The sequence below is a fragment of the Enterobacter sp. J49 genome (genome assembly GCF_002148625.1).
In the GTDB taxonomy this organism is placed as follows: Bacteria; Pseudomonadota; Gammaproteobacteria; order Enterobacterales; family Enterobacteriaceae; genus Enterobacter; species Enterobacter ludwigii.
The window spans coordinates 284366-333250 of sequence record NZ_MWPY01000028.1; the positions used below are offsets into that span (position 1 = coordinate 284366).

46 protein-coding genes (1 of these 46 running past the window's edge) are annotated in these 48885 nt (G+C 54.1%); 30 read left to right on the plus strand and 16 right to left on the minus strand.

Annotation, left to right across the window (positions count from 1 at the left end; translation table 11 throughout):
- Positions 1–904: the 3' portion of a Fe(3+)-hydroxamate ABC transporter permease FhuB gene (gene fhuB, locus BJP35_RS08620; protein WP_032679635.1), read on the plus strand. Its footprint begins 1079 nt before the window's first position; 904 of the gene's 1983 nt are visible here — the last part of the coding sequence; the start codon falls outside the window, past its left edge; it ends in the stop codon at positions 902–904.
- A gap of 56 nt (positions 905–960) precedes the next feature.
- Here fhuB and hemL read toward each other — a convergent pair whose 3' ends face one another.
- Entirely contained in the window at positions 961–2241 is a 1281-nt protein-coding gene (gene hemL / locus BJP35_RS08625) for a glutamate-1-semialdehyde 2,1-aminomutase (protein ID WP_040018655.1), read from the minus strand.
- A 177-nt stretch (positions 2242–2418) separates the two neighbouring features.
- On the opposite strand from hemL, the gene clcA reads away from it, so the two are divergent.
- Entirely contained in the window at positions 2419–3819 is a 1401-nt protein-coding gene (clcA, locus tag BJP35_RS08630) for a H(+)/Cl(-) exchange transporter ClcA (RefSeq protein WP_025205197.1), read from the plus strand.
- An 85-nt stretch (positions 3820–3904) separates the two neighbouring features.
- The gene (gene erpA / locus BJP35_RS08635; RefSeq protein ID WP_013095643.1) at positions 3905–4249 is read left to right on the plus strand and encodes an iron-sulfur cluster insertion protein ErpA; all 345 of its coding nucleotides are present in this window, start codon (positions 3905–3907) and stop codon (positions 4247–4249) included.
- A 56-nt stretch (positions 4250–4305) separates the two neighbouring features.
- On the opposite strand, the gene BJP35_RS08640 is transcribed toward erpA, so the two are convergent.
- From BJP35_RS08640 to mtnN, 3 genes are read right to left on the minus strand one after another with little or no spacing between them, the layout of a single operon-like run.
- Positions 4306–4929: a TRIC cation channel family protein gene (locus BJP35_RS08640; RefSeq protein ID WP_014168690.1), complete on the minus strand. Its 624-nt coding sequence runs from the start codon at positions 4927–4929 to the stop codon at positions 4306–4308.
- Positions 4930–4956: 27 nt separating this feature from the next.
- Positions 4957–5757, minus strand: coding sequence for a vitamin B12 ABC transporter substrate-binding protein BtuF (btuF, locus tag BJP35_RS08645; protein WP_032681632.1), 801 nt, complete (start codon positions 5755–5757; stop codon positions 4957–4959).
- Positions 5750–6448, minus strand: a complete 699-nt coding sequence (gene mtnN, locus BJP35_RS08650; protein ID WP_014168692.1) for a 5'-methylthioadenosine/S-adenosylhomocysteine nucleosidase — start codon at positions 6446–6448, stop codon at positions 5750–5752. The genes btuF and mtnN overlap by 8 nt, the downstream gene beginning before the upstream one ends.
- An 82-nt stretch (positions 6449–6530) precedes the next feature.
- Between mtnN and dgt the strand changes: the two genes are divergently transcribed.
- From dgt to cdaR, 3 genes are all read left to right on the plus strand, one after another.
- Complete coding sequence (dgt, locus tag BJP35_RS08655; protein ID WP_032679637.1) at positions 6531–8045, plus strand: dGTPase; 1515 nt, start codon at positions 6531–6533, stop codon at positions 8043–8045.
- Between the two features lie 131 nt (positions 8046–8176).
- On the plus strand, positions 8177–9613 hold the full coding sequence (gene degP, locus BJP35_RS08660; protein ID WP_032679638.1) for a serine endoprotease DegP: 1437 nt from the start codon (positions 8177–8179) through the stop codon (positions 9611–9613).
- 154 nt (positions 9614–9767) lie between these two features.
- Complete coding sequence (gene cdaR, locus BJP35_RS08665; RefSeq protein ID WP_020882613.1) at positions 9768–10925, plus strand: DNA-binding transcriptional regulator CdaR; 1158 nt, start codon at positions 9768–9770, stop codon at positions 10923–10925.
- Between the two features lie 90 nt (positions 10926–11015).
- Here the strand turns inward: cdaR and BJP35_RS08670 are convergent, their stop codons facing one another.
- From BJP35_RS08670 to map, 4 genes are all read right to left on the minus strand, one after another.
- On the minus strand, positions 11016–11402 hold the full coding sequence (locus BJP35_RS08670; RefSeq protein ID WP_014168696.1) for a DUF3461 family protein: 387 nt from the start codon (positions 11400–11402) through the stop codon (positions 11016–11018).
- Between the two features lie 111 nt (positions 11403–11513).
- Positions 11514–12338 (minus strand): 2,3,4,5-tetrahydropyridine-2,6-dicarboxylate N-succinyltransferase, encoded by an 825-nt coding sequence (gene dapD / locus BJP35_RS08675; protein WP_020882614.1) that lies wholly within the window; start codon positions 12336–12338, stop codon positions 11514–11516.
- A 32-nt stretch (positions 12339–12370) separates the two neighbouring features.
- Positions 12371–15046 carry a bifunctional uridylyltransferase/uridylyl-removing protein GlnD gene (gene glnD, locus BJP35_RS08680; RefSeq protein ID WP_047743456.1) on the minus strand — a complete coding sequence of 892 codons (2676 nt, stop codon included), beginning with the start codon at positions 15044–15046 and terminating at the stop codon, positions 12371–12373.
- A 63-nt stretch (positions 15047–15109) separates the two neighbouring features.
- Positions 15110–15904 (minus strand): type I methionyl aminopeptidase, encoded by a 795-nt coding sequence (gene map / locus BJP35_RS08685; RefSeq protein ID WP_020882616.1) that lies wholly within the window; start codon positions 15902–15904, stop codon positions 15110–15112.
- Between the two features lie 321 nt (positions 15905–16225).
- On the opposite strand from map, the gene rpsB reads away from it, so the two are divergent.
- From rpsB to tilS, 20 genes are all read left to right on the plus strand, one after another.
- Positions 16226–16951 (plus strand): 30S ribosomal protein S2, encoded by a 726-nt coding sequence (rpsB, locus tag BJP35_RS08690; RefSeq protein ID WP_003856207.1) that lies wholly within the window; start codon positions 16226–16228, stop codon positions 16949–16951.
- A gap of 117 nt (positions 16952–17068) precedes the next feature.
- Positions 17069–17920 carry a translation elongation factor Ts gene (gene tsf, locus BJP35_RS08695; RefSeq protein ID WP_008501911.1) on the plus strand — a complete coding sequence of 284 codons (852 nt, stop codon included), beginning with the start codon at positions 17069–17071 and terminating at the stop codon, positions 17918–17920.
- Positions 17921–18070: 150 nt separating this feature from the next.
- Positions 18071–18796, plus strand: coding sequence for a UMP kinase (pyrH, locus tag BJP35_RS08700; RefSeq protein WP_003856194.1), 726 nt, complete (start codon positions 18071–18073; stop codon positions 18794–18796).
- A 166-nt stretch (positions 18797–18962) separates the two neighbouring features.
- On the plus strand, positions 18963–19520 hold the full coding sequence (gene frr, locus BJP35_RS08705; protein ID WP_014168702.1) for a ribosome recycling factor: 558 nt from the start codon (positions 18963–18965) through the stop codon (positions 19518–19520).
- Between the two features lie 95 nt (positions 19521–19615).
- Entirely contained in the window at positions 19616–20815 is a 1200-nt protein-coding gene (gene ispC, locus BJP35_RS08710) for a 1-deoxy-D-xylulose-5-phosphate reductoisomerase (RefSeq protein WP_020882617.1), read from the plus strand.
- 186 nt (positions 20816–21001) lie between these two features.
- Complete coding sequence (gene ispU, locus BJP35_RS08715) at positions 21002–21760, plus strand: (2E,6E)-farnesyl-diphosphate-specific ditrans,polycis-undecaprenyl-diphosphate synthase (RefSeq protein WP_014168704.1); 759 nt, start codon at positions 21002–21004, stop codon at positions 21758–21760.
- A 12-nt stretch (positions 21761–21772) separates the two neighbouring features.
- Positions 21773–22630, plus strand: coding sequence for a phosphatidate cytidylyltransferase (gene cdsA, locus BJP35_RS08720; RefSeq protein ID WP_032679640.1), 858 nt, complete (start codon positions 21773–21775; stop codon positions 22628–22630).
- An 11-nt stretch (positions 22631–22641) separates the two neighbouring features.
- Positions 22642–23994: a sigma E protease regulator RseP gene (gene rseP, locus BJP35_RS08725; protein ID WP_086463034.1), complete on the plus strand. Its 1353-nt coding sequence runs from the start codon at positions 22642–22644 to the stop codon at positions 23992–23994.
- A gap of 31 nt (positions 23995–24025) precedes the next feature.
- Complete coding sequence (gene bamA / locus BJP35_RS08730; RefSeq protein WP_014168707.1) at positions 24026–26443, plus strand: outer membrane protein assembly factor BamA; 2418 nt, start codon at positions 24026–24028, stop codon at positions 26441–26443.
- Between the two features lie 122 nt (positions 26444–26565).
- Entirely contained in the window at positions 26566–27060 is a 495-nt protein-coding gene (gene skp / locus BJP35_RS08735; RefSeq protein ID WP_020882619.1) for a molecular chaperone Skp, read from the plus strand.
- Positions 27061–27063: 3 nt separating this feature from the next.
- A complete protein-coding gene (gene lpxD, locus BJP35_RS08740) occupies positions 27064–28089 on the plus strand; it encodes a UDP-3-O-(3-hydroxymyristoyl)glucosamine N-acyltransferase (RefSeq protein WP_014168709.1) in 1026 nt (341 codons plus the stop codon).
- A gap of 103 nt (positions 28090–28192) precedes the next feature.
- On the plus strand, positions 28193–28648 hold the full coding sequence (gene fabZ, locus BJP35_RS08745; RefSeq protein WP_010426706.1) for a 3-hydroxyacyl-ACP dehydratase FabZ: 456 nt from the start codon (positions 28193–28195) through the stop codon (positions 28646–28648).
- 3 nt (positions 28649–28651) lie between these two features.
- Positions 28652–29440, plus strand: coding sequence for an acyl-ACP--UDP-N-acetylglucosamine O-acyltransferase (lpxA, locus tag BJP35_RS08750; protein ID WP_020882620.1), 789 nt, complete (start codon positions 28652–28654; stop codon positions 29438–29440).
- Entirely contained in the window at positions 29440–30588 is a 1149-nt protein-coding gene (gene lpxB, locus BJP35_RS08755; protein ID WP_032681631.1) for a lipid-A-disaccharide synthase, read from the plus strand. The genes lpxA and lpxB overlap by 1 nt, the downstream gene beginning before the upstream one ends.
- The gene (gene rnhB / locus BJP35_RS08760) at positions 30585–31181 is read left to right on the plus strand and encodes a ribonuclease HII (RefSeq protein WP_014168714.1); all 597 of its coding nucleotides are present in this window, start codon (positions 30585–30587) and stop codon (positions 31179–31181) included. The genes lpxB and rnhB overlap by 4 nt, the downstream gene beginning before the upstream one ends.
- A 38-nt stretch (positions 31182–31219) precedes the next feature.
- Positions 31220–34702: a DNA polymerase III subunit alpha gene (dnaE, locus tag BJP35_RS08765; RefSeq protein WP_014168715.1), complete on the plus strand. Its 3483-nt coding sequence runs from the start codon at positions 31220–31222 to the stop codon at positions 34700–34702.
- A 12-nt stretch (positions 34703–34714) separates the two neighbouring features.
- The gene (gene accA, locus BJP35_RS08770) at positions 34715–35674 is read left to right on the plus strand and encodes an acetyl-CoA carboxylase carboxyl transferase subunit alpha (RefSeq protein ID WP_014168716.1); all 960 of its coding nucleotides are present in this window, start codon (positions 34715–34717) and stop codon (positions 35672–35674) included.
- Between the two features lie 100 nt (positions 35675–35774).
- Positions 35775–37907 carry a lysine decarboxylase LdcC gene (locus BJP35_RS08775; protein WP_086463035.1) on the plus strand — a complete coding sequence of 711 codons (2133 nt, stop codon included), beginning with the start codon at positions 35775–35777 and terminating at the stop codon, positions 37905–37907.
- A gap of 65 nt (positions 37908–37972) precedes the next feature.
- Positions 37973–38362 (plus strand): VOC family protein, encoded by a 390-nt coding sequence (locus tag BJP35_RS08780; protein WP_086463036.1) that lies wholly within the window; start codon positions 37973–37975, stop codon positions 38360–38362.
- A gap of 57 nt (positions 38363–38419) precedes the next feature.
- Complete coding sequence (gene tilS / locus BJP35_RS08785) at positions 38420–39706, plus strand: tRNA lysidine(34) synthetase TilS (protein ID WP_059306863.1); 1287 nt, start codon at positions 38420–38422, stop codon at positions 39704–39706.
- A 28-nt stretch (positions 39707–39734) separates the two neighbouring features.
- Here the strand turns inward: tilS and rof are convergent, their stop codons facing one another.
- Complete coding sequence (gene rof / locus BJP35_RS08790; RefSeq protein ID WP_014168720.1) at positions 39735–39995, minus strand: Rho-binding antiterminator; 261 nt, start codon at positions 39993–39995, stop codon at positions 39735–39737.
- Positions 39982–40182, minus strand: coding sequence for a YaeP family protein (locus tag BJP35_RS08795; protein WP_014168721.1), 201 nt, complete (start codon positions 40180–40182; stop codon positions 39982–39984). Before BJP35_RS08795 ends, rof begins: the two co-directional genes overlap by 14 nt.
- A 196-nt stretch (positions 40183–40378) precedes the next feature.
- On the opposite strand from BJP35_RS08795, the gene BJP35_RS08800 reads away from it, so the two are divergent.
- The 3 genes from BJP35_RS08800 to nlpE are packed head-to-tail and all read left to right on the plus strand — an operon-like array spanning position 40379 to position 42075.
- A complete protein-coding gene (locus BJP35_RS08800; RefSeq protein WP_014168722.1) occupies positions 40379–40924 on the plus strand; it encodes a YaeQ family protein in 546 nt (181 codons plus the stop codon).
- The gene (gene arfB / locus BJP35_RS08805; RefSeq protein ID WP_050737481.1) at positions 40921–41343 is read left to right on the plus strand and encodes an alternative ribosome rescue aminoacyl-tRNA hydrolase ArfB; all 423 of its coding nucleotides are present in this window, start codon (positions 40921–40923) and stop codon (positions 41341–41343) included. Before BJP35_RS08800 ends, arfB begins: the two co-directional genes overlap by 4 nt.
- A gap of 33 nt (positions 41344–41376) precedes the next feature.
- Entirely contained in the window at positions 41377–42075 is a 699-nt protein-coding gene (nlpE, locus tag BJP35_RS08810; RefSeq protein ID WP_014168724.1) for an envelope stress response activation lipoprotein NlpE, read from the plus strand.
- Between the two features lie 53 nt (positions 42076–42128).
- Here the strand turns inward: nlpE and proS are convergent, their stop codons facing one another.
- The 6 genes from proS to metN all read right to left on the minus strand — a co-directional run bounded on the left by proS (position 42129) and on the right by metN (position 47705).
- A complete protein-coding gene (gene proS / locus BJP35_RS08815; RefSeq protein ID WP_014168725.1) occupies positions 42129–43847 on the minus strand; it encodes a proline--tRNA ligase in 1719 nt (572 codons plus the stop codon).
- A gap of 112 nt (positions 43848–43959) precedes the next feature.
- Positions 43960–44664, minus strand: a complete 705-nt coding sequence (gene tsaA, locus BJP35_RS08820) for a tRNA (N6-threonylcarbamoyladenosine(37)-N6)-methyltransferase TrmO (protein ID WP_047743467.1) — start codon at positions 44662–44664, stop codon at positions 43960–43962.
- Positions 44661–45065: an Rcs stress response system protein RcsF gene (gene rcsF / locus BJP35_RS08825; protein WP_014168727.1), complete on the minus strand. Its 405-nt coding sequence runs from the start codon at positions 45063–45065 to the stop codon at positions 44661–44663. Before rcsF ends, tsaA begins: the two co-directional genes overlap by 4 nt.
- Positions 45066–45171: 106 nt before the next feature.
- Positions 45172–45987 carry a methionine ABC transporter substrate-binding lipoprotein MetQ gene (gene metQ / locus BJP35_RS08830; RefSeq protein ID WP_014168729.1) on the minus strand — a complete coding sequence of 272 codons (816 nt, stop codon included), beginning with the start codon at positions 45985–45987 and terminating at the stop codon, positions 45172–45174.
- A gap of 40 nt (positions 45988–46027) precedes the next feature.
- Positions 46028–46681, minus strand: coding sequence for a methionine ABC transporter permease MetI (locus BJP35_RS08835; RefSeq protein WP_014168730.1), 654 nt, complete (start codon positions 46679–46681; stop codon positions 46028–46030).
- Positions 46674–47705, minus strand: a complete 1032-nt coding sequence (gene metN / locus BJP35_RS08840) for a methionine ABC transporter ATP-binding protein MetN (RefSeq protein ID WP_014168731.1) — start codon at positions 47703–47705, stop codon at positions 46674–46676. The genes BJP35_RS08835 and metN overlap by 8 nt, the downstream gene beginning before the upstream one ends.
- A gap of 188 nt (positions 47706–47893) precedes the next feature.
- Between metN and gmhB the strand changes: the two genes are divergently transcribed.
- Positions 47894–48460 carry a D-glycero-beta-D-manno-heptose 1,7-bisphosphate 7-phosphatase gene (gene gmhB / locus BJP35_RS08845; RefSeq protein ID WP_086463037.1) on the plus strand — a complete coding sequence of 189 codons (567 nt, stop codon included), beginning with the start codon at positions 47894–47896 and terminating at the stop codon, positions 48458–48460.
- The last annotated feature ends 425 nt before the right edge of the window (positions 48461–48885 follow it).

A 48885-nucleotide genomic window follows, 5' to 3' on the forward strand; every position in this document is an offset into this window, starting at 1 on the left:
TATCTCATTTGCCGCGCTCGCTTTCGGACGCGATGCGGTGGGCTGGCACTGGGCGTCTGGGGATCTGCTCAACGAACTCATGCAGTGGCGCTGGCCGCGCATTCTCTCGGCGTTAATCGCCGGGGTCATGCTGGCGGTGGCGGGCTGTATTATCCAGCGTCTGACCGGTAATCCGATGGCCAGCCCGGAGGTTCTGGGTATCAGTTCTGGTGCCGCCTTTGGCGTGGTCCTGATGCTGTTCCTGGTGCCGGGAAATGCCTTCGGCTGGTTGATGCCTGCCGGGAGCGTTGGCGCGGCGGTGACGCTGCTGATCATCCTCATTGCCTCCGGGCGTGGCGGGTTTTCCCCTCACCGGATGCTGCTTGCCGGGATGGCGCTCAGCACGGCATTTACCATGCTGCTGATGATGCTGCAGGCGAGTGGCGATCCGCGTATGGCCAAGATCCTGACCTGGATCTCCGGTTCAACGTACAGCGCCACCGGCAGCCAGGTCGTGCATTCCGGGATTGCAATGATCGTATTGCTGGCGATGGTGCCGCTGTGTCGTCGCTGGATGACCATTCTGCCGCTGGGCGGCGAGACCGCGCGTGCGGTGGGGATGGCCCTGGCGCCGTCCCGTATCGGGTTACTGCTGCTGGCCGCATGCCTCACGGCAACGGCCACCATGACCATCGGCCCGCTGAGTTTTGTCGGCTTAATGGCGCCGCACATTGCCAGAATGATGGGCTTTCGTCGCACGATGCCGCACATTGTGATGTCGGCGCTGACGGGGGGCGTAATACTGGTGGTGGCTGACTGGCTGGGGCGGATGGTGCTGTTCCCGTACCAGATACCTGCCGGGTTGCTGTCGACGTTTATCGGTGCGCCGTACTTTATCTATTTGTTGAGAAAGCAAAGCAGGTAGAAGGGCGGTGGGGTATTGCCCTCTCCCGGTGGAGAGGGCAGCAGATCGTTTCTGTCTTACAACTTCGCAAAGACCCTGCGCGCAGCATCGATAGTCTTATTGATATCGTCTTCGCTGTGCGCGACGGACATAAAGCCTGCTTCAAACGCGGATGGTGCCAGGTAGACGCCTTCTTCCAGCATCAGATGGAAGAAGCGCTTGAAGCGTTCAACGTCACACTTCACCACATCCTGATAGCAGGTCACGGTTTTCGCATCGGTGAAGAAAATCCCGAACATCCCACCAACGTGGTTTACCACCAGAGGAATACCGGTTTCTTGCGCGGCCTCCAGCAGGCCGTTGGCCAGTTGAGATGTCAGATCGGTCAGGGTTTCGTGAATACCCGGCTGCGCGACTTCGGTCAGACAGGCGAAACCTGCGGCCATCGCAATCGGGTTGCCGGAAAGGGTACCCGCCTGGTAGACCGGGCCAGTCGGCGCCAGCGCTTCCATCACCTCTTTACGTCCCCCGAATGCACCGACAGGCATGCCGCCGCCGATGATTTTGCCAAGGCACGTCAGGTCCGGCTCTACGCCGTAGTAAGACTGTGCCCCCGCCAGCGCGACGCGGAAGCCGGTCATCACTTCGTCGATGATCAGCAGAGCGCCAAACTCATCGCACAGGGCGCGCAGACCCGGCAGGAACTCCGGCTGCGGAGGAATGCAGTTCATGTTGCCTGCGACAGGTTCAACGATGATGCAGGCAATCTCCTGCGGATACTGCTCGAAGGCTGCCCGAACGGTGTTCAGATCGTTATAGGTGCAGGTCAGGGTATGCTTCGCAAAGTCAGCCGGTACGCCCGGTGAGTTCGGCTGACCGAGGGTCAGCGCGCCGGAGCCGGCTTTTACCAGCAGGCAGTCCGCATGACCGTGGTAGCAGCCTTCAAATTTGATGATCTTGTCGCGGCCGGTAAAGCCACGTGCCAGGCGGATCGCGCTCATGGTGGCCTCGGTACCGGAGTTCACCATACGCACCATGTCCATTGTCGGGACCAGTTCGGTGACCAGTTCCGCCATTTTCACTTCCATCTCGGTTGGCGCGCCGAAGCTCAGGCCGCGCTGGGCGGCTTCGATCACCGCATTGCGGATAGCAGGATGGTTGTGACCCAGCACCATCGGACCCCAGGAGCCGACATAATCGATATAGGCTTTGCCATCGACATCATACAGATACGCGCCGTCAGCACGTTCGATAAACAGCGGCGTACCGCCTACGCCGGTAAAGGCGCGAACAGGCGAATTCACGCCACCTGGGATAAGCTCGCGGGCTGCACTGTAGAGGTTTTCAGACTTGCTCATGGCGTCGTTCCTGGTTCGTATAAAATGATTAAGCACACTATTCTAAGTGATCCTCGGAAGGTAATGAAATTTTTGCCCCCTTTCATGCCCAAACAATTGTTAAGTATTTTTCACGGGATGATATTACGCACTCTGGTAAAATCCCTGCGGTTATTTGTATGACGAAAAGAAACGGTAATGAAAGCAGACACTCATTCTTATACTGAACAGCAGTTCAGACGTGCGCAGCACCGTATCAGCATCCGGCGCTTGCTTAATCGTGATAAAACGCCGCTGGCTATCCTGCTGGCTGCTGCCGTGGTCGGCGCAGTTGCCGGGCTGGTGGGTATCGCCTTCGAAAAAGCGGTTAACGCGATAATGAACTGGCGAATTGGAACCGTGGCGGGTTTTGCCTATAGCGGTGGATGGGTATGGGTGTGGGCCTTTGGCTTATCTGCGCTGTTTGCCATGGTGGGCTATTTCCTGGTCCGTAAATTTGCGCCGGAAGCGGGCGGTTCCGGGATCCCTGAAATAGAAGGCGCGCTGGAAGAGCTGAGGCCGGTTCGCTGGTGGCGCGTCATCCCGGTAAAATTTATCGGTGGCATGGGAACGCTCGGGGCAGGCATGGTGCTCGGGCGCGAAGGGCCAACGGTGCAGCTGGGCGGAAACGTTGGGCGCATGGTCGGCGATCTGTTTCGCATGCGCAGCGCGGAGGCGCGACATACGCTACTGGCAACGGGGGCGGCGGCCGGCCTTTCGGCGGCGTTCAACGCACCGCTGGCGGGGATCCTGTTCATTATTGAAGAGATGCGGGCACAGTTTCGCTACAACCTGATCTCGATAAAAGCGGTATTCACCGGCGTCATTATGTCGAGCATTGTCTTTCGCATTTTTAATGGCGAAGGGGCGGTGATTGAGGTGGGGAAACTGACCAATGCGCCGGTGAATACGCTGTGGCTGTACCTGATCCTCGGCATGATTTTTGGCGTGGTTGGCCCGCTGTTTAACACGCTTATCTTACGCGCCCAGGATATGTTCCAGCGCATTCACGGTGGGAATACCACCCGCTGGGTATTGATCGGCGGACTGCTGGGCGGCGCCTGCGGCGTGCTCGGCTTCATTGAGCCCAATGCCGCAGGCGGTGGCTTCGGGCTGATACCGATTGCCGCGGCGGGTAATTTCAGCATTGGTCTGTTGCTGTTCATGTTTATTTCGCGGGTGATTACCACCGTATTGTGCTTCTCCTCCGGTGCGCCTGGCGGTATTTTTGCCCCGATGCTGGCGCTGGGTACGCTTCTGGGAACCGCGTTTGGCATGGTCGCTGCTGCCGGATTCCCGGCCTATCATCTGGACGCCGGGACCTTTGCTATTGCCGGAATGGGCGCGCTACTGGCGGCGTCCCTGCGCGCGCCGTTGACCGGCATCGTGCTGGTTCTGGAGATGACGGATAATTACCAGCTCATTTTGCCAATGATCATTACCTGTCTCGGCGCGACACTATTAGCCCAATTCCTGGGTGGAAAACCGCTATACTCCACCATTCTTGCCCGTACCCTGGCAAAACAAGAGGCCGAGCGGGCCCCGACGCAGAATACTTGAATGAATTACCAGGGTATTAGATAATGACATAAAGAATTGGGTGAATTTTACCCAATAGCAGTAGCAGTATTCATGGGAGCATAAGATGAGTGATGACGTAGCGTTGCCGCTGGAATTTACCGAAGCAGCAGCCAACAAAGTGAAAACCCTGATTGCCGACGAGGACAATCCGGATCTGAAACTGCGTGTCTATATTACCGGTGGCGGCTGCAGCGGCTTCCAGTATGGTTTTACCTTTGACGATCAGGTCAACGACGGCGATATGACTATCGAGAAGCAGGGCGTTGCGCTGGTGGTTGACCCGATGAGCCTGCAGTACCTGGTGGGTGGTTCGGTGGATTACACTGAAGGCCTGGAAGGTTCGCGCTTCGTTGTGACTAACCCGAACGCGACAAGTACCTGTGGATGTGGCTCTTCGTTCAGCATCTGACAGGGATGCAGTCGTAAGCCCGGTAAGCGTAGCGCCACCGGGCTTATAAACAACGCTTATCGTGCATTATCATCCAGCGCAAATGTCGGCAGCTTCAGATGCCAGCGTATCGCCGCTAACCGTATCCCCAGCGTGACCACCATACCCAGCATGGCTGCATTTTCTAGCGGCATCGCAAAGGTGTAATACGCCGTCGCGTGAACAATCCCACCAATAATACACGCCGTGGCATAGATTTCGGTACGCAGGATCATGGGAACTTCACGCGCCAGAATGTCGCGAATAATCCCGCCGCCGACCCCGGTTAACACGCCCATGCAGATGGCCACCATCGGGCCCGTTCCCGCATTGAAGGCTTTATTGACCCCGATGCCCACAAAGACGGCCAGACCGACGGCATCCAGTACCGGGAGTATCCATTTCGGTAACCGGCGGGGCTGGCGAACCAACACGATGGTCAACAGACAGGTGACCATCGCCACCACCAGATCGGTTGGATCTTTTACCCAAAATACCGGGCCATTCGCCAGGGCCATATCACGTATCGTCCCGCCACCCACGGCGGTGACCACGCCCAGCACCAGCACGCCAAACGGATCCATGCGCAGTTTTCCAGCGAGTAAAACGCCGGAGATAGCAAAAACGGCTGTGCCAAGAATATCCAGCCAATAAACGAGCATCGTTAAATCCTCGAGCGGGGTATGTTGTTAGTGACTCTCTGCCAGCGCGGCACAGAGCTGTTTTGCGGCGAGGATAATACGCGGGCTGGCGCGTTCAAACCAGTCACTGGTGAGGGGGATCACCGGTATTTTTAGCTGACGTTGCCAGAATTGTTCAATTTTAGGAATCTCGCTCGCATTTCCGACCACCACGATGGCCTGTGGCTGGCGTGCGAGCACCTGTTCCCGGCTGACCTGAGGCCACGGCACCCGGCTGGCTGCAAAGATGTTTTCACCGCCGCAGATTTCCAGCACCTGATTCTGAATGGATCCTTTCCCGGTGGTGAACAGCGGCTGGCTGCCAAACTGCAGGAAGATGCGTTTTTTGACGGGGGTATCGTAGCGGGATTTCAGCGCGGCAGAGTCGCTGAGCATCTGTTTCGCGGCATTCTCGGCTTTTGCTGGGGTAGGGCTGTAGGGGGCCAGAGAACGCAGTGCCTGAGCGACCTGCTCAATGCTCACCGCATCAATCCACATCACCTTGATCCCAAGCGAGGAGAGCTGGTTGACCTGCCGCTCGGCGTTACCGCCGCGCCAGGCAAGCACGAGATCGGGTTTAAGCGCCACGATGCGCTCAATGTTCATCCCTTGCCAGGTTGCCACCTGTTCAATATGGGCCGCTTGCGGAGGGTAATCCGAAAAGCTGCTCACGCCGACAGGCGTGATCCCGGCGGCAAAGGCCAGTTCGGTGTTTGCCGGAGAGAGCGTAATCACACGTGGCGCGGCAAATAGCCATGCCGGTGCGAGAAAAAGCAGGGCGACCAGCGCCCTGATGTATGGGTTACCCACGAGCCAGTTTCTGCACCAGCCGCTCCACCATCACGGTGGACTGTTTTGCCGCAACGGTCAGGAACTCGTCGAAGCTGATATGAGACTGCTGGTCAGCCACGTCGGAGATGGCGCGAACCACCACGAACGGAACGTTGAAGTTATGGCAAACGTGAGCAATGGCGGTCGCTTCCATCTCAACGGCAACGGCCTGAGGGAAGTTATGACGAATTTTCGCCAGGCCGACGGAGCCATTGATGAACGCATCACCGCTGACGATCAGGCCGCGTACCGCGTTGAGGTTCAGCTCAGCAATGCAGCTTTCAGCCGCCGCAATCAGTTTGTCATCGGCTTTAAACCCGGCCGGGCAACCCGGAAGCTGACCGTATTCGTAGCCGAATGCGGTAACGTCAGCATCGTGGTAACGCGCTTCATCGGAAACAACGATATCACCGACTTTCAGCGTCGACGCCAGGCCGCCTGCAGAACCGGTGTTAATGATAACGTCCGGCTTGCAGCGTTCGAGCAGCAGGGTCGCGCCCAGCGCAGCAGCAACCTTACCGATGCCTGATTTCAGCAGAGCGACGTCAACGCCATTCAACTGGCCGGTATAGATCTCACAGCCACCGAGGGAGAGAGTCTGACGGTTCTCAATTTTGTCACGCAGCAGCGTAACTTCTTCTTCCATTGCACCAATAATGCCGATTTTCATAGATTTACTCGCGATGTGCCTTGTTAAGATGCATAGTCTATCATGCGGTTAAGAGGAAACGCATTCTCACGCGGGGGAGCACATGTCACCAATCGATTTTCGCACCAAAATTAACTGGCACCGACGTTTCCGTTCGCCGCAGGGCGACAAGAGCGAGCATGAGATCCTGCGTATCTTCGAAAGCGATCGTGGGCGGATCATAAACTCGCCGGCAATCCGTCGGTTACAGCAAAAAACCCAGGTGTTTCCGCTTGAACGTAACGCTGCGGTGCGCACGCGCTTAACGCATTCTATGGAAGTTCAGCAGGTTGGCCGCTACATTGCCAAAGAGATTTTAAGCCGTCTCAAAGAGCAGCAGCTTCTCGAAACCTATGGGCTGAATGAGCTGACCGGGCCGTTTGAGAGCATCGTTGAGATGGCCTGCCTGATGCATGACATCGGTAACCCGCCCTTTGGTCATTTTGGCGAAGCCGCCATAAATGACTGGTTTAAACAGCGGCTTTATCCTGCTGATGCGGTAAGCCAGCCTCTGAGCGATGATCGCTGCCTGGTGCGGGATTTACGCCTGCGCGAAGGTGAAGACGCGCTGAACGACCTGCGGCGTAAAGTCCGTCACGACCTCTGTCACTTCGAAGGCAATGCGCAGGGGATCCGGCTGGTCCACTCCCTGATGCGTATGAACCTGACCTGGGCACAGGTGGGGTGCATCCTGAAATATACGCGACCGGCATGGTGGATGGGCGAGACGCCCGCGTCGCACAGTTATTTGATGAAAAAGCCGGGCTATTATCTTTCCGAAGAAGCCTATATTGAGCGCCTGCGTAAAGAACTTTCTCTGACACCAAACGGCCGCTTCCCCTTAACCTGGATTATGGAAGCTGCCGACGACATTTCATATTGTGTTGCCGACCTGGAAGACGCCGTTGAGAAAAGAATATTCAGCGTCGAAGAACTTTATCAGCATCTTTATGAGGCCTGGGGAACGCATGAAAAAGGCTCGCTGTTTGCTCAGGTTGTCGAAAATGCCTGGGAGAAATCGCGTTCAAATACATTAAGCCGCAGCACGGAAGATCAGTTCTTTATGTATTTACGGGTCAATACATTAAATAAACTGGTGCCGTATGCCGCCTCGCGCTTTATTGACAACCTGCCGTTAATTTATAGCGGCGAATTCAACCATGCGTTGCTGGAAGATGACAGCAGCTTTAGCCAGCTTCTTGAGCTCTATAAAAATGTGGCCGTGCGTCATGTTTTCAGCCATCCGGATGTCGAACAACTTGAGCTGCAGGGATACAGGGTTATCAGTGGGTTACTCGAAATCTATCGGCCTCTGCTGCAATTATCCGTCGACGAGTTCAGCGAGCTGGTGGAAAAAGAGCGCGTGCGGCGAATACCGATTGAATCCCGGCTTTATCAGAAACTTTCAACCCGCCACCGTCTGGCTTATGTCGAAGCCATCGGCAAGCTGGATCGGCAGTCGCCCCAGTGGCCGGTGCTGGAATATTATTATCGCTGCCGTCTTATCCAGGACTATATCAGCGGGATGACAGATTTGTATGCCTGGGATGAATACCGCAAGCTCATGGCGGTGGAATAAGCACGGAGTTTTGTAAAGACGGCCAATAAATTTTTACCTTTTCCATAAACTTATGGCCGGAACTAAGCGGTATAAAATGAATCTGAGTTACACAGCAATTTTGCGTTATCTGTAAATCGAGATTAAGACACATGAAAAAAACCACATTAGCAATGAGTGCACTGGCTCTGAGTTTAGGTTTAGCGCTGTCTCCTCTGACTGCTACTGCAGCTGAGACCGCATCGTCGGCAGCGACCGCGCAACAGATGCCAAGCCTGGCACCGATGCTCGAAAAAGTGATGCCATCGGTGGTGAGTATTAACGTTGAGGGCAGCACAACCGTCAATACGCCGCGTATGCCGCGTAACTTCCAGCAGTTTTTTGGTGATAACTCACCTTTCTGCCAGGACGGTTCGCCATTCCAGAGCTCCCCGTTCTGTCAGGGCGGTGGTGCAGGGGATGACACCCAGGGGGGTGGCCAGCAGCAGAAATTCATGGCGCTTGGCTCGGGTGTGATTATCGATGCGGCGAAAGGCTACGTCGTGACCAACAACCACGTTGTTGATAACGCCAACAGCATTAAGGTTCAGCTGAGCGACGGGCGTAAATTTGATGCCAAAGTGGTCGGGAAAGACCCGCGCTCCGATATCGCGCTGATCCAGATTCAGGATCCGAAAAACCTGACGGCGATTAAAATTGCCGACTCCGATGCGCTGCGTGTCGGTGATTATACCGTCGCTATCGGTAACCCGTTCGGTCTGGGTGAAACCGTAACCTCGGGGATTGTTTCCGCGCTGGGTCGTAGCGGCCTCAACGCTGAAAACTATGAAAACTTCATCCAGACGGATGCCGCCATCAACCGGGGTAACTCCGGCGGCGCGCTGGTGAACCTGAACGGTGAGCTGATTGGTATCAACACCGCGATCCTTGCACCAGACGGCGGCAATATCGGGATCGGCTTTGCTATCCCAAGTAACATGGTGAAAAACCTGACCGCGCAGATGGTGCAGTATGGCCAGGTGAAACGCGGTGAACTGGGGATTCTGGGTACCGAACTGAATTCCGAACTGGCTAAGGCGATGAAAGTTGACGCCCAGCGCGGCGCATTTGTCAGCCAGGTGATGCCGAACTCCTCCGCGGCGAAAGCGGGCATTAAAGCGGGTGATGTCATCACCTCCCTGAACGGGAAACCGATCAGCAGCTTTGCCGCGCTGCGTGCTGAAGTGGGCTCCATGCCGATTGGCAGCAAAGTCACCCTCGGCCTGCTGCGTGACGGTAAACCGGTTAACGTGAGCCTGGAACTGCAGCAGAGCAGCCAGAATCAGGTTGATTCCAGCACCATCTTCAGCGGCATTGAAGGCGCCGAGATGAGCAATAAAGGTCAGGACAAAGGCGTTGTGGTAAACAACGTTAAAGCGAACAGCCCGGCTGCGCGCATTGGCCTGAAAAAAGGTGATGTGATCATGGGTGCGAACCAGCAGCCAGTGAAAAACATTGCTGAACTGCGCAAAATTCTGGACAGCAAACCTTCCGTGCTGGCGTTGAATATTCAGCGTGGTGATACCTCAATTTACCTGCTGATGCAGTAATCCTCTCAGGCCCCTGTTTCAGATGAGCAGGGGCTTTTCACCTTTCTGTGACCTTTTCCACAACTCCATACTTCTCCCTTTCACTTTGTGCATTCGCACAATGCAGCGGTAGCTGAACTTCCCTATGCTTGAGCTCTGCTCACAGGAGGGTTACATGGCTGGCTGGCATCTCGATACCAAAATGGCGCAGGATATTGTGGCACGCACCATGCGCATCATTGATACCAATATCAACGTAATGGATGCCCGTGGGCGCATTATTGGCAGTGGCGATCGTGAGCGTATTGGGGAATTGCACGAAGGGGCGCTGCTGGTGCTCTCCCAGGGGCGGGTGGTGGACATCGACGATGCGGTGGCGAAACACCTGCACGGTGTCCGTCAGGGCATCAATTTACCGCTGCGTCTTGAGGGGGAAATTGTTGGCGTTATCGGCCTGACCGGCGAGCCGGAGTCGCTGCGAAAATATGGCGAACTGGTCTGTATGACGGCGGAGATGATGCTTGAGCAGTCGCGCCTGATGCATCTGCTCGCCCAGGACAGCCGTCTGCGTGAAGAGCTGGTGATGAATCTGATTCAGGCGGATGAGCATACCCCTGCACTCAATGAATGGGCGCAGCGCCTGGGAATCGATCTGAATCAGCCGCGCGTCGTGGCGGTAATTGAGGTGGACAGCGGCCAGCTTGGCGTTGACAGTGCGATGGCTGAGCTGCAGCAGCTGCAAAATGCGCTGGCGACGCCGGAACGCGATAACCTGGTGGCGATTGTCTCTCTGACGGAAATGGTGGTGCTCAAGCCCGCGCTGAACGCGTTCGGGCGCTGGGATGCAGAAGATCATCGTCGTCGCGTGGAGCAGTTGATTGCCCGCATGAAGGAGAATGGACAGCTTCGTTTTCGCGTCGCGCTGGGCAATTACTTCACCGGTCCGGGCAGTATTGCCCGCTCCTGGCGTACTGCCCGCACCACCATGATGGTGGGTAAGCAGCGGATGCCGGAAAGCCGCAGTTATTTCTACCAGGATCTGATGCTGCCGGTGCTGCTCGACAGCCTGCGCGGTGGCTGGCAGGCCAATGAGCTGGCACGTCCGTTAGCGCGCCTCAAGGCGATGGACAACAACGGTCTGCTGCGTCGGACGCTGCAGGCGTGGTTCCGTCATAACGTACAGCCGCTGGCAACGTCGAAAGCGTTGTTTATACATCGCAATACGCTGGAATATCGACTGAACCGGATTTCGGAGCTGACAGGGCTGGATCTGGGGAGCTTTGACGACAGGCTGCTGCTTTATGTAGCGTTACAGCTCGATGAGCAGAGATGAGTGGAATACGGCCTGATGCCCTTACGCCATCCCTTTCCACGGGAGAGGGCGCAAACACTAAAACGGCAATCAAAGATTGCCGTTTTGCGTTTATTTCCGGGTAAGCTTTTCAAGATCCGCTTCGATTTCGCTAATCTTGTTGGTGACAACGCTTTCAAGGTGACGCAGATCGTCGAGGATCTTACGTTTGAGATCGACTTCAGTGCGGTCGCGCTGACAGATCTGATCGAGTTCATCGATCACATAGCGCAGATTAGGGCTGATTTCCTGAACTTCTTTGTATCCCTGTCCTACACCGTCAGCGACGACGGTCTTACGCTGGCGTGGATATTTAAACTTCACGCTCTTGGCGAAAAACTCTCCTTTGTCCTTGTGAAAATAGATTTTCAGAATGTCGTTATTAGCTTCCTGGCGAAGGCTGTAACGATCAATTTCATCAGGATTGGTAATGCCCAGACTTTTCAGATTATCGTACATAGCGGTACCCTTGATCTCAACATAACCTTTGAATAATTAACGAAAAAATCTATTTTCGCCACCCTCAGATATGAAAAAAGCGGGGTGGCCCCCGCTTTTTGTTATATCCGATTAATCGATGGTGCGCAGCAACTCATTGATGCCCACCTTACCGCGGGTTTTCGCATCAACTTTCTTCACGATAACCGCACAGTACAGGCTGTACTTGCCATCTTTTGACGGCAGGTTGCCGGAGACCACAACGGAACCGGCCGGCACGCGACCGTAGTGAATTTCACCGGTCTCACGATCGTAAATACGGGTACTCTGACCGATGTAAACGCCCATCGAGATAACGGAGCCTTCCTCAACGATCACGCCTTCCACCACTTCAGAGCGCGCGCCGATGAAGCAGTTATCTTCGATGATGGTTGGGTTAGCCTGCAGTGGCTCCAGTACACCACCGATACCCACGCCGCCGGACAGGTGAACGTTTTTACCGATCTGCGCGCAGGAGCCGACGGTTGCCCAGGTATCCACCATGGAGCCTTCGTCTACGTAAGCACCGATGTTAACGTAGGAGGGCATCAGCACGGTGTTACGCGCGATGAACGCACCCTGACGTACGGCCGCTGGCGGTACTACGCGGAAGCCTTCTTTCTGGAAGCGAGCTTCGTCGTAGTCAGCGAATTTCATAGGGACTTTATCGAAGTAGCGGCTTTCTGCTCCGTCGATAACCTGGTTATCATTGATACGGAAAGAGAGCAGCACGGCTTTCTTCAGCCATTGATGAGTTACCCACTGACCGTCGATTTTTTCTGCTACACGTAGCGCGCCGGAATCGAGCAGAGAAATAACCTGATTAACCGCTTCACGGGTAACGGTATCCACATTTGCCGGAGTAATCTCGGCGCGACGCTCAAAAGCGGACTCAATAACGTTCTGTAACTGCTGCATTGTTTACTCTTTCCATTTCACTAAAAAACACGTCACCCTTTATCGTTTGGATTGAGGGCTGCTGTCAACCGTTGTTGCACTTCAAGTTGCAGGTCATTATTAAGGGCACGTCGGTCGGCGGTGGCGATTATAAATAAATCTTCTACTCGTTCGCCAATGGTTGTAATTCTGGCGCCGTGAAGCGAAATTCCCAGATCGGCAAAAACCTGGCCGACGCGGGCGAGCAGCCCTGGCTGGTCGAGCGCGATCAGCTCCAGGAACGATTTACGATCGGTGTGGGTCGGCAGGAAATTGACCTCGGTATCGACGGTAAAGTGGCGTAATTTCGACGGCTGACGACGCGGCTGCGGTGGCTGCCAGCTGCGCTGGGTGATCGCCTGTTCCAGGCCAAAACGTATCCCTTCATGGCGGTCCGACGACAGCGGGCTTCCGTCTGGCTCCAGTACAATAAAGGTGTCCATCGCCATGCCGTCCCGGGTGGTGAAAATCTGCGCGTCGTGAACGCTCAGGTTACGCCTGTCCAGTTCGGCACAAACCGCAGCAAACAGATAAGGCCGATCGGGGCTCCAGATAAAGATCTCTGTACCGCCACGCGTGGCCTGCGGACTGAGGAGGATCATCGGCTGCGACAAATCATGCTGAAGCAGATGTCGCGCATGCCAGGCAAGCTGGTTTGGGCTGTGGCGGACAAAATAGTTGGCACGACAGCGCGCCCAAATCTGATGCAGCGCCTCTTCATCAATGTTATCCATCCGCAACAGCGCCAGCGCCTGCAGCTGATGATGGCGTACACGCTCGCGCATGTCCGGGGTGTTTTGCATCCCGCGGCGCAGCTGTTTTTCGGTGGCAAAGTACAACTCGCGCAACAGGCTTTGCTTCCAGCTGTTCCACAGCGTTTCGTTGGTGGCACAAATATCGGCTACCGTCAGGCAGACCAGATAGCGCAGGCGGTTTTCCGTCTGAACCTCTTCTGCAAACTGCTTGATGACCTCCGGATCCTGAATGTCACGACGCTGCGCGGTGACGGACATCAGCAGGTGGTGGCGTACCAGCCAGGCAACCAGTTGCGTCTCACGAGAGTTCAGTCCATGCAGTTCGGCAAATTTCAGCACGTCCTGCGCGCCGAGCACCGAGTGGTCACCGCCGCGACCTTTGGCGATGTCGTGGAACAGGGCGGCAATCAGGATCAGTTCCGGGTGGGTAAGACGTGGCCACAGTTCGACGCACAGTGGGTGACGTGAGCGTGTCTCTTCTCTGGCAAAGCTCTCCAGCTTGAGCATGACGCGGATCGTGTGTTCATCCACCGTATAGGCGTGGAACAGATCGAACTGCATCTGCCCGACGATATGTGACCACTGTGGCATATAGGCCCACAGCACGCTGTGGCGATGCATCGGCAGAAGCCCTCGGCTGACGGCACCCGGATGGCGCAACATACTGAGAAAAAGGGATCGGGCTTCCGGGATATAGCACAGTGGCTGCGTCAGATGACGGCGCGCATGGCGCAGATGACGCAGCGTTGTGGAGTAGATCCCGGTAATCGTGCTGTTGCGAACCATGGTGTAGAACATCCGCAGGATCGCTTCCGGCTCACGGATAAACAGCGTTTCGTCGCGCAGATCGATAAGCGTGCCGCGCAGCTGGAATTCATCATCGATCGGCCGCGGTTTTTCGTCCTCCGTCAGGGCCAGGATCGCTTCGTCGAACAGCTGCAGCAGCATCTGGTTCAGTTCAGTGACGCGACGGGTAACGCGGAAGAAATCCTTCATCATGTGCTCAACCGGCTCGTTACCTTCACCGCGGTAGTTGAGGCGCTGCGCCACGCTGAGCTGACGGTCAAACAGCAGACGGTTATCGTAGCGGCTAAGCTCGAGATGCAGGGCAAAACGGATCCGCCAGAGCAGGTGTAGACACTCATTCAGCTCGTTTCGCTCAGCCTCGGTTAAAAAGCCGAAGCCAACCATCTCGTCCATTGAGGTGGCGCCAAAGTGGCGGCGGGCCACCCACTGCAGCGTGTGAATGTCGCGCAGTCCGCCCGGACTGCTTTTTATATCCGGCTCCAGGTTATAGCTGGTGCCGTGGTAGCGCTGGTGACGCTGATTCTGCTCCTCGACCTTCGCGGCGAAGAATTTTTCTGAAGGCCAGAAGCCGTCGCTGAAAATGTGTTTTTGCAGCTCCAGGAACAACGCAACGTCGCCAATCAACAGGCGGGTTTCAATCAGGTTGGTGGCGACGGTCAGGTCAGATAATCCTTCGAGCAGGCACTCTTCCAGCGTGCGCACGCTGTGGCCCACTTCAAGCTTTACATCCCACAGCAGCGTCAGCAGTTCACCAATTTTCTGCGCCTGTTCATCCGGCAGTTTTTTGCGGCTTAAAATCAGTAAGTCGATATCGGAAAGCGGATGAAGCTCACCGCGGCCATAGCCCCCGACGGCGACCAGTGCCACGTCACTGATCTGCCCAAACCCGTAATCAATCCACAGACGCTGCAGGAGCTGGTCGATAAACTCGGTGCGAGCTTCAATGAGCTGCTCCGCGGAGATACCGGCATCAAATGCGCTTCCGAGCCAGCGCTGGAAGACATCCATATGCGCCTTGATACCGGCGCAGGTGAGATCCTGCTGGGGCCAGACGCCCGGGTTATCGGGCTGGTCGGGTAGGGTGGGAAGTGCTGTGTTAGCATACTGTTCGGGTAAAAGATTACTCATCGTGCGCCACCCATAAGAAAAAGCTATAGCCATTAAAAAAGCCGGCATCTGCCGGCTTTTTTATCATTCATCGTGCGTGAGTATCGCCGGGATGGTGTCATCCTTGCGCAACGTCATAATTTCGCAGCCGTTGTCTGTTACCACAATAGTATGCTCGTACTGTGCAGACAAGCTTCTGTCTTTGGTTTTCACCGTCCAGCCATCTTTCATGGTGCGGATGCGGTAATCACCGGCGTTGACCATCGGCTCGATGGTGAACGTCATGCCTTTTTGCAGTACTACGCCGCCGTCATCCGCATCATAGTGCAGAACCTGTGGCTCTTCGTGGAAGACACGGCCAATGCCGTGGCCGCAGTATTCACGCACAACTGAGAAACCTTCCGCTTCAACGAATTTCTGGATAGCGGCCCCAATGGTGCGCAGGCGAATGCCGGGTTTAACCATTTTCAGCGCCAGGTAGAGGCTTTCTTGCGTCACTTTGCACAGACGCTCGCCCAGAATCGTCGGCTTGCCCACGATGAACATCTTAGAGGTGTCACCATGGTAGTCATCTTTAATGACCGTCACGTCGATGTTGACGATGTCGCCATCTTTGAGCAGTTTTTCGTTGTCCGGAATACCGTGACAAACCACTTCGTTAATCGAAATGCAGACGGATTTCGGGAAACCATGGTAGCCAAGGCAGGCGGAGACCGCGTGCTGCTCATTGACGATATAGTCGTTACAAATGCGGTCCAGTTCACCCGTGCTCACGCCCGGCTTCACGTACGGCTCGATCATTTCCAGCACGTCTGCGGCCAGACGACCGGCGACGCGCATCTTTGCAATTTCTTCAGGTGTCTTAATAGAGATAGCCATGTAATCTGTCCATCAGTGTCGATTTTTTCGACAATACTAGTCTAAGTGTCGTTAATGGTATCAGTCAGGCGCACCCCGTGCCAAATTGAGAATCATTAACAGCACACTCGGCCAACAACTGTTGGTTTCTGGTCGTGTTTTGTGGTATAAAGCGCGCCGGACTTCCGATCCATTTCAGATACACAGGCTGGACGGAAGCGACAAATCTCACTTTGTGTAACAACACACACGTATCGGCACATATTCCGGGGTGCCCTTCGGGGTCGGTAATATGGGATACGTGGAGGCATAACCCCAACTTTTAATATAGAGGTTTTAAACATGGCAACTGTTTCCATGCGCGACATGCTCAAGGCTGGTGTTCACTTCGGTCACCAGACCCGTTACTGGAACCCGAAAATGAAGCCTTTCATCTTCGGCGCACGTAACAAAGTTCACATCATCAACCTTGAGAAAACTGTACCAATGTTCAACGAAGCCCTGGCTGAGCTGAACAAGATCTCTTCCCGTAAAGGTAAGATTCTGTTCGTTGGTACTAAGCGCGCTGCAAGCGAAGCTGTGAAAGATGCTGCTAACAGCTGCGATCAGTTCTTCGTGAACCATCGCTGGTTGGGCGGCATGCTGACTAACTGGAAAACCGTTCGTCAGTCCATCAAGCGCCTGAAAGATCTGGAAACCCAGTCTCAGGACGGTACTTTCGACAAGCTGACTAAGAAAGAAGCGCTGATGCGCACTCGTGAACTGGACAAGCTGGAAAACAGCCTGGGCGGTATCAAAGATATGGGCGGCCTGCCAGACGCGCTGTTCGTAATCGATGCAGACCACGAGCACATCGCAATCAAAGAAGCTAACAACCTGGGTATCCCGGTATTCGCTATCGTTGATACCAACTCCGATCCGGACGGTGTTGACTTCGTTATCCCGGGTAACGACGACGCAATCCGTGCTGTTAGCCTGTACCTGAGCGCTGTAGCTGCTACCGTTCGTGAAGGCCGTTCCCAGGATCTGGCTTCTCAGGCGGAAGAAAGCTTCGTAGAAGCTGAATAATAAGGTTTCACCCCTTATTAGTACCGTGTATGAATAGGGGCCAATTATCGGCCCCTTTTTTCAATTTACACTGTTTGGCCGCAGGCCGGGCAGTTCACATCTCCCGAGGATTTAAGAATGGCTGAAATTACCGCATCCCTGGTAAAAGAGCTGCGCGAGCGTACTGGCGCAGGCATGATGGATTGCAAAAAAGCGCTGACTGAAGCGAACGGCGACATCGAGCTGGCAATCGAAAACATGCGTAAATCCGGTGCGATCAAAGCAGCTAAAAAAGCAGGCAACGTTGCTGCTGACGGCGTGATCATCACTAAGATCGACGGCAACTACGGCATCATCCTGGAAGTTAACTGCCAGACTGACTTCGTTGCTAAAGATGGTGGTTTCCAGGCATTTGCTAACAAAGTTCTGGACGCAGCTGTTGCGGGCAAAATCACTGACGTTGAAGTTCTGAAAGCACAGTTCGAAGAAGAACGTGTTGCTCTGGTTGCTAAAATCGGTGAGAACATCAACATCCGTCGTGTTGCTTCTCTGGAAGGCGACGTTCTGGGTTCATACCAGCACGGTGCACGTATCGGTGTTCTGGTTGCGGCTAAAGGCGCTGATGAAGAGCTGGTTAAACAGCTGGCTATGCACATCGCTGCAAGCAAACCAGAATTCGTTAAGCCAGAAGACGTGTCTGCTGAAGTGGTAGAGAAAGAGTACCAGGTTCAGCTGGACATCGCGATGCAGTCTGGTAAGCCAAAAGAAATCGCAGAGAAAATGGTTGAAGGCCGCATGAAGAAATTCACCGGCGAAGTTTCTCTGACTGGCCAGCCATTCGTTATGGATCCAAGCAAGTCTGTTGCTCAGCTGCTGAAAGAGCACAACGCTGACGTGACTGGCTTCATCCGCTTCGAAGTGGGCGAAGGCATCGAGAAAGTTGAGACTGACTTCGCAGCAGAAGTTGCTGCAATGTCCAAGCAGTCTTAATGATTGAAAAGGAGCCGCCTGAGGGCGGCTTCTTTTTGTCACCCGTCACACGAAATCAGACAGGCTCCAGTATCCCTGTGCTGATATGCGACATATCATGTCGCCAGAATTAACCCCCATCTTAATCGTTGACAGTCTCAGGAAAGAAACATGGCTACCAATGCAAAACCCGTGTACAAACGCATTCTGCTTAAGCTGAGTGGCGAAGCGCTGCAGGGATCGGAAGGCTTCGGTATTGACGCAAGCATCCTTGACCGCATGGCACAGGAAATCAAAGAACTGGTCGAACTGGGTATTCAGGTTGGCGTGGTCATTGGCGGTGGCAACCTTTTCCGTGGTGCTGGTCTGGCGAAAGCGGGGATGAACCGCGTTGTGGGCGACCACATGGGTATGCTGGCAACCGTGATGAATGGCCTGGCAATGCGTGATGCGCTTCATCGCGCCTATGTGAACGCCCGCCTGATGTCCGCAATCCCATTGAATGGCGTCTGCGATAACTACAGCTGGGCAGAGGCGATTAGCCTGCTGCGCAACAACCGCGTGGTGATCCTCTCCGCCGGTACGGGTAACCCGTTCTTTACTACCGATTCCGCTGCCTGCCTGCGCGGTATCGAGATCGAAGCCGATGTGGTTCTGAAAGCGACCAAAGTGGATGGCGTGTTTACTGCCGACCCGGCAAAAGATCCGTCTGCCACCATGTACGATCAGCTGAGCTACAGCGAAGTGCTGGAAAAAGAGCTGAAAGTGATGGATCTTGCCGCCTTTACGCTGGCTCGTGACCACAAACTGCCGATCCGTGTCTTCAACATGAACAAACCTGGCGCACTGCGTCGCGTGGTCATGGGTGAAAAAGAAGGCACTTTGATCACGGAATAATTTCCGTCGGCGATAAATACAGGTAAGATTCCGCTTTATTTTGTAGTGGTATCTTACCTGGGCGCGCCTTTGGCGTTGTCAGAATTAAACGCGACTATACTTAGCACACCTGTAGCGCTGTGCTGGCGGATAGTCTGCCTGAGACAAGTTTTCAAGGATTCGTAACGTGATTAACGAAATCAGAAAAGATGCTGAAGTACGCATGGAAAAATGCGTAGAAGCGTTCAAAACCCAAATCAGCAAAATCCGTACTGGCCGTGCTTCCCCAAGCCTGCTGGATGGCATCATCGTAGAATACTACGGCACGCCAACGCCACTGCGTCAGCTTGCGAGTGTTACCGTTGAAGATACCCGTACGCTGAAAATCAACGTCTTCGATCGTTCTATGAGCCCAGCGGTTGAGAAAGCGATCATGGCGTCTGACCTGGGTCTGAACCCAAGCTCTGCGGGCGCTGACATTCGCGTTCCACTGCCTCCACTGACGGAAGAACGTCGTAAAGACCTGATCAAAGTTGTTCGTGGTGAAGCTGAGCAGGGTCGCGTATCCGTGCGTAACGTACGTCGTGATGCGAACGATAAACTCAAAGCGCTGCTGAAAGAAAAAGAGATCAGTGAAGATGACGATCGTCGTTCTCAGGACGACATTCAGAAGATGACGGATGCTGCGATCAAGAAAATTGATGCGGCGCTGGCAGATAAAGAAGCGGAACTGATGCAGTTCTGATTTCTGTCGTACACTGATAAACGCCGTTCAGAAGGACTTCGGGTCTTGCTGGCGGCGTTTTGCTTTTATCTGGTCTAACTTTTTTCGGGCATCTCATGAAGCATTTAACACTCCTTGGCTCAACCGGCTCTATTGGTTGCAGCACTCTCGACGTTGTTCGCCATAATCCTGAACATTACACCGTGACCGCGCTGGTGGCCGGTAAGAATGTGCAGCGTATGATCGAACAGTGCCTGGAGTTTACGCCTCGCTATGCGGTTATGGATGACGAAGAGAGCGCCCGCCTGCTCACCGCGCAGTTGCGTGAGAAAGGCTGTCGTACCGAGGTCCTGAGTGGCCAGCAGGCGGCCTGCGACATGGCTGCGCTGGATGAGGTTGATCAGGTCATGGCGGCAATCGTCGGGGCTGCAGGGCTGCTACCGACGCTTGCCGCTATTGATGCCGGTAAAGAGGTTCTGCTGGCTAACAAAGAGTCGCTGGTGACCTGCGGACGTCTCTTTATGGAGGCGGTGAAGCAGCGCGGGGCGCGTCTTTTACCGGTCGACAGCGAGCACAACGCGATTTTTCAGAGTTTACCGCAACCTTTTCAACAGAACCTGGGGTACGCTGACCTGGAGCAGAATGGCGTTGTATCGATTTTGCTTACCGGGTCAGGTGGCCCGTTCCGTGAAACGCCACTGTCTGAACTGAGCGCAATGACGCCTGAGCAGGCGTGCCGTCATCCGAACTGGTCAATGGGGCGTAAAATCTCCGTTGACTCCGCCACCATGATGAACAAAGGTCTGGAATACATTGAAGCGCGCTGGCTGTTCAATGCGTCGGCGAAACAGATGGAAGTGCTGATCCACCCGCAATCGGTGATTCACTCGATGGTGCGCTATCAGGATGGCAGCGTCCTTGCGCAACTGGGCGAACCGGACATGCGCACGCCTATCGCGCATGCCATGGCGTGGCCGAATCGGGTGAAGTCCGGGGCGAAACCGCTCGATTTTTGCAAGCTGAGTTCACTGACCTTTAGCGAACCGGACTACGATCGTTATCCGTGTCTGAAGCTTGCGATGAAAGCCTTTGACCAGGGGCAGGCGGCGACGACGGCACTTAATGCAGCTAATGAAATTACCGTTGAGGCATTTCTGAATCAGCAGATCCGCTTTACCGATATTGCGACGTTGAATTTATCGGTACTGGAAATGATGGATTTGCGCGAACCACAAAGCGTGGAAGAGGTGCTGGCGGTGGATGCACAGGCTCGCGTTATTGCACGTAAGCAGGTGACACGCCTCGCAAGCTGGTGATAAAGCAAGCACTAGTGGTTGTGCTATTTGTTAGCGTTGGGCTTCAGTGATATAGTCTGCGCCACCTGATCGCAGGTATTTGACTTTACGTGGTCAGGTAAGCCGTGGTTTGACACGGCTTTTTTACGTATAGGCTTCAGTATTCCTGAGTACCGTTAAATCCTTTTCAGGGACCAAAAACGCGTTATGTTGTCTGCGAATCAACCAATAAGCGAAAACTTGCCAGCTCATGGCTGCCGTCATGTAGCAATCATTATGGATGGCAACGGCCGCTGGGCGAAAAGACAAGGGAAGATACGAGCCTTTGGGCATAAAGCTGGGGCGAAATCTGTTCGCCGCGCCGTTTCTTTTGCCGCCAATAACGGCATTGATGCGTTAACGCTCTATGCTTTTAGCAGTGAAAACTGGAATCGACCGCCGCAGGAAGTGACCGCGTTGATGGAATTGTTTGTGTGGGCGCTCGATAGCGAAGTAAAAAGCCTGCACCGCCACAACGTCCGTCTGCGTATTATCGGCGAAACCAGTCGTTTTAACTCACGTTTGCAGGAACGGATTCGTAAAGCAGAAGCGCTGACTGAAAATAATACCGGTCTGACGCTCAATATCGCGGCGAATTACGGTGGACGCTGGGATATTATCCAGGGCGTTCGGCATCTGGCCGAACAGGTTCAGGAAGGGCTGTTGAGACCCGACCAAATTGATGAAGAGGCGCTGAGTAAGCAAATCTGCATGAATGAACTGGCACCTGTGGATTTGGTAATTAGGACAGGGGGAGAACATCGCATCAGTAACTTTTTGCTGTGGCAAATTGCCTACGCCGAACTTTACTTTACTGATGTTCTTTGGCCCGATTTTGATGAACAAGACTTTGAAGGTGCGCTGCATGCCTTTGCCAATCGAGAGCGTCGTTTCGGCGGCACCGAGCCAGGTGGCGACAAAGCCTGATGGGGGTAGCTTTTGCTGAAGTATCGCCTGATTTCCGCTTTTGTATTAATACCCATTGTCATTGCGGCGCTGTTTTTACTGCCCCCGGTGGGATTCGCTATTTTGACGCTGGTGGTCTGCATGCTCGCCGCGTGGGAATGGGGTCAGTTTAGCGGCTTTACCTCGCGCACTCAGCGGGTATGGCTGGCGGTACTCTGTGGCTTTATCCTGGCCCTGATGCTGTTTACCTTGCCTGAATATCACCATGATATTCACCAACCGCTGGTTGCCGGTTCCCTTTGGGTATCGCTGGGCTGGTGGGTTGCCGCGCTGCTGCTGGTGCTTTTTTACCCAGGTTCCGCGGCATTCTGGCGTAATTCAAAAGTGTTGCGTCTTATTTTTGGCCTGCTCACAATTGTTCCTTTTTTCTGGGGTATGGTCGCACTGCGCGCCTGGCACTATGACGAAAACCACTACAGCGGCGCGATCTGGCTGCTTTATGTGATGATTCTCGTCTGGGGGGCTGACTCTGGGGCCTATATGTTTGGTAAACTGTTTGGCAAACATAAACTGGCGCCAAAAGTGTCTCCGGGCAAAACCTGGCAAGGATTCATCGGCGGCCTGTTTACGGCAGCAATCATTTCCTGGGGCTATGGCGTCTGGGCGAATCTGGAAGTGGCACCGTCAATACTGCTGGTGTGCTCTATTTTTGCTGCGCTGGCCTCGGTACTCGGTGATTTAACCGAAAGTATGTTTAAGCGTGAAGCAGGGATTAAGGACAGCGGACACCTGATTCCAGGACATGGCGGTATACTGGATCGCATTGATAGCCTGACAGCGGCTGTTCCAGTGTTTGCGTGCTTGCTTTTACTGGTATTCGGGACGATTTAACGGAAGGTTTTATGCTGAGCATTCTCTGGAATCTGGCGGCGTTCATTGTTGCACTGGGTGTACTGATTACCGTGCATGAATTTGGCCATTTCTGGGTTGCTCGCCGTTGCGGTGTGCGGGTAGAGCGGTTTTCCATCGGTTTTGGTAAATCACTCTGGACGCGCACTGACCGCCACGGCACAGAATTTGTCATCGCTCTTATCCCGCTTGGCGGCTACGTTAGGATGCTCGACGAACGCGTTGAGCCTGTCGCCCCTGAGCTACGACACAGCGCATTCAACAACAAAACCGTTGGACAACGCGCCGCCATCATCGCTGCCGGGCCGGTAGCCAACTTCATCTTTGCTGTTTTTGCCTACTGGCTGGTGTTTATCATCGGCGTGCCTGGCGTGCGTCCGGTTGTGGGTGAAATTGCGCCTGATTCCATCGCGGCGAGTGCGCAAATTACGCCGGGGATGGAACTTAAAGCGATTGATGGCATCGAAACCCCTGATTGGGATGCCGTGCGTCTGCAGCTGGTAGCCAAAATTGGCGATCGGCAGACAACATTCAGCGTGTCGCCGTTTGGTTCTGACCAGCGGCAGGACAAAGTGCTCGATTTACGTCACTGGCGTTTCGAGCCAGACAAAGAAGATCCCGTCTCTGCGCTGGGCATTCGTCCACGCGGTGCGCAGATTGAGCCGGTATTAGCCGAAGTACAGGCAAACTCGGCTGCCAGCAAAGCAGGTTTGCAAGCGGGCGACAGGATCGTTAAAGTCGATGGTCAACCATTAACAGAGTGGATGACCTTTGTTACTCTGGTGCGCGATAATCCGGGCACGTCGCTCGCGCTGGAAGTTGAAAGGCAGGGCAGTCCGCTTTCGCTGACGCTGACTCCGGATACGAAGTCGGTCGGCAAAAAGGCAGAAGGGTTTGCAGGCGTTGTGCCGAAAGTCATCCCGCTGCCAGATGAGTACAAGACAATACGCCAGTATGGGCCGTTCAGCGCCATCCTTGAAGCCACGGATAAAACATGGCAACTGATGAAGCTGACGGTAAACATGTTGGGGAAATTGATAACCGGTGATGTGAAACTGAACAACCTCAGTGGGCCAATTTCAATAGCTCAGGGGGCTGGGATGTCAGCGGAATTCGGGGTGATTTACTATCTCATGTTTCTTGCGCTCATTAGCGTGAACCTTGGGATAATCAACCTGTTCCCGCTTCCCGTTTTAGACGGGGGTCATCTGCTGTTTTTGGCGATTGAAAAGCTAAAAGGCGGGCCGGTATCCGAGCGAGTTCAAGACTTTAGTTATCGCATTGGCTCGATTTTGCTGGTGCTGTTAATGGGGCTTGCACTTTTCAATGATTTCTCTCGGTTGTAAGAGAGTTAGTTAGGAAGAACGCATAATAACGATGGCGATGAAAAAGTTGCTCATAGCGTCGCTGCTGTTTAGCAGCGCCACCGTATACGGTGCTGACGGGTTCGTAGTGAAAGACATTCATTTCGAAGGCCTTCAGCGTGTCGCCGTTGGTGCGGCCCTCCTCAGTATGCCTGTGCGCCCCGGCGATACGGTTAATGATGATGACATCAGTAACACCATCCGTGCTCTGTTTGCCACTGGCAACTTCGAGGATGTCCGCGTCCTGCGCGATGGTGATACGCTTCTGGTTCAGGTAAAAGAACGTCCGACGATCGCCAGTATCACCTTCTCCGGTAACAAGTCGGTGAAAGATGACATGCTCAAGCAGAACCTTGAAGCATCTGGCGTACGTGTGGGGGAATCTCTGGACCGCACAACCCTTTCAGACATAGAAAAAGGTCTGGAAGACTTCTATTACAGCGTGGGTAAATACAGTGCCAGCGTGAAAGCGGTTGTGACGCCGTTGCCACGTAACCGTGTTGACCTGAAACTGGTCTTCCAGGAGGGTGTTTCTGCGAAGATCCAGCAGATCAACATCGTGGGTAACCACGCGTTCAGCACCGATGAACTGATCTCTACGTTCCAGCTGCGCGACGAAGTGCCATGGTGGAACGTGGTGGGCGATCGTAAATACCAGAAGCAGAAACTGGCGGGCGACCTTGAAACCCTGCGCAGCTACTATCTGGATCGCGGTTATGCCCGTTTCAACATCGACTCGACTCAGGTCAGTCTGACGCCAGACAAGAAAGGCATCTACATTACGATTAACATCACAGAAGGCGATCAGTACAAGCTTTCTGGTGTTGACGTGAGTGGTAACCTGGCAGGCCATTCTGCTGAGATCGAATCGCTGACTAAAATTCAGCCGGGCGAGCTGTATAGCGGGTCTAAAGTGACCAAAATGGAAGACAGCATTAAGAAGCTGCTCGGCCGCTATGGTTATGCTTATCCGCGTGTACAAACTCAGCCTGAAATCAACGACGCGGATAAAACTGTGAAGCTTCACGTTAACGTTGATGCGGGTAACCGTTTCTACGTGCGTAAGATCCGCTTCGAAGGTAACGACACCTCCAAAGATTCCGTCCTGCGTCGCGAAATGCGTCAGATGGAAGGCGCATGGTTAGGTAGCGACCTTGTTGATCAGGGTAAAGAGCGTCTGAACCGTCTGGGCTATTTCGAAACGGTTGATACCGATACCCAGCGTGTTCCGGGCAGCCCGGATCAGGTTGATGTCGTGTATAAAGTCAAAGAGCGTAACACCGGTAGCTTTAACTTCGGTGTGGGCTACGGTACTGAAAGTGGCGTCAGCTTCCAGGTCGGCGTACAGCAGGATAACTGGCTGGGTACGGGTTACTCCGTAGGTATCAACGGTACCAAAAACGACTACCAGACCTACTCTGAGTTCTCTGTTACCAACCCATACTTCACCGTAGATGGTGTGAGCCTGGGCGGTCGTATCTTCTATAACGACTTTAAAGCAGATGACGCGGATCTGTCTTCTTACACCAACAAGAGCTACGGTGTAGATGGCACGCTCGGCTTCCCGGTTAACGAATACAACTCGCTGCGCGCTGGTTTAGGTTATGTGCATAACGACCTGTCCAACATGCAACCGCAGGTGGCGATGTGGCGTTATCTGGACTCTATTGGCCAGTCAACCAGTAAAAATGGGGACAACAACGGCTTTGCTGCTGATGACTTCACCTTCAACTATGGCTGGACCTATAACCGTCTCGACCGTGGTTACTTCCCGACGGAAGGTTCTCGTGTCAACCTGAACGGTAAAGTGACCGTTCCGGGGTCTGATAACGAGTTCTACAAGGTAACGCTGGACACCGCGTCCTACTTCCCAATTGATGACGACCACAAGTGGGTAGTCCTGGGTCGTACCCGTTGGGGCTATGGCGATGGTTTAGGTGGCAAAGAACTGCCATTCTATGAGAACTTCTACGCCGGTGGTTCCAGCACCGTCCGTGGCTTCCAGTCCAACAACATTGGTCCGAAAGCGGTCTATTACGGCGGTAACGACACCGATAACTGTAATAAATCGTCGTCTTCTGAAGTCTGTAGCTCTGATGATGCGGTGGGCGGTAACGCCATGGCCGTTGCTAGCCTGGAGTTCATCACACCAACGCCGTTCATCAGTGATAAATACGCAAACTCAGTCCGTACATCCATCTTCTGGGATGCCGGTACTGTATGGGATACCAACTGGGAGAATACTGCCCAGATGCGTGCGGCAGGCGTACCAGACTACAGCGATCCGAGCAATATTCGCATGTCTGCAGGTATCGCATTACAATGGATGTCACCGCTGGGGCCGTTGGTCTTCTCTTACGCCCAGCCGTTTAAGAAATACGATGGAGACAAAGCGGAGCAATTCCAGTTTAACATTGGTAAAACCTGGTAATAATCCGCTGCAATGGAATGCGTTGGCAGTGTAGCGCTGACAACTGGCGATCGGTAACACGATCGCCTTGCCACGCAAAGAACGGTACCTTCTGGTGCCAATGGGATGGTAAGGAGTTAATTGTGAAAAAGTGGTTATTAGCTGCAGGTCTCGGTTTAGCGATGGCAACCTCTGCTCAGGCAGCAGACAAAATTGCAATCGTCAACATGGGTAATTTGTTCCAGCAGGTTGCACAGAAAACAGGTGTTTCTGCGACGCTGGAAAACGAATTCAAAGGCCGTGCAAGCGAACTGCAGGGTATGGAAAACGATCTTCAGTCCAAAATGCAGCGTCTGCAGCGTGATGGTTCTACCATGAAAGCGAGCGACCGTAGCAAGCTGGAAAAAGACGTAATGGCTCAGCGTCAGACGTTCTCCCAGAAAGCGCAGGCTTTCGAGCAGGATCGTCAGCGTCGTTCTAACGAAGAGCGTGGCAAGCTGGTGACTCGCATTCAGACTGCTGTTAAAGCAGTTGCTGCCGATCAGAGCATCGATCTGGTTGTTGATGCGAATGCCGTTGCTTTCAACAGCAGCGATGTTAAAGACATCACCGCTGATGTTCTGAAACAGGTTAAATAAGTAATGCCTTCAATTCGACTGGCTGATTTAGCTCAGCAGTTGGATGCAGAATTACACGGTGATGGCGATCTCGTCATCACCGCTGTTGCGTCCATGCAATCTGCTAAAGCCGGCACTATTACCTTCATGGTAAGCCCTAAGTACCGTGAGCAACTGGCTCAATGCCAGGCGTCAGCTGTTGTTCTGACGCAGGACGATCTTCCGTTTGCCACTGGAAGCGCGTTGGTAGTGAAAAATCCCTACCTGACGTATGCACGCATGGCACAAATTCTTGATTCCACGCCGCAGCCGGCGCAGGACATTGCTGCCAGTGCAGCGATTGATCCGACGGCTCAGCTTGGTCACAACGTGGCAGTTGGCGCAAATGCCGTTATCGAATCTGGCGTGGTGCTGGGCGATAACGTTGTCATTGGTCCAGGTTGCTTCGTTGGGAAAAATACGAAAATCGGCGCCGGGACCCGTTTATGGGCCAACGTGTCTGTTTACCATGAAGTAGAAATTGGCGAAAATTGCCTCATTCAGTCCAGCACAGTGATTGGTTCTGATGGCTTTGGCTACGCTAACGATCGTGGTAATTGGGTTAAGATCCCACAGCTTGGTCGCGTGATTATCGGCGATCGTGTTGAGATCGGTGCTTGTACCACCATTGACCGTGGTGCACTTGACGATACGATTATTGGCAATGGTGTTATCATCGATAATCAGTGCCAGATTGCGCATAACGTTGTGATTGGCGACAATACCGCGGTTGCGGGTGGCGTTATCATGGCGGGCAGCCTGAAAATTGGCCGTTACTGCATGATCGGCGGTGCGAGCGTGATTAATGGCCATATGGAAATATGCGACAAGGTGACCGTGACAGGAATGGGCATGGTAATGCGTCCTATCACCGAACCTGGCGTCTATTCCTCTGGCATCCCGCTGCAACCCAACAAGGTATGGCGTAAAACAGCTGCTCTGGTGATGAATATTGATGATATGAGCAAGCGACTCAAGTCTCTTGAGCGCAAAATCGATCAACAAGACTAAGCGTTCATCCGTTTAATGCTATATTCCCCGGCCTGTCGGCTTTCTTATAAACCGGCAGGCCGTGTTATTATTTTTATCAGTACATTTTGACAGGAAGAGTATTTTGACTACTGACACTCATACTCTGCATATTGAAGAGATTTTAGAACTTCTGCCGCACCGCTACCCGTTTTTGCTGGTAGACCGTGTGCTGGATTTTGAAGAAGGTCGTTTTCTGCGCGCAGTGAAAAATGTTTCCGTGAACGAGCCGTTCTTCCAGGGACACTTCCCGGGTAAACCTATCTTCCCGGGTGTGTTGATTCTGGAAGCGATGGCACAGGCTACCGGTATTCTTGCGTTTAAAAGCGTGGGCAAACTGGAGCCGGGTGAGCTGTACTACTTCGCGGGTATCGATGAAGCGCGCTTCAAGCGTCCTGTCGTGCCTGGTGATCAGATGATCATGGAAGTCACTTTTGAAAAAACGCGTCGCGGCCTGACTCGCTTCAAAGGCGTAGCTCTGGTTGACGGCAAAGTTGTTTGCGAAGCGACTATGATGTGTGCTCGTAGCCGGGAGTCTTGATACGTGATTGATAAATCCGCCTTTATTCATCCTACCGCCATTGTGGAAGTCGGTGCCATTATTGGTGCTAACGTCCATATTGGCCCATTTTGTATTGTTGGACCCCATGTCGAAATTGGTGAGGGTACAGTACTGAAATCTCATGTTGTCGTGAATGGTCATACGACTATTGGCTGCAATAACGAGATCTATCAGTTCGCTTCCATCGGCGAAGTAAACCAGGATCTTAAATATGCTGGTGAGTCGACCCGTCTGGAAATCGGCGATCGTAACCGCATTCGCGAAAGCGTCACCATTCATCGTGGAACAGTACAGGGTGGTGGATTGACGAAGGTGGGCAGCGACAACCTGTTTATGGTTAATGCGCATATCGCGCACGACTGTACGGTAGGTAACCGCTGTATTCTTGCCAACAACGCAACGCTGGCAGGACACGTATCGGTAGATGATTTCGCAATTATTGGCGGCATGACCGCAGTCCATCAGTTCTGCATCATTGGTGCACACGTGATGGTCGGCGGATGCTCCGGTGTGGCGCAGGATGTCCCACCGTTCGTCATTGCGCAGGGTAACCATGCCACGCCGTTTGGCGTGAACATCGAAGGCCTCAAGCGTCGTGGCTTTAGCCGCGAAGCGATTACTGCAATCCGCAACGCGTACAAACTGTTGTACCGTAGCGGTAAAACGCTGGAAGAGGCGAAGCCGGAAATTGCCGAGCTGGCGGAAAAGCACCCTGAAGTGAACGAGTTCATGACGTTCTTTGACCGTTCCACAAGGGGTCTGATTCGTTAATGGTCGACAGTCGTCCGCTTACGATAGCCCTGGTCGCCGGAGAAACCTCCGGCGATATTCTTGGTGCAGGTCTTATCCGCGCACTTAAGGCCCGGGTACCCAATGCGCGCTTTGTAGGCGTTGCTGGCCCGCTGATGCAGGCCGAAGGCTGTGAAGCCTGGTATGAAATGGAAGAGCTGGCTGTGATGGGCATCGTTGAGGTGCTGGGTCGCCTGCGTCGTCTGCTGCACATTCGTGCCGATCTCACCCGTCGCTTTACCGAACTCAAACCTGATGTGTTTGTCGGTATCGATGCACCGGATTTCAACATTACCCTCGAAGGGAATCTGAAGCAGAAGGGCATCAAAACCATTCATTATGTCAGTCCGTCCGTCTGGGCGTGGCGACAGAAACGCGTTTTCAAAATCGGACGGTCAACCAACCTGGTGCTGGCTTTTCTGCCTTTCGAAAAAGCGTTTTACGACAAATTTAATGTCCCGTGCCGTTTTATCGGTCATACCATGGCGGATGCAATGCCGCTGGATCCGGATAAAAACGCGGCGCGCGATGTGCTGGGTATTCCTCATGATGCGCACTGTCTGGCACTGCTGCCCGGTAGCCGTGGTGCAGAAGTCGAGATGCTCAGCGCGGACTTCCTGAAAACGGCGCAAATCCTTCGCAAGACCTATCCTGACCTCGAAGTGGTTGTGCCGCTGGTGAATGCAAAACGTCGCGAGCAGTTTGAGCGCATCAAGGCGGACGTTGCTCCGGATCTCCATGTCCATCTGCTGGACGGGAAGGGCCGTGAGGCGATGGTCGCAAGCGACGCCGCACTGCTGGCCTCGGGCACCGCTGCGCTGGAGTGTATGCTGGCGAAATGCCCGATGGTGGTAGGCTATCGCATGAAGCCGTTCACCTTCTGGCTGGCGAAACGTCTGGTGAAAACGGACTATGTCTCTCTGCCAAACCTGCTTGCCGGGCGCGAGCTGGTAAAAGAGCTTCTGCAGGATGAGTGCGAGCCGCAGGCGCTGGCCGATGCGTTGTTACCGCTACTGGCCGACGGCAAAACCAGCCACCAGATGCATGATACGTTCCGCGAACTGCATCAGCAGATCCGCTGTAATGCCGATGAACAAGCGGCTGAAGCGGTGCTGGAGTTAGCAAAATGATGGAATTTATTTATCCTCACACCCACCTCGTGGCGGGTGTGGACGAAGTCGGTCGTGGCCCGTTAGTGGGTGCAGTGGTGACCGCTGCGGTGATCCTCGATCCTGCTCGCCCGATTATCGGGTTAAACGACTCTAAAAAATTGTCTGAAAAGCGCCGTCTGGCGCTGTTTAGTGAGATTCAGGAAAAGGCGCTGGCCTGGAGCCTGGGGCGTGCAGAGCCGCATGAGATCGACGAACTCAATATTTTGCATGCCACTATGCTGGCGATGCAGCGTGCAGTGGCGGGTCTGAAAATTACCCCGGAGTATGTCCTGATTGACGGAAACCGCTGCCCTGCGTTGCCGATGCCGTCAATGGCGGTGGTGAAAGGCGATAGCCGGGTCGCAGAAATCAGTGCGGCTTCTATCATTGCCAAAGTGACGCGTGATGCTGAAATGGCCGCGCTGGACCTCACTTACCCTCAGTATGGCTTCGCCCAGCATAAGGGTTATCCAACGGCCTTTCATCTGGAAAGGCTGGCTGAACATGGCGCAACTGAACATCACCGACGCAGCTTTGGCCCGGTGAAACGCGCGCTGGGACTGGTGTCCTGAATCAATACGCAAGCAATTAAGTAACGCGGAATCTGAAGATGGCTGAACCACGTTTCGTACACCTGCGGGTGCATAGCGACTACTCCATGATCGATGGGCTGGCGAAGACCGGGCCGCTGGTAAAAAAGGCGGCCTCGCTTGGCATGCCTGCGCTGGCGATCACCGATTTTACCAACCTGTGTGGCCTGGTGAAGTTCTACGGAGCGGCACATGGCGCGGGGATGAAACCCATCGTTGGCGCGGATTTTCACGTCCAAAGCGATCTTATCGGCGATGAATTGACGCAAATCTCCGTGTTAGCGATGAATAACGTAGGGTATCAAAACCTTACTCTGCTTATCTCCAAAGCCTATCAGCGCGGCTATGGCGCACTGGGGCCGTGGATCGACCGGGACTGGCTGGCTGAGCTGAACGACGGGCTGCTGCTGATCTCCGGCGGCCGTATGGGTGATGTCGGAAAATGTCTGCTGCGTGGCAACAGTGCGCTGGTGGATCAGTGCGTGTCGTTCTATGAAGAACATTTCCCGGATCGTTACTACCTTGAGCTGATCCGCACCGGTCGGCAGGACGAAGAGAGTTACCTGCACGCCGCGGTTGCGCTGGCTGAAGAACGCGGCCTGCCCGTGGTGGCAACCAATGACGTGCGTTTCCTTGAGCCTGGCGATTTTGACGCGCACGAGATTCGCGTCGCGATCCATGATGGCTTCACGCTTGACGATCCGAAACGTCCGCGCAACTACTCGACGCAGCAGTACATGCGCAATGAAGAGGAGATGTGCGAACTCTTCTCCGATATCCCGGAAGCGCTGGAGAACAGCGTAGAGATAGCCAAACGCTGTAACGTCACCGTGCGCCTTGGCGAATACTTCCTGCCGCAGTTCCCGACCGGGGACATGACCACGGAAGATTTCCTGGTCATGAAGTCAAAAGAAGGCCTCGAAGAGCGTCTGGAATTCCTCTTCCCGGATGAAGAAGAGCGTAAAAAGCGTCGTCCGGAGTATGACGAGCGCCTGGATATTGAACTCCAGGTGATCAACCAGATGGGTTTCCCGGGCTACTTCCTGATCGTTATGGAGTTTATCCAGTGGTCGAAGGATAACGGCGTACCGGTTGGACCGGGGCGTGGATCCGGTGCGGGCTCGCTGGTGGCCTATGCACTCAAAATTACCGACCTCGACCCGCTGGAATTTGACCTGCTGTTCGAACGTTTCCTTAACCCGGAACGTGTCTCGATGCCCGACTTTGACGTCGACTTCTGCATGGAGAAACGCGACCAGGTTATTGAACACGTGGCGGACATGTACGGCCGCGACGCGGTATCGCAGATTATTACCTTCGGTACGATGGCAGCGAAAGCGGTTATTCGCGACGTTGGCCGTGTACTGGGGCATCCGTACGGTTTTGTCGATCGTATCTCTAAACTGGTGCCACCTGACCCAGGTATGACGCTGGCAAAAGCGTTTGAAGCTGAACCACAGCTGCCAGAAATCTACGAAGCCGATGAAGAAGTTAAAGCGCTGATCGACATGGCCCGCAAGCTGGAAGGCGTCACGCGTAACGCCGGTAAGCATGCGGGTGGGGTAGTTATCGCGCCGACCAAAATCACCGATTTTGCGCCGCTATACTGCGATGAAGCGGGCCAGCATCCGGTCACCCAGTTTGACAAGAACGACGTCGAATACGCCGGGCTGGTGAAGTTTGACTTCCTCGGTCTGCGTACGCTCACCATCATCAACTGGGCGCTGGAGATGATCAACGCCCGTCGCGAGAAGAACGGCGAGCCGCCGCTGGATATCGCGGCCATTCCGCTTGATGATAAGAAAAGTTTCGACATGCTGCAGCGCTCGGAGACCACCGCCGTCTTCCAGCTTGAATCCCGCGGCATGAAAGATTTGATTAAGCGCCTGCAGCCTGACTGCTTCGAAGATATGATCGCACTGGTGGCCCTGTTCCGTCCGGGCCCGCTACAGTCAGGGATGGTAGATAACTTTATCGACCGTAAGCACGGGCGTGAAGAGATTTCCTATCCGGATGTGCAGTGGCAGCACGAGTGCCTGAAGCCCGTTCTGGAGCCAACCTACGGCATTATCCTGTACCAGGAACAGGTTATGCAGATTGCCCAGGTGCTCTCTGGCTACACCCTTGGCGGCGCGGACATGCTGCGTCGTGCGATGGGTAAGAAAAAGCCGGAAGAGATGGCCAAGCAGCGCGGCACTTTCGAAGAAGGCGCAAGAAAAAACGGTATTGATGGCGAGCTGGCGATCAAAATCTTTGACCTGGTAGAGAAATTCGCCGGGTACGGATTTAACAAATCCCACTCTGCAGCCTATGCTTTGGTCTCTTACCAGACGCTGTGGCTGAAAGCGCACTATCCTGCTGAATTTATGGCGGCGGTTATGACTGCCGATATGGACAACACCGAGAAGGTGGTTGGCCTGGTCGATGAGTGCTGGCGCATGGGGCTTAAGATCCTGCCGCCGGATATCAACTCCGGTCTCTATCATTTCCACGTCAATGAGCACGGGGAAATTGTTTACGGGATTGGCGCGATAAAAGGCGTGGGTGAAGGCCCGATTGAGGCAATCCTCGAAGCGCGTAACAACGGCGGTTATTTCCGCGAGTTGTTCGATCTTTGCGCCCGTACGGACACCAAAAAACTGAACCGCCGCGTGCTCGAAAAACTGATCATGTCCGGCGCGTTCGACAGGCTGGGGCCGCATCGTGCCGCGCTGATGAACTCTCTCGGCGATGCGCTGAAAGCGGCGGATCAGCACGCCAAAGCGGAAGCGATCGGTCAGGCGGATATGTTTGGCGTACTGGCGGAAGAGCCAGAGCAGATAGAGCAGTCTTATGCCAGCTGCCAGCCGTGGCCAGAACAGGTGGTGCTGGATGGAGAGCGTGAAACGTTAGGCTTATACCTGACGGGGCACCCCATCACCCAGTACATCAAAGAAATTGAGCGCTATGTCGGAGGCTACAGGCTGAAAGACATGCATCCGACAGAACGTGGTAAAATCACCACGGCTGCGGGGCTCGTGATTGCTGCAAGGGTTATGGTCACCAAGCGCGGCAATCGTATCGGCATCTGTACGTTGGATGACCGTTCCGGGCGTCTGGAGGTGATGTTGTTCACCGACGCGCTGGATAAATACCAGCATTTGCTGGAAAAAGACCGCATACTTATCGTCAGCGGACAGGTCAGCTTTGATGACTTCAGTGGGGGGCTTAAAATGACCGCCCGCGAAGTGATGGACATTGACGAAGCCCGGGAAAAATATGCTCGCGGGCTTGCTATCTCGCTGACGGACAGGCAAATTGATGACCAGCTTTTAAACCGACTCCGTCAGTCTCTGGAACCCCACCGCTCGGGGACAATTCCAGTACATCTCTACTATCAGAGGGCGGATGCACGTGCGCGGTTGCGCTTTGGTGCAACGTGGCGTGTCTCTCCGAGCGATCGTTTACTTAACGATCTCCGTGGCCTCATTGGTTCGGAGCAGGTGGAACTGGAGTTTGACTAATACAGGAATACTATGAGTCTGAATTTCCTTGATTTCGAACAGCCGATTGCTGAGCTGGAAGCGAAAATCGATTCTCTGACAGCGGTAAGCCGTCAGGATGAAAAACTGGATATTAACATCGATGAAGAAGTGCATCGTCTGCGTGAGAAAAGCGTAGAACTGACGCGCAAAATCTTTGCCGATCTCGGCGCATGGCAGATCGCCCAGCTGGCGCGTCATCCACAGCGTCCGTACACCCTGGATTATGTCCGCCTGGCGTTTGACGAATTTGACGAACTGGCAGGCGATCGCGCTTACGCTGACGACAAAGCTATCGTCGGTGGCATCGCACGTCTGGACGGGCGCCCGGTGATGATCATTGGTCATCAGAAAGGTCGTGAAACCAAAGAGAAAATTCGCCGTAACTTTGGTATGCCGGCACCAGAAGGCTACCGTAAAGCCCTGCGTCTGATGGAGATGGCTGAGCGTTTCAAGATGCCAATCATCACCTTCATCGACACCCCGGGTGCGTATCCTGGCGTGGGCGCGGAAGAGCGTGGCCAGTCAGAAGCCATCGCACGTAACCTTCGCGAGATGTCTCGCCTGAAGGTGCCGGTCATCTGTACCGTTATCGGTGAAGGGGGTTCCGGTGGTGCGCTGGCGATTGGCGTGGGCGATAAAGTGAATATGCTGCAGTACAGCACCTATTCCGTTATCTCCCCGGAAGGCTGCGCCTCTATTCTGTGGAAGAGCGCCGATAAAGCGCCTCTGGCTGCAGAAGCGATGGGCATCATTGCCCCACGTCTGAAAGAGCTGAAGCTGATCGACTCCGTGATCCCTGAACCTCTGGGTGGCGCGCATCGTAAGCCGGAAGTGATGGCGGCTTCCCTGAAAGCGCAGCTGCTGGCAGACCTGGCGGACCTGGATGTCCTGAGCACAGAAGATCTGCTCAACCGTCGTTACCAGCGTCTGATGACCTACGGTTACGCGTAAGCTTCACAATTATCCTAAAAGCCGCACATTGTTGCGGCTTTTTTTATGCCTGCCGTTTACCTTAACTATGCTTAGCTAATGTTTTTCAAGGAGGTAAACCGTGAACATCATCGCCATTATGGGGCCGCACGGCGTCTTTTATAAAGACGAGCCCATTAAGGAGCTGGAGCACGCCCTTCAGTCCCGCGGGTACCAGTTGATTTGGCCGCACAATAGCGCCGACCTGCTGAAATTTATCGAGCACAACCCTCGCATCTGTGGCGTGATCTTCGACTGGGACGAGTACGACATGGAGTTGTGCAGCGATATCAATAAGCTGAACGAATATCTCCCGCTGTACGCTTTTATTAATACCCACTCGACAATGGACGTGAGCGCTCATGATATGCGAATGGCGCTGTGGTTCTTTGAATACTCACTCGGTGTCGCGGAAGATATTGCGACCCGTATTCAGCAGTACACCGGTGAATATCTCGATAACATCACGCCACCGTTTACCCGCGCGCTGTTTACTTACGTCAAAGAAGGCAAATACACCTTCTGCACGCCTGGCCATATGGCCGGGACGGCCTATCAAAAAAGCCCGGTGGGTTGTTTGTTCTATGATTTCTTCGGGGGCAACACGCTCAAAGCGGACGTGTCGATTTCCGTCACTGAACTCGGCTCGCTGCTCGATCACACCGGACCGCACCTGGAAGCTGAAGAATACATTGCCCGGACTTTTGGGGCCGAGCAGAGTTATATGGTGACCAACGGTACCTCGACATCAAACAAAATCGTCGGAATGTACGCCGCACCCGCCGGCAGCACCTTGCTGATTGACCGTAACTGCCACAAGTCGCTGGCTCATCTGCTGATGATGAGCGATGTCGTGCCGTTATGGCTCTCCCCGACGCGAAACGCGCTTGGGATCCTCGGCGGGATCCCGCGTCGTGAATTTAGCCACGCCGCGATTGAACATAAGGTCGCGGCGATCCCGGGGGCAAGCTGGCCGATCCATGCGGTCATCACTAACTCCACCTATGACGGTCTGCTCTATAACACCACCTGGATTAAGCAGACGCTGGATGTGCCGTCGATCCACTTTGACTCCGCGTGGGTGCCATACACCAACTTTCACCCGATTTACGCGGGAAAAAGCGGCATGAGCGGTGAGCGCGTGCCGGGCAAAGTGTTTTTCGAAACGCAGTCGACGCACAAAATGCTGGCCGCGTTTTCTCAGGCCTCGCTTATTCACATCAAAGGCGAGTACGACGAAGAGACGTTTAACGAAGCCTTTATGATGCACACCACCACCTCGCCAAGCTATCCGCTGGTGGCCTCTATTGAAACGGCGGCGGCAATGCTGCGCGGGAATCCGGGCAAGCGTCTGATCAATCGGTCTGTGGAGCGGGCGCTGCATTTCCGTAAAGAAGTCCAGCGGCTGAAAGATGAAGCGGACGGCTGGTTCTTCGATATCTGGCAACCCGAAGAGATTGATGAGGCCGAGTGCTGGCCTGTCTCACCCGGCGAGAGCTGGCACGGTTTTCGCGATGCCGACGCCGACCATATGTTCCTCGACCCGGTGAAGGTGACGATCCTGACGCCGGGGATGGACGAACAGGGCACGATGAGTGACGAAGGCATTCCTGCTGCTCTGGTGGCAAAATTCCTTGATGAACGTGGCGTAGTGGTGGAGAAAACCGGCCCGTATAACCTCTTGTTCCTGTTCAGTATCGGGATTGATAAAACCCGTGCGATGGGCTTATTGCGCGGACTGATGGAGTTTAAGCGCGCTTACGATCTCAACCTGCGGGTGAAAAATATGCTGCCGGATCTTTATGCTGAAGATCCTGACTTCTACCGCAATATGCGCATTCAGGATCTGGCCCAGGGGATCCATCGGCTGATCCGTCAGCACGATCTGCCGCGCCTGATGCTGCAGGCGTTTGACGTGCTGCCGGAGATGAAGTTGACCCCACACAAGGCCTGGCAACGTCAGGTGAAAGGGGAGGTTGAAACCGTTGAGCTGGAAAATCTGGTCGGGCGCGTGTCGGCTAATATGATCCTGCCTTATCCGCCGGGCGTACCGTTGTTGATGCCGGGGGAGATGATCACCGAAGAGAGTCGGGCGGTGCTCGATTTTCTGCTGATGCTCTGCTCAGTGGGTCGCCACTATCCGGGCTTTGAGACTGATATTCACGGGGCGAAGCGCGATGAGCAAGGGGTTTACTGGGTGCGAGTCCTAAAATAAGGGCGACAGCTTGCCAGGCCCGGGTTGTCGGTTGTAACGTTCAGGCATCATAAAAAGGAGAAGCTATGCTGGGTTTAAAACAGGTTCACCATATTGCGATCATTGCCACCGATTACGCAAAAAGTAAGGCCTTCTACTGCGATATTCTGGGCTTTACGTTGTTAAGCGAGGCTTACCGTGAGGAGCGTGACTCCTGGAAAGGCGATCTCGCTTTAAACGGGCAATATGTGATTGAGCTGTTCTCTTTTCCTTTTCCGCCAGCACGTCCGTCCCGCCCGGAAGCCTGCGGCCTGCGCCACCTTGCCTTTAGCGTCGACGACATTGATCGCGCCGTAAAACATCTGGAGACCCACGGCGTGAAGTGCGAAGCGATTCGTATCGATCCGTTAACCGACAAGCGTTTTACCTTTTTCAACGATCCGGATGGCCTTCCGCTGGAGCTTTACCAGCAGTAATTTCCACCCTGTGTGATAATGCCCGCTCAGTTCGGGCATTTTTATATGTGATTTTCTATGACCCTACCCGCGATTGCTCAAGCCGTTTCACCGTACCGCCAGCTGCTGGTGGGGTTTAGCGGTGGCCTGGATTCCACCGTTTTGCTCCACCGTCTCAAACTCTGGCGTGACAACGAGCCTGATATTCAGCTTCGGGCGATGCACATTCATCACGGGTTAAGCCCGCACGCGGATGCGTGGGTGGCACACTGCGAGGCGGTGTGTGCGGCATGGGCGATCCCGCTGACTGTTGAACGTGTACATCTCCAGGATGAGGGGCTGGGCATTGAGGCGCAGGCGCGTAAAGCACGCTATGCCGCTTTTGCCGCTGAATTACAGCCTGACGAAGCGCTGGTCACGGCGCAGCATCTCGATGACCAGTGCGAGACGTTATTACTGGCCCTCAAACGAGGAAGCGGCCCGGCGGGATTATCCGCGATGCCAGAACGGGCTGATTTCGCCGGATCGCACCTCCTTCGCCCACTGCTTGGCGAGACGCGAGCCTCGCTGGAAACGTGGGCACGGGAACACGAGCTGAGCTGGATTGAAGATGAAAGCAACCAGGATGACCGCTATGACCGTAACTTCCTGCGTCTGCGTGTCGTACCGCTTCTGAGCGAACGCTGGCCGCACTTTGCAGAAGCGGCAGCACGCAGCGCCATGCTGTGCGCTGAACAGGAGAGTCTGCTGGATGAGCTGCTGAGCGAAGAGCTGGCGGAACTGATTTCCGCGCAGGGATCGCTTACCATCGCACCGCTGGAAGCGATGAGCCCGGCGCGTCGGGCCGCATTGTTACGACGCTGGCTGGCCTCTCACGGTGCCGCTATGCCGTCGCGGGCAATGCTGGCTCGTTTCTGGGATGAAGTCGCCCTGGCGCGGGAAGATGCTACGCCGTGTGTGCACCTGAACGGTTTCGACGTCAGACGCTATAAAGGGGCGCTCTGGTGGGTTAAATCATCTCCCTCGCTCGCCGACAGGGTACTCGACTGGCCGTCGCTTGCGGAACCGCTGCTGTTGCCCTGTGATGCCGGTCGTGTGTCTTTGGTGCCAACCGGCCATGTACGTCTGCCTGAACCCGGGGAGCCGGTCACCGTGCGCTTTAAGGCGGGCGGTCTGCTGCATATTGTCGGGCGCAACGGAGGGCGGAAGCTGAAGAAAATCTGGCAGGAGAGCAATGTGCCGCCCTGGCGACGCGATACCACGCCGCTACTTTTCTACGGTGAAACGCTGATTGCTGCTGCGGGGGTATTCATTACGCAAGAGGGGTGGGCAGAAACGGGCGTGCAGTTTGAGTGGAAAGCGTAACGGGCAGCCGGGCTGCCCGTTAGTGTCATCAGGATTCGCTCACCACAACGGTGCCGATTTGCGGGTGGCTGAAGCTGGCAATTTTGTCCAGACGTAGCTCACGCGTCGCCCCGGCATCTTCCACTATCAGATATTCCACATTCTTTCGCGAAACCAGGTCGCTGGCTTTTGCCTTCAACACTTCGCCATCTTTTAGCTCCAGCGTCAGTATTAAATGATGCTGGCAGGCGAGTTCGAGGTTGTCATAGTCATCACAATTGATGGGTTGATAAGTTTCATTCATTGACATAATCGCTCACCAGTAAATTCGCCGCAGCATACGCTGCTTTTTCCCTGACCGATTCTGAAAGGCCCTCATCAGAGGCCACTTCATTAAGCACTTTCAATACACAGCCCAACGCGTCCGGGACATACCCCAGATCTCCGCTGGCGATTTCCGCATACCGTTTGCGAATTAACTCACAATAATTATTCACATCCCCTCCCGCCAGCGCACTGACTTACTGTGAGATATCATTAAGCCTACGAAGATAAACTCGGTTTAGCAAGGTGACTATACCATACTCATTTAAGCAATATCAGCGCCTTGATAGCCGGTGAATGTTCACCCGGGAACAGCCTTTTTATTCCTTTTTCGCTACAATGTGCGCCTGATTCGAAAGGAGTTCTCTCATGGCGCTGAAAGCGACAATTTATAAAGCTGTGGTCAATGTGGCAGATCTTGACCGCAACCAGTTCCTGGATGCGTCACTCACTCTGGCACGCCACCCCTCTGAAACCCAGGAGCGCATGATGCTGCGCCTGCTGGCGTGGATAAAGTATGCTGACGAGCGTCTGCAATTTAGCCGTGGCTTAAGCGCTGAGGACGAGCCAGAGGCCTGGCTGCACAACGATCATCTGGGTATCGATTTATGGATTGAACTCGGTCTGCCGGATGAGCGCCGCATTAAAAAGGCCTGCACGCAGTCCGCTAACGTGGCGTTATTCGCATATAATCAACGTGCTGCGGAAATCTGGTGGCAGCAAAGCAAGAGCAAGTGCGGGCAGTTTGCCAACCTTACCGTCTGGTATCTGGACGATGAGCAGCTGGCGAAGCTGAGCGAGTTTGCCAGCCGGACGATGGTCCTGCAGGCCACAATTCAGGACGGTGCTATCTGGCTTTCTGATTCTCAGAATAATCTGGAAATTCATTTGACGGCGTGGCAGCCAGCGCCATGATTGTCTTGTCCCGAAACGTTAGCATCCCTGACAATGAGCTGGAGATCACCGCCATCCGTGCTCAGGGGGCGGGTGGACAGCACGTTAACAAGGCTTCAACGGCTATCCATTTGCGCTTTGACATTCGGGCCTCCAGCCTGCCAGAGTATTACAAAGAAAGCCTGCTCGCTGCCAGCCATCACCTGATCACCAGTGATGGCGTGATTGTGATTAAAGCGCAGGAGTACCGCAGCCAGGAGTTGAACCGCGAAGCGGCGATTGCCAGACTGGTGTCGATGATTAAAGAATTAACGACAGTGCAAAAAAGCCGTCGGGCAACGCGACCGACCCGCGCATCGAAAGAGCGTCGGCTATCGTCGAAGGCCCAAAAATCCACAGTGAAAGCACTACGCGGTAAAGTTCGTCGCCCTACGGAGTGACGAAAAGGAACACAATTTCATAAGGAATTCATTGTGAAAAAAGCATTATTGTCAGCGCTGGCAGTGAGTACGCTGTTTGCGCTTTTCGGGTGTAACAACCGTTCTGAAACGCAGGTCGTGCAGCCTGCGCAGAATGAAGAGTTAAAACCAATGCAGCAGAGCTGGCGCGGCGTTTTACCGTGTGCCGACTGCGAGGGCATTGAAACGTCACTGTTCCTGCAGAAAGACGGTACCTGGGTTATGAACCAGCGTTATCAGGGGGCGAAAGAACCATCTTCCTTTGCGTCCTACGGGACATGGGCGCGTACGGCTGAGAAGCTGGTACTGACGGATACCACCGGTGAGAAAACCTATTTCCGCGCCAAAGGTGAAGGGATGGAGATGCTCGACCGCGAAGGCAATCCGATTGAGTCCCAGTTCAACTATACGCTGGCCCCGGTGAAAGCGGCCCTGCCTGCAACGCCAATGCCAATGCGTGGGATGTATTTCTATATGGCGGATGCGGCGATCTTTACCGACTGCGCCACCGGCAAGAAAATCAGCGTGGCGAACAATGCGCAGCTGGAGCGTGATTACGCTGTTGCGCGCGGCAATGACAGCAAGCCTGTCCTGCTGACGGTAGATGGTCACTTTACGCTGGAGCCGAACCCGGACAGCGGAGAGCTGGTGAAAACGCTGGTGGCAGATAAAGACGCGAAGTTTGTTGCGGGCAAAGACTGTAACAGTAAATAAGCCGATATCGACCCATTAAAAAACCCCGCCTGAGCGGGGTTTTTTGTTGAACGTTAACCTTTGATGGCTTTCACCAGGTAATCAAGAATGTCGCCAGTCTTGATCATCTGCTTTTCACCACTGCGACGGTATTTGTATTCAATGTCGTCGCTGTCGAGGTTACGGTCGCCGATGACTACGGTGTGCGGGATACCGATCAGTTCCATATCGGCAAACATCACGCCTGGACGCTCTTTACGGTCATCCATCAGCACTTCGATACCCTGAGCGCGCAGCTCGGAGTAAAGTTTTTCGGCCAGCTCCTGCACGCGGTAAGACTTGTGCATGTTCATTGGCAGAATAGCCACCTGGAACGGGGCGATATTGTCTGGCCAGACGATGCCACGTTCGTCGTAGTTCTGTTCAATGGCTGCTGCAACCACACGCGTCACACCGATACCGTAGCAACCCATGGTCAGGATCTGGTTGCGGCCATCTTCCCCCTGAACGGCGGCATTCAGCGCGCGGGAATATTTATCCCCCAGTTGGAAGATGTGGCCCACTTCGATACCGCGTTTGATCATCAGGGTGCCCTGGCCGTCCGGGCTTGGATCGCCTGCCACCACGTTACGGATATCAGCCACTTCCGGCGTCGCGACATCGCGATCCCAGTTGATACCGAAGTAATGTTTACCGTCGATGTTAGCGCCAGCGGCGAAGTCGCTCATTGCGGCTACCGTACGGTCAATAACCACCGGAACCGGCATATTCACCGGGCCCAGAGAGCCAGGACCTGCGTTCACGACGGCACGGATTTCCGCTTCCGTTGCGAACGTCAGCGGGCTGGCAACCTGAGGCAGCTTCTCAGCTTTCACTTCATTTAGTTCGTGATCGCCACGCACCAGCAGGGCAACCAGCGGGTACGCGCTACCTTCGGTGGATTTCACCAGCAGGGTTTTTACCGTTTTTTCGACGGGCAGGTTGAACTGCTCAACCAGCTCGGCAATGGTTTTTGCGTGAGGTGTATCAACCAGCGTCATCTCTTCCGTTGCAGCAGCACGTGGCGCTTTAGGGGCCAGCGCTTCTGCAAACTCGATGTTCGCAGCGTAATCAGAAGAGTCAGAGAAGATCACATCGTCTTCACCGCTCTGAGCCAGAACCTGGAACTCATGAGACGCGCTTCCGCCGATAGAACCGGTATCAGCCTGCACAGCACGGAAATCCAGACCCATACGGGAGAAGATTTTGCTGTAAGCCTCGTACATTTTGTCGTAGGTCTCTTGCAGCGATTCCTGAGACGTATGGAAAGAGTAAGCATCTTTCATCAGGAATTCGCGTGAGCGCATGACGCCGAAACGTGGGCGAACTTCATCACGGAACTTGGTCTGGATCTGGAAGAAGTTTAGCGGCAGCTGTTTGTAAGAGCTCAGCTCATTACGAATCAGGTCGGTAATGACTTCTTCATGCGTTGGGCCGAGGACGAATGGACGCTCGCCACGATCAACGAAACGCAGCAGCTCAGGGCCATATTGCTCCCAACGGCCGCTCTCCTGCCACAGGTCAGCGGGCTGAACCACAGGCATGGACACCTCGATAGCACCGGCGTTGTTCATCTCTTCACGCACGATGTTTTCGACTTTTTTCAGGACGCGCACGCCGGTCGGCAGCCAGGTATATAACCCGGAGGCCAGCTTGCGGATCATCCCGGCGCGCAGCATCAGCTGATGGCTGATCACTTCGGCGTCGGCAGGCGTCTCCTTCAGAGTGGAGAGCAGATATTGGCTAGTACGCATGTTGTTACGGTTCCATTTCGACGATTGGAACAGGCTGAAACACCAGCCTGAGACAAAAAAAGTGGTTTAGTTTACCAGTGTGGCAAAGATGCCAAAAGAGAGGAGGACAAAATTACCTGGGTTCAAGGGCAAACACTTCAAAACCTGCCCCGGTCACGCGCCAGCGAACGTTAAAATCCAGCAGCCAGACGGCGTAGGTTTTCCCGGCGTCCTCTTCTTTACGATAGGCCGGACGGGGGTCCTGAGCCAGCACTTCGGTGATAAAGTCACGAAGGCGGGGATAGCGTGTTTCCAACTGCTCAAGCTGCGTGGTTATCTCAGCCGTGAAGTGAACAGGCATATCTGCCTGCGGTGCTTCCTGGGCATAGCTTGCGCGGGCGTCGGGTAACGCTTCGGCAAAGGGGAGATACGGCTTGATATCGATAACCGGCGTGCCATCAACCAGGTCAAGGCTGCCTAACTCCAGTATGACCTGATCCTTTTGACAGCGTATACCTTTCAGTTCGACCAGCGACATCCCGACAGGGTTTGGACGGAAGGTTGAGCGCGTCGCAAACACCCCCATCCTGGCGTTGCCTCCCAGGCGAGGAGGGCGTACGGTCGGACGCCAGCCACCTTCCATCGTCTGGTGAAACACAAACACAACCCATAAGTGGCTGAATGCTTCGAGCCCGCGTACGGCATCGGCCTGATTGTAGGGCGCGATCAAGTGAAGCTCGCCACCGCTGGTGACCAGACCTGGCTGGCGTGGCACGGCGAACTTCTCTTTATAGGGAGAGCGAATAACGCCTATCTGTTCGAACTGAAATGAACTCATTTCGCCGTAATGTTCAGCGCCGAGCCGATGCAAACCGCCTGACGGTAGCAACCCGGTGTTCCACTGGTCACTTCGCAGCTATGCAGCAGAACCGCGTTGGCTTTCATTTTTGCCGCGTTGATCTGCATGCGTTTACGCGCTGTTGGGATATTCGGTGGAGAGTCCTGATTGGTAGCCTGACAGGATTCGCCGCTTACTTCACCCAGTTCACGGAAAGGTTTACCCACGAGTTCGTCAGCTTTGGTAATAATGCGAACCGGCGCAGGGCGAGGCGCTTTCGGTTTTACGGGTTCTGCTTTTGGCGGGGTTGCCGTGCTTTGGACAGGTTCAACAGGAGATCTGCTTAGCATAGAACAGCCGCTCAGCATGAGTGCTAAAAGACAGATCGGTAAAGCACGCATAATAATTCCTCAATGGATAATCAAAACGTCAGATATTGAATCAGTTGACTGCACAAATGACAAGACGGGCATAAGCCCGTCTTGATGATATTACACTGAGGTGAGATTACCAGCCCTTAACAGCGCCGCCGTTAAACACTTTGTTGGCTTCCTGGTAAACTTCGTCAGACTGATAAGCCTGTACGAACTTCTTCACGTTTTCCGCATCTTTGTTGTCTTCGCGAGTCACGATCAGGTTTACATACGGGGAGTCTTTGTCTTCAACGAAGATACCGTCTTTCGCTGGCGTCAGGCCAATCTGGCTGGCGTACGTGGTGTTGATAACGGCCAGGGCAATCTGCGCGTCGTCGAGAGAACGTGGCAGCTGTGGGGCTTCCAGCTCAACAATTTTCAGATTTTTCGGATTCTCGGTGACATCCAGAACGGTTGGCAGCAGGCCAACACCGTCTTTCAGTTTAATCAGGCCCACTTTCTGCAGCAGCAGCAGGGAACGGCCAAGGTTGGTTGGGTCGTTAGGGACGGCAACCTGAGAGCCTGGCTGCAGTTCGTCCAGAGATTTAATTTTCTTGGAGTAACCGGCAATAGGGTAAACAAAGGTGTTACCCACACCCACCAGTTTATAGCCGCGATCCTTGATCTGCTGATCCAGGTAAGGTTTGTGCTGGAAGGCGTTGGCGTCGATATCGCCTTTGCTCAGCGCTTCGTTCGGCAGAACGTAATCGTTAAAGGTCACCAGCTCAACGTCCAGACCATACTTCTCTTTCGCGACTTTCTGCGCGACTTCAGCAACCTGCTGTTCTGCACCCACGATAACGCCCACTTTGATGTGGTTTGGATCTTTTTCGTCCTGACCGCAACCCACCAGTGCCAGAGAGCCGATCAGCGCGCCTACCGCTGCAAAGGTCTTTAATTTAAACGCCATGTTATATCCTTAACTCGTCGAGTTTGTGTTGTGTGTAACGTTATTTGTGAGTAACAGTCCGGACGATGCGATCGCCAGAGAACTGGATTAAGTAAACCAGCACAACCAGCAATACCAGAACGGTATTCATTACGGTAGCGTTATAACCAATATAGCCGTACTGGTAGCCAATCTGGCCTAAACCGCCGGCGCCAACGGCACCGCCCATCGCGGAATAACCCACCAGAGTAATCAACGTAATGGTTGCCGCGTTAACCAGCCCTGGCAGCGCTTCAGGCAGCAGGACTTTACGCACGATCTGCATTGGCGTTGCCCCCATCGCGCGGGAAGCCTCGATCAAACCGGTCGGGATTTCCAGCAGGGCGTTTTCCACCATACGGGCGATAAACGGCGCAGCTCCCACGGTCAGCGGAACGATAGCTGCCTGCAAACCGATAGACGTTCCCACGATCACACGGGTAAATGGAATCATCCACACCAGCAGAATAATGAACGGGATAGAACGGAAGATATTCACCAGTGCAGACAGGGTGCGATACAGCTTCGCGTTCTCAATGATTTGTCCCGGGCGCGTCACATACAGCAGCACGCCGACCGGCAGACCAATCACAAAACCAAAGAAGCCTGATACAAAGGTCATTGCCAGCGTTTCCCAAACGCCGCGAACCAGCAGCCACATCATCGGCTCAGACATAACCCAGTACCTCTACTTTTACGTGATGTTCTTGCAGCCAGGCAATTGCCGCCTGGGTTTCTGCTTGTGTGCCGTGCATTTCCGTCAGCATGATGCCGAACTTCACGCCACCGGCGTAATCCATTTGCGCGCTGATGATGTTGTTATTCACATTAAAGCGGCGCGCGGTTTCGGACAGCAGCGGTGCATCGACGGACTGGCCAGTGAACTCCATACGCAGCATCGGGACGCTGTCAGCGGTCGATTCTGTTTTTAAACGCTCCAGATAATCTTCCGGAATATCCAGGTGCAGCGTGGACTGAATAAACTGTTGTGCCAGTGGTGTTTTCGGATGGGAAAACACTTCGCTGACCGTGTCTTGCTCAATCAACTCACCGTTGCTGATTACCGCGACGCAATCACAGATGCGTTTCACCACGTCCATTTCATGTGTAATAAGGAGAATGGTCAGGCCGAGGCGACGGTTGATGTCCTTCAGCAGCTCCAGAATGGAACGCGTAGTGGCGGGATCTAATGCGCTGGTGGCTTCATCGCACAGCAGCACTTTCGGGTTGCTTGCCAGCGCGCGGGCAATGGCCACACGCTGCTTTTGTCCGCCGGACAGGTTTGCCGGGTAGCTATCGTGTTTATCACCTAGGCCGACGAGATCCAGCAGTTCGGTTACGCGACGCTTAACTTCTTCTTTTGGCGTGTTGTCCAGTTCCAGCGGTAAGGCAACGTTGCCAAACACCGTACGGGAGGCCAGCAGGTTAAAGTGCTGGAAGATCATGCCAATCTGGCGGCGTGCTTTCGTCAGTTCTTTCTCTGAAAGGGCGGTCAGTTCCTGCCCGCCTACTTCTACACGACCCTGGGTTGGGCGCTCAAGCAGGTTAACACAACGGATCAGCGTACTTTTACCTGCACCCGATGCGCCAATGACGCCATAAATTTGACCAGCAGGAACATGCAGGCTGACATTGTTCAGCGCCTGAATGGTTCGGTTCCCCTGCTGGAACACTTTGGTGATATTGGAAAGTTTAATCATTAGATTATTTTTATCGTATGTAAGTTAGCCGTGGCATTTTCTTCTGCCAGATACGGGTGATGACCGTAAACAAAACGGATGTTAAGGCATCCAGACGTCTAAATCAATCCAACTCTGTACGATGAGCACTTTATTGCGCTGCGATTCATGAGATACTAGCTGTACATGCCTTTTTCAGGAGCAAACCGGTGGCAAAATCAGTACCCGCAATTTTTCTCGATCGTGATGGCACTATTAATGTGGATCACGGTTATGTCCACGAGATTGATGAGTTCGAGTTTATCGAGGGCGTTATCGATGCCATGCGCCAGCTGAAAGAGATGGGCTATGCGCTGGTGGTCGTGACCAACCAGTCCGGTATCGCACGTGGAAAATTCACCGAGGCGCAATTCGAGACGCTGACGGAATGGATGGACTGGTCGCTGGCTGACCGCGGTGTCGAACTTGATGGCATTTACTATTGCCCGCACCACCCGCAGGGAACTGTAGAAGAGTTTCGCCAGACGTGTGATTGCCGCAAGCCGCATCCGGGAATGTTTATCTCTGCGCAGGAATTCCTGCATATCGATATGGCTGCTTCTTATATGGTGGGCGATAAACTGGAAGATATGCAGGCAGCAACCGCCGCATGTGTGGGGACTAAAATACTTGTGCGCACCGGCAAACCTGTGACCCCTGAAGCAGAGAGTGCCGCGGATTGGGTGATTAATAGCCTGGCAGAGCTGCCAAAAGAGATTAAAAAGCACCAAAAATAGCCTTTTTGGTGAAAAGGTGAGCGGTCGAAATAAAAATGCATATTTCCGCTTGTCATTCCTCGGTGGCACCCTATAATGCGCCTCCATCGACACGGCAGATGTGAATCACTTCACAGTTAACCCGGTCGGTTGAAGAGAAAAAATCCTGAACTTCAGGGTTGACTCTGAAAGAGGAAAGCGTAATATACGCCACCTCGCGACGGTGAGCTGTAAGCCGCGTCGCAACTGCTCTTTAACAATTTATCAGACAATCTGTGTGGGCACTCAAAGTGACATGGATTCTTAACGTCCTCGGACGAAAAATGAATACCAAGTCTCTGAGTGAACATACGTAATTCATTACGAAGTTTAATTCACGAGCATCAAACTTAAATTGAAGAGTTTGATCATGGCTCAGATTGAACGCTGGCGGCAGGCCTAACACA

Coding starts and splice junctions, on each gene's coding strand:
- hemL (WP_040018655.1), bottom strand. CDS start 2,241: ATGAGCAAGTCTGAAAACCTCTACAGTGCAGCCCGCGAGCTTATCCCA.
- clcA (WP_025205197.1), top strand. CDS start 2,419: ATGAAAGCAGACACTCATTCTTATACTGAACAGCAGTTCAGACGTGCG.
- erpA (WP_013095643.1), top strand. CDS start 3,905: ATGAGTGATGACGTAGCGTTGCCGCTGGAATTTACCGAAGCAGCAGCC.
- BJP35_RS08640 (WP_014168690.1), bottom strand. CDS start 4,929: ATGCTCGTTTATTGGCTGGATATTCTTGGCACAGCCGTTTTTGCTATC.
- mtnN (WP_014168692.1), bottom strand. CDS start 6,448: ATGAAAATCGGCATTATTGGTGCAATGGAAGAAGAAGTTACGCTGCTG.
- dgt (WP_032679637.1), top strand. CDS start 6,531: ATGTCACCAATCGATTTTCGCACCAAAATTAACTGGCACCGACGTTTC.
- degP (WP_032679638.1), top strand. CDS start 8,177: ATGAAAAAAACCACATTAGCAATGAGTGCACTGGCTCTGAGTTTAGGT.
- cdaR (WP_020882613.1), top strand. CDS start 9,768: ATGGCTGGCTGGCATCTCGATACCAAAATGGCGCAGGATATTGTGGCA.
- BJP35_RS08670 (WP_014168696.1), bottom strand. CDS start 11,402: ATGTACGATAATCTGAAAAGTCTGGGCATTACCAATCCTGATGAAATT.
- dapD (WP_020882614.1), bottom strand. CDS start 12,338: ATGCAGCAGTTACAGAACGTTATTGAGTCCGCTTTTGAGCGTCGCGCC.
- glnD (WP_047743456.1), bottom strand. CDS start 15,046: ATGAGTAATCTTTTACCCGAACAGTATGCTAACACAGCACTTCCCACC.
- map (WP_020882616.1), bottom strand. CDS start 15,904: ATGGCTATCTCTATTAAGACACCTGAAGAAATTGCAAAGATGCGCGTC.
- rpsB (WP_003856207.1), top strand. CDS start 16,226: ATGGCAACTGTTTCCATGCGCGACATGCTCAAGGCTGGTGTTCACTTC.
- tsf (WP_008501911.1), top strand. CDS start 17,069: ATGGCTGAAATTACCGCATCCCTGGTAAAAGAGCTGCGCGAGCGTACT.
- pyrH (WP_003856194.1), top strand. CDS start 18,071: ATGGCTACCAATGCAAAACCCGTGTACAAACGCATTCTGCTTAAGCTG.
- ispC (WP_020882617.1), top strand. CDS start 19,616: ATGAAGCATTTAACACTCCTTGGCTCAACCGGCTCTATTGGTTGCAGC.
- ispU (WP_014168704.1), top strand. CDS start 21,002: ATGTTGTCTGCGAATCAACCAATAAGCGAAAACTTGCCAGCTCATGGC.
- rseP (WP_086463034.1), top strand. CDS start 22,642: ATGCTGAGCATTCTCTGGAATCTGGCGGCGTTCATTGTTGCACTGGGT.
- bamA (WP_014168707.1), top strand. CDS start 24,026: ATGGCGATGAAAAAGTTGCTCATAGCGTCGCTGCTGTTTAGCAGCGCC.
- lpxD (WP_014168709.1), top strand. CDS start 27,064: ATGCCTTCAATTCGACTGGCTGATTTAGCTCAGCAGTTGGATGCAGAA.
- lpxB (WP_032681631.1), top strand. CDS start 29,440: ATGGTCGACAGTCGTCCGCTTACGATAGCCCTGGTCGCCGGAGAAACC.
- rnhB (WP_014168714.1), top strand. CDS start 30,585: ATGATGGAATTTATTTATCCTCACACCCACCTCGTGGCGGGTGTGGAC.
- dnaE (WP_014168715.1), top strand. CDS start 31,220: ATGGCTGAACCACGTTTCGTACACCTGCGGGTGCATAGCGACTACTCC.
- accA (WP_014168716.1), top strand. CDS start 34,715: ATGAGTCTGAATTTCCTTGATTTCGAACAGCCGATTGCTGAGCTGGAA.
- BJP35_RS08780 (WP_086463036.1), top strand. CDS start 37,973: ATGCTGGGTTTAAAACAGGTTCACCATATTGCGATCATTGCCACCGAT.
- tilS (WP_059306863.1), top strand. CDS start 38,420: ATGACCCTACCCGCGATTGCTCAAGCCGTTTCACCGTACCGCCAGCTG.
- rof (WP_014168720.1), bottom strand. CDS start 39,995: ATGTCAATGAATGAAACTTATCAACCCATCAATTGTGATGACTATGAC.
- BJP35_RS08800 (WP_014168722.1), top strand. CDS start 40,379: ATGGCGCTGAAAGCGACAATTTATAAAGCTGTGGTCAATGTGGCAGAT.
- arfB (WP_050737481.1), top strand. CDS start 40,921: ATGATTGTCTTGTCCCGAAACGTTAGCATCCCTGACAATGAGCTGGAG.
- proS (WP_014168725.1), bottom strand. CDS start 43,847: ATGCGTACTAGCCAATATCTGCTCTCCACTCTGAAGGAGACGCCTGCC.
- tsaA (WP_047743467.1), bottom strand. CDS start 44,664: ATGAGTTCATTTCAGTTCGAACAGATAGGCGTTATTCGCTCTCCCTAT.
- rcsF (WP_014168727.1), bottom strand. CDS start 45,065: ATGCGTGCTTTACCGATCTGTCTTTTAGCACTCATGCTGAGCGGCTGT.
- metQ (WP_014168729.1), bottom strand. CDS start 45,987: ATGGCGTTTAAATTAAAGACCTTTGCAGCGGTAGGCGCGCTGATCGGC.
- BJP35_RS08835 (WP_014168730.1), bottom strand. CDS start 46,681: ATGTCTGAGCCGATGATGTGGCTGCTGGTTCGCGGCGTTTGGGAAACG.
- metN (WP_014168731.1), bottom strand. CDS start 47,705: ATGATTAAACTTTCCAATATCACCAAAGTGTTCCAGCAGGGGAACCGA.